The organism is Planctomycetaceae bacterium (genome assembly GCA_041398825.1).
Taxonomy (GTDB): domain Bacteria; phylum Planctomycetota; class Planctomycetia; order Planctomycetales; family Planctomycetaceae; genus F1-80-MAGs062.
Window position 1 is genome coordinate 1 of record JAWKTX010000025.1, and the last position, 44,006, is coordinate 44,006.

General features: G+C 55.1%; 19 protein-coding genes and 1 tRNA gene. 6 read left to right on the forward strand and 14 right to left on the reverse strand.

The genetic code is table 11. From position 1 onward, the window contains the following. The 12 genes from R3C20_25630 to secA form a co-directional block, all read right to left on the reverse strand. A partial coding sequence (locus R3C20_25630; GenBank protein MEZ6043887.1) for a DUF4347 domain-containing protein occupies nucleotides 1-12,936 on the reverse strand: 12,936 nt, incomplete at its 3' end. A gap of 1,064 nt (nucleotides 12,937-14,000) precedes the next feature. Then, entirely contained in the window at nucleotides 14,001-16,124 is a 2,124-nt protein-coding gene (locus R3C20_25635) for a hypothetical protein (protein MEZ6043888.1), read from the reverse strand. Then, the gene (locus tag R3C20_25640) at nucleotides 16,121-16,522 is read right to left on the reverse strand and encodes a hypothetical protein (GenBank protein MEZ6043889.1); all 402 of its coding nucleotides are present in this window, start codon (nucleotides 16,520-16,522) and stop codon (nucleotides 16,121-16,123) included. Before R3C20_25640 ends, R3C20_25635 begins: the two co-directional genes overlap by 4 nt. Beyond that, nucleotides 16,519-17,589 carry a glycosyltransferase gene (locus R3C20_25645; GenBank protein MEZ6043890.1) on the reverse strand — a complete coding sequence of 357 codons (1,071 nt, stop codon included), beginning with the start codon at nucleotides 17,587-17,589 and terminating at the stop codon, nucleotides 16,519-16,521. The genes R3C20_25640 and R3C20_25645 overlap by 4 nt, the downstream gene beginning before the upstream one ends. Nucleotides 17,590-18,063: 474 nt before the next feature. Further along, complete coding sequence (locus R3C20_25650; protein ID MEZ6043891.1) at nucleotides 18,064-18,603, reverse strand: DUF1573 domain-containing protein; 540 nt, start codon at nucleotides 18,601-18,603, stop codon at nucleotides 18,064-18,066. Nucleotides 18,604-18,718: 115 nt separating this feature from the next. Beyond that, entirely contained in the window at nucleotides 18,719-19,609 is an 891-nt protein-coding gene (locus tag R3C20_25655; GenBank protein MEZ6043892.1) for a hypothetical protein, read from the reverse strand. An 811-nt stretch (nucleotides 19,610-20,420) separates the two neighbouring features. Beyond that, entirely contained in the window at nucleotides 20,421-21,668 is a 1,248-nt protein-coding gene (locus tag R3C20_25660; GenBank protein MEZ6043893.1) for a DUF1559 domain-containing protein, read from the reverse strand. A gap of 602 nt (nucleotides 21,669-22,270) precedes the next feature. Further along, nucleotides 22,271-22,618, reverse strand: a complete 348-nt coding sequence (locus tag R3C20_25665; protein MEZ6043894.1) for a hypothetical protein — start codon at nucleotides 22,616-22,618, stop codon at nucleotides 22,271-22,273. Between the two features lie 164 nt (nucleotides 22,619-22,782). Then, nucleotides 22,783-22,867: transfer RNA gene (locus tag R3C20_25670), tRNA-Leu, on the reverse strand. Between the two features lie 227 nt (nucleotides 22,868-23,094). After that, nucleotides 23,095-28,899 carry a hypothetical protein gene (locus tag R3C20_25675; protein MEZ6043895.1) on the reverse strand — a complete coding sequence of 1,935 codons (5,805 nt, stop codon included), beginning with the start codon at nucleotides 28,897-28,899 and terminating at the stop codon, nucleotides 23,095-23,097. A gap of 194 nt (nucleotides 28,900-29,093) precedes the next feature. Beyond that, the gene (locus R3C20_25680; protein ID MEZ6043896.1) at nucleotides 29,094-30,527 is read right to left on the reverse strand and encodes a 3-deoxy-D-manno-octulosonic acid transferase; all 1,434 of its coding nucleotides are present in this window, start codon (nucleotides 30,525-30,527) and stop codon (nucleotides 29,094-29,096) included. Then, nucleotides 30,524-34,051 (reverse strand): preprotein translocase subunit SecA, encoded by a 3,528-nt coding sequence (gene secA, locus R3C20_25685; GenBank protein MEZ6043897.1) that lies wholly within the window; start codon nucleotides 34,049-34,051, stop codon nucleotides 30,524-30,526. Before secA ends, R3C20_25680 begins: the two co-directional genes overlap by 4 nt. A gap of 728 nt (nucleotides 34,052-34,779) precedes the next feature. Here secA and R3C20_25690 point away from each other — a divergent pair. The 6 genes from R3C20_25690 to R3C20_25715 all read left to right on the forward strand — a co-directional run bounded on the left by R3C20_25690 (nucleotide 34,780) and on the right by R3C20_25715 (nucleotide 41,674). Next, nucleotides 34,780-36,207 (forward strand): HTTM domain-containing protein, encoded by a 1,428-nt coding sequence (locus R3C20_25690; protein ID MEZ6043898.1) that lies wholly within the window; start codon nucleotides 34,780-34,782, stop codon nucleotides 36,205-36,207. 235 nt (nucleotides 36,208-36,442) lie between these two features. Beyond that, entirely contained in the window at nucleotides 36,443-37,204 is a 762-nt protein-coding gene (gene recO / locus R3C20_25695; protein MEZ6043899.1) for a DNA repair protein RecO, read from the forward strand. Between the two features lie 126 nt (nucleotides 37,205-37,330). Then, the gene (gene bamD, locus R3C20_25700; GenBank protein MEZ6043900.1) at nucleotides 37,331-38,569 is read left to right on the forward strand and encodes an outer membrane protein assembly factor BamD; all 1,239 of its coding nucleotides are present in this window, start codon (nucleotides 37,331-37,333) and stop codon (nucleotides 38,567-38,569) included. Between the two features lie 35 nt (nucleotides 38,570-38,604). After that, nucleotides 38,605-39,123, forward strand: coding sequence for an LptE family protein (locus R3C20_25705; protein MEZ6043901.1), 519 nt, complete (start codon nucleotides 38,605-38,607; stop codon nucleotides 39,121-39,123). A gap of 202 nt (nucleotides 39,124-39,325) precedes the next feature. Then, nucleotides 39,326-40,477: a tetratricopeptide repeat protein gene (locus R3C20_25710; GenBank protein MEZ6043902.1), complete on the forward strand. Its 1,152-nt coding sequence runs from the start codon at nucleotides 39,326-39,328 to the stop codon at nucleotides 40,475-40,477. 198 nt (nucleotides 40,478-40,675) lie between these two features. Next, nucleotides 40,676-41,674, forward strand: coding sequence for a GTPase (locus R3C20_25715; protein MEZ6043903.1), 999 nt, complete (start codon nucleotides 40,676-40,678; stop codon nucleotides 41,672-41,674). Nucleotides 41,675-41,719: 45 nt separating this feature from the next. Here the strand turns inward: R3C20_25715 and R3C20_25720 are convergent, their stop codons facing one another. Then, nucleotides 41,720-42,592, reverse strand: coding sequence for a hypothetical protein (locus R3C20_25720; GenBank protein MEZ6043904.1), 873 nt, complete (start codon nucleotides 42,590-42,592; stop codon nucleotides 41,720-41,722). 49 nt (nucleotides 42,593-42,641) lie between these two features. After that, the gene (locus R3C20_25725) at nucleotides 42,642-43,730 is read right to left on the reverse strand and encodes a hypothetical protein (protein MEZ6043905.1); all 1,089 of its coding nucleotides are present in this window, start codon (nucleotides 43,728-43,730) and stop codon (nucleotides 42,642-42,644) included. Between the last annotated feature and the right edge of the window lie 276 nt (nucleotides 43,731-44,006).

The window sequence follows — 44,006 nt, forward strand, 5'->3', positions numbered from 1 at the left end:
CGCGGTGGCGTTGAAGGTGATTGCAAGCTGGCCACCGACATTGGTGTAGCTGCCGATACTGATGGAAGATAGTTCCAGAGTTCCGGCGTTGAGTACCAGGTTTCCAGTGGCACCGAATACGTCATCGCTGTTTGCGCCGCCATTGCGAACCAGTGTGAGCGTGGTTCCGTCAAAATTATCGAGAGCCGCGTTGATTTCGGCATCGAATAGCGTGACATCGCTGTCTAACACGACCGCCGCTCCGTCTTCCGCATAGCTGGCAGTGCCAATTTGGCCATTGATTTGGCGGACTGAGACGTTGTCAATCGAAGAGTCGACACCATTGGTCGCCGCACTCAGCGACCCGGCGTCATCGGAGGTGTCCGTAAACGTCAATGTGGAAGAGATCGAATCTGCAACGAACTCAAATCGGTATCGGACAAGCGTGCTGCCATCTTTATCCGTGAGAATCTGCTCCGATGTCAGCAAGTTCGATGATCCATCCACTGTAACCTGCAGCTGCTGATTCAAGCCGGCATGGCCATCGCGGTAGTCAAACTCAAGCACGTACGCGTCGCCGATGTTCGTTGCAATCGTCTGCGACAATGTGTGCGGTCCGGCATTGCCACCGGTTCCAAAAGTGGCGCGACCCGACCCTGATGTGACGGTCCCTGTTGTGGACCAGCCCGTCAAGTCGGTGTCAAATGTTCCGTTCGTGATCAAGTTGGGGCCAGTAAACGCCGGTGCGTCGTTGACTGACGTGATATTGATTGTCTGCGATGCAAAATGCTCTTCGCTGGTCCCGTCACCCGTCAGACCCGGGTCGATTCCCGTGTTGCCCTGGTCATTGACCGTCAGCGTGATTGTCGTCGATGCGGAGGGCCCATCACTGGCAGCGGTCTGGTCGTGATAGTAGACCACCGTTCCCGTGCTGCTTCCGCTGAGCAGAGCATTGATCTGGGCGACGGTCCCCTTGAATGTCACCGTATCGGTACTGTTTCCGGATGTATTGAAAGCTCCCGAGGTCATCGACACACCGGAGTCACCGACGTCGATCAGGATGCGGCCTTCGCCGACGGCAAACGTCGCTGTCATCGTACCGCCGTTGTCATCCACATCCGACACGCTGAATCCAGTGCCGTGAATATTTAAGCTGCCTTGTTCGGTGAAACTGTATGCGGCTCCCGGCCCCGTAACGACCGGAGTATCGTTGACCGCCGACACGGTGAAGTTGAACGTGCCGGTTGCCGGCGTCGAACCGTTTTCGCCGCCGTCAGCCAGCGAGAACTGGAAGTTGTCCGTCGTTGTCTCGCTACCATTGTGATCGTAGGTGATCAAGCCTGCGTCAATGTCGGCTTGCGTAAACGTATCGCTCAGGCCGATGGCCACTCCGTTCAGTTTCAACGCGCCATTCGTGACGTCTGCAGTGACGGTGTAGGTCAGCTCTGTGCCGCTATCATCCGGATCGCCTTCATTGAGCATCGCCGTGGTGATCACGTTACCGCTCGAACCTTCCAGCACCGTGTTGCCTGTGTTGGTGGCAATCGTTGGAGACTGGTTGGAATTGGTAATCGTTACCCGATGATCGACTGTGAACTCCAGGTATGCCGGTCCGATAATCCCACTTGCGTAGTTATCGATGAAGGCGCCCGTGGTGCCGTCGTATCGACGAATGACACTTGCATCCTGATCGGCAACATACAGGTTGCCGTCAGGGCCAAACTCGACGCCTGCTGCCAGCTGCAAGCCACCCGTGCCATTGGCGATAAACGTGGACGTTGCTCCCGTAGTCGCGTTAACACGAATGACTCCGCTGACGCTGCCCACGTAGATGTTGCCGTCTGGGCCAAAGGTCAGATCTTCAGCGCCGCTGATGCCTGCCACGTTGAAGCTTGCGTCCAGCACGCCGGTAATCCCATCGTAACGCAATACGCCGGCGCTGCCTCGATTGGCCACATACAGCATGCCATCCGGACCAAAGTCCAGCCCCAGTGGACTGCTTAATCCCGATGCCACAAAGTCATCGATGTAAGCCCCGGTTGTTCCGTCAAATCGAACGATTTTGCCAGCTCCATAGTCGGCAACGTAAAGATTGCCGTCTGACCCGTAAGCCAGTCCGCCAGGTGCGCTCAAGTTCGGATCAGCTGCCGCTACAAAGTTTCCAACTAAAGTCCCGTCCGGTTGATATTGGACAATATTTCCCGAATCGACACCGCTAACCAGGTAGTTGCCGTTCGGCATGAAGACGATGTTGGCATGTCCCACAATTCCGTCGCTCGACGGTGCAAAACTACCGACAAAGGTGCCGCCGAACCCATCATATTCATTGACGCAGTCGCCACCGTAGGCAGGCGCCAGCAGGTTCGCTTCGAAATACTGGCCATCTTCGTCGATCGCGCTGACCGAGATGTTGAACTTCAGACCTGCCAAATTGTTTGAGTAGACATGGGTCACACTGGAGGGATCGCCGATGTATGTATCGATGGAACCATCACCCCAGTTGACGATCCAACTGCTGATCGCGTCATTGCCCGGATCGACGTCCGTCAACGTTAGCGTGAAAGTTTCTCCGCCACCAACCGTCGCCGCGCCGGTCGCCGTCAACGTGGGAGCTGTATTGGCGATCGTTACCGTAGTGGACGAGGACACGAGTCCCCCGTTGCCGTCATCCACCTGCAATCCGATCGTATACACGCCATCGTCATCGACTCCCAGCCCGTACAGCGTCGCCCAGCTGACCGATTCCGTGGCGTTGCTGGTCACCAGGTCATCAAACTGCCCGTCGTTGTCGAGGTCCCAGCGATAGGTCAGCGTATCGCCATCGATATCGGTCGAACCGCTGGCGTCAAGATTCAGCGAGTCCCCTTCATTGGTCGTGTAGCCGCCGCCATGCGATGCCGTTGGTGCATCGTTTTGGGCCGTTACGTCAAACGTGATGGTGTTGCTGCTCGGATCGCGGTTGACTCCGCCATTGGTCGTGCCGCCATTGTCCTGCACCTGGAAGTCAAATGTCGCGTAGCCTGTGCCATTACCATCGGCAACAGGTTCAAATGTCAGCAAGCCCAGATCGATATCGCTCTTCAGAATCCAGTTGTTTGCGGCGAATGTCGAACCATTGAACTTCAACTGCCCCGCGGATGGCAATGTCATGATCCAGACGCGATTGAAGCTGTTGCCATCTACGTCGCTGAATCCAAAATCGGCGGCCTTGAACGTGTAGGTCGCGTCTTCGTTGATCGTGATGGTGTTGTCGGCACCGCTGGGAGCGTCATTGATCTCTGAGGTGGTAATTGTGACGGTATCAGTATTCGAACTAAAGGCCGTGGTACCGCCGTTGGTCGTCACATCCGCCGTGCTGCCAGCAGTTCCCGATGACTGATCCCACGCCCGATACGTCATCGTCATTGTGCCGCCGGTAACACCGTTGGGAGTGAACCGAATCTGATCCGTCGCCTTCAACAGCAGAGCGGTCGAACTTGTCGGAGCCCCGAATGCAGTCCATGCTCCGCCGTCAATGGAATACTCCGGAGTCCCATTCGTCCCGGTGATATCGGTGACCGCAATCCCTTCCGGATCGCCATCGGAGTCCGTCACACTGGAACCCAGCAACGAAGCCACCGTGTTGCCAAAAGGCGCGGAATCTTCCGTCAACGGCAATGCGGGGCTGTAAGGCGTCAGCACCGGAGCATCATTAACGGCCGTGATGTTGATCGTCTGAGATGCCGAATCCTGCTCGCTGCTGCCATCTCCCGTCAGTCCTGGGTCGTTTCCTGTATTGCCGCCGTCATTGACCGTCAACGTGATGGTCGTCGAAGCGGTGGGCGCGCCTGTGTTGGTATTAAAGAAGATGGTTCCTGTGCCAGCTCCGACGATTAGATCTTGCAACTGAGGCAGGTTGCCCGTGATCACTACCGTGCCAGTCCCATTGCCTGAACTGATGGTCGCGCCGGAGTTACCGACACTCACGGTCAGGATACCGGACCCGACCGACAGCGTGGCCGTCATCGTTCCGCTGTTGGCGTCAACATCACTCAAGGTAAATCCGGCTCCGTGAATGGCCAGATCCGTCTGCTCCGTTGCTGCAAGAGCACTTCCCGGAGCCGCCACAACGGGAGTGTCGTTCGTCGGGATAACGTTTTCTGAGCGAGTATCGATCGCGCTGGTTCCGCCATCTCCATCGGTCAACTGCATCGAAATGGTACGTTGCAAACCGCTGGGATTATCTCCGTTGACACTGAAGCTAATCCGTCGCACAACTTTTTGTACGTCCGCTGCATCCGCATTGGCATTGAACGTCACCAGCAGCGGATCAGCGTCGCCATTACCGCCGGTGAACGAACCCATCATCACACCGTCGATCAGAATATCGCTGCCCGAAATATTGACCTGACCGGCTCCGGTTCCTTCGTGACGCACAAACAGCTGATCATCAACTGTGCCATTGTTCGACACCCAGGTCGTCAGCACTCCTCCGTCAAAATCAACTCCATCCGCATCGGTGACGGTCGCCAGCGTGTCGATGTACACGCCTGCTGCGTTTTCGTAGTACGTACCGCCGCCAATACCCAGACTTAAGACCGGAGTATCATTGACCGCGTTAACCGTGATCGCGACATTTCCCGTCACACTCGTTTGGCCATTGGCCAGAGCCGCGATTTCGTCGGCTGAAAGGGCTCGGGTGTAAACGCGGGCGTCGTCGATAAGGCCGTCGAAATCGAAAGTCGTCGTTCCGGTTGCATTCCCACCGATTCGGGAGTTTGCGCCAAGCGTATAGGAAATGCCCGCAGTGAGTCGATTCTCCGCGACGGCGGTGCCATTGATGTAAAGCGTTTGCAAGTCGTTGGCGTCGTCGAAGACGTAAGCGATGTGTTGCCAGCCCGTGTCGGCAATGAATATCCCACTGGTGGTAGCCTGGTAAGTACTTCCGTCGTAAAAGAACCCCTGAACCCCTTCTCCGCCGTTGGGACGGTCAACACCGAGAACCACGGAGTTCCCCAGTGAAAGAACATGGGATCCGTTCGTGTCCGCACTGTCAACATACACCCACGCGGCCAGGGTCACATTCGTGGGGTCACTGAACCGGCCGGAAATCGACACGTAGTCATCGACTCCATCCAGGCTGAGCACTTCGCCGCGTTCGGGATCGTTCACAGTTGTTGCATTGCCGACTAGCGTTCCGTTCTGCGAGATACCCACGCTTTGATCGATCGCATTGCCACCTTCGAAGGTGTAGTAGCCCTGAAGATCGGCTCCCAGTGACGTGGTCATGTCCAGCGTGACGGGGCCAGAGTAGTTGGCGGCCGGTGTAAATGCCATGCCTTCAAACGCGGCGTTCAGATCGGATTCGGTTCCCTGAATCGTCATGAACGTGCCTCCGTTGCTGCCACCCAGAATCGACAGCCCGGTCGTCTGCGAAAGCGTCAGGGTGCCGTTGTTGTTGGTCGAGATGAACACTTGAAGTCTGGTATTGGTTGCAGCCATGGTATCGCTGACCGTAATCGCGTTGCCATTGGCGGTGCTGAAGACCAACGGTGGGTCTTCATCGACCGACTGTGCTCCCGGCAACGAATGTGTCAGCTCCAGGCCGTTGTCGACTGCAATGGTCATTACTTCGCTGTAGCTGTTACCGGCAGCGTCCGTCACCTGCACGGTGACGTTGTGTGATGTGTTGGTTTCGTAGTCCAATTGCGAACTATCGGCGACAGTGATCTCACCGTTATTGCTATCGATCGCAAAGCGTCCACCCGCATCGTCGGTCAGGCTGAAGGTGAAGTTGGAAAGAACCTCGCTGGCGTCCCACTCGATGATGTAGGCGGAAGTTGTCGCACCGCCATCGACGTCCGTCCAAAGGCCGTCTGCAGAGCGGAGCTTTGCGTGGTCCTGAACGCCTGCGGCATCGTTTGGTTCAGTCGCCACCCAATTGGCGTACCTGCCAGCGACGGCAGAACCCGCAGCGTCTCCCGACCAGAATTGCTCACCGATGCCTTGTGGGTCCAGCCACCGCCAATCGCCCTCGATGGTCGCGTCTGAAGCACCAATCCAAACATTGGCTCCGACGGAGCGAGCAAAATCGTGGACGTAGGAGTTCTCCGACGCTGAACCGATTGTCACGAGGCGTCCGCCGACTCCACCAATCAGAGAACTCTCTGCTATTGCCTGAGCATTAAAGAAAGTATCAGGTGACGTCACTTGACGATAAAACTTGCCAGTTGCCGCATCATAGGAAAGCGTCAGATCGCTGTGCAGGATCGCCGTAACGGCGGCGGGGATTTCGATCACGCGGACGTCCGTGATAATGGCAGCCCAAGCGTCATCGACTCCGGCAGCAAAACGCAACACGGTGCTGGTGTCGTCCGCCGTAAATGTCATCGATCGAGGCTCGTAGCCCAATCCCGTGCCGAACGTGTCTGTGACCTGGAAGTCCATTGACTGCCCGGCAGCGGACGCAACCAAATGCTTGACAGGCTGGCCGCCGCCAAAGTTGCCAGACATGTTGAACACTAACTGATATTGGCGACCGACCTCGGTTACCAGCGTTTGTGTGATCGAGGCTGGAAATTGCCCCGCTCCCGCCTGCAATTCAAGCCCAACGCCACCACCAGGCGAAACATATGTCGACGTATGCGAAACGACTCCGGATTCCACTGTCCAGTCGCCAATCGTTTGACCTTGGGTGTAATTAGTCCACGATCCGGTGTCACCCTTCAGGAATTGCCCATCGCTGACGATATCCTGCGGCGCATCTGGACCACTTGGCACGACGAACCCAACGCTGGTTCCGTCCGTGGCGGTTTCGCTGATGTGCAGGTCTTCCACCGGCGTACTGGCAATGAAGCCTGCGCCGGTTGCATGTCCGATGCTCAGGTTGTTACCGCTGACGACGTCGACGACTTGGTTCGATCCATTGAAACCATCCATCTGCCAGTTGGCGACCAGACCGCTGGGCAGACTGCCGCTGTCGAACTTGTTCTGATAGTTCAGTGCGATTTCCACTTCGCTGCGGACCTGGTTCCAGATGCGAACGTCGTGAAACGTGCCGGCAAAGGACTGTGCAGGATCAAAATTCCCTTCGACGGAATCCTGCTCCTGGCCCAGGACAAATACACCACCACCGTTGGTTTGAGACTGTGAAGGAGTTGCGACGGTCTCAACCAACCTTCCATCGATGTAGAAACGAAGATCGCCTTGTGGTGCATCCCAGGAAAACGCAACCGAATGCAGACCGCCGTCGAAAAGTTGAGAATACTGGCCTGACGTGGCGAAGCTTGTCCATTCCAGCGTTCCGTCGGCATGGACTGCAAACCACGATTCGCTTGCGACGGCCTTCTTGGAATAGAAGGTCGACATGGATGTTGGTGTCTGGAGATCAGACACCTGAAACTCCATGGTAATCCCCTCGAACCCATCCCAGTACGGAACTCCACTCGTACGGTCGACCAGATACGCGTCATTCCCGCCGTCAGTGTTCAGCTCGATTCCGCTGGAGAGGTTCGTTGGCGCGTTGTCGGACTCGGCCAAGTCGTTGAGCGAGACGGTGAAGGCTTCATCGTACGTCGCCGTACCATCGCTGACCCGGACGGTGACGGTGTGCGTTGCGTTGGTTTCGTAATCCAGCAACAAACCATCCGCAACAGTGATCTCGCCCGTATCACTATTGATCGTGAACGCACCGGCAACCGTTTGCGACTGGATCGAATAGGTCAATGCGTTGGTGGCGTCGAGGACCGAGTCGGCATCAAATTCGACGATGAATTTTTGATTCACTGTACCATCGACATCATCCCACAACCCTGTCGCCGCAAAAATCTTGGCGTAGTCCTGCCCTCCGGAATCATTCGGATTCGAGGGATCCCAGTTGGAATACACACCTTCGATACTGCTTCCGGATCCATTCCCAAGCCAGAATAAATCTCCCGAACTGTCGCCCCATCGCCACTCGCCTTCAACGCCCGCGTCGCTCGCCCCAATGTAGGCCTGAGTGGCACCGTATTGGTTCAGAATGTCGACGATCAATTGGTTCTCGGCCGCCGATCGGATTTGAACTAGCTGTCCATTGACTCCGTTGAGCGTCGTTAACTGGGCACTACTGTCAGCAGTCGCCCACTGCACCCCAACGTTCTGGAACTGATAAAACTTGCCCGTCTCTGCGCTGTAGTGGAGGCCCGGATTTGCAGCCAGTAACTGTGTGATCTTCGCTTCGCGATCGATGTCTGTTCCAAAGGTCGTACCGACCACGGTGCCGTTGAGAGCGTTCTCTGTGATATCCAGCGTCAGCGATGGGTCGCTTGCGACAAAGCCGGCTTCGGCGATGTGACTGACGGTCAAGTTGTTCCCCGCGACTGATTCTGTGACCACACCTGCCGCTGACAGATTGTCAAAACTCCATTGGGCAATCATTCCCGATTCGTTATACGGCAATTCGCTCTGGTAACTGGCGGCGATTTCAGCGGCCGTCCTGACATCATCGAAGACGCGTACGTTATAGATAGTGCCGGAAAACGTATCATCGGCGTCAAAGGCAGATCCTAACGCACCCTGATGTTGTCCGATGACGACGATTCCACCCGCAGCGATGGTCGTGGTTTTCTGATAGTCATTGCGTCCCGGACCAAGCTGTTCGCCATCGACGTAGAACATCAGTACGCCGCCCGAATTTTCCCACGTCACAGCCACGCTGTGGGTTTGGCCATCAAACAAATTCGCCGCCTTCGTCACACTTCCATAACCGCTGCCGCCATTTTCGCTCGTGCGGAATATCAATTCACCAGACGCAGTGATTCCGAAGAACAGCTCATCGTGATTGGTTGGATCAGCATACGAAAAGAACGTTGTCAGGCCAGCCGCTGCAGAGTCGGCTGAGAACTGAACTTCAATGGTCGTTGCCGTTTGGCCGTTAAAAGGAGACGCATCGGCAACCAGATAGGCATCGTTTCCGCCGTCATCGTTGAGGCTCAGTCCGCCGCTGGTCGTCGACACGATTTCAAGATCACTCGGCGCGCTGTTGCCGGTACTCAGTGTGGCGACAGATGCCTGAGAGAACTCGGATGTGTTGTTGCTGTAAGTGGCTGTGGCCGTGATCAGTTCGCCCACAGCGACTGTTCCGGAATAGCCCGTCAATGCCACATTCGTGAACGTTGCATTGCCGCCGGCGTCCGTATTGACGGTTGTTGAACCGAGGTACTTCCTGCCTTCACGCTTGTTGACATCACCCGTTGATGGCGTGGCGTAGAAGTGAATCACCACTCCGGTCAAGCTGGCCAGTGTGTTGATCGAACCACTGACGGTGACCGTCGTGCCAGCCGCATCGACGGTCGACGACGTGACCACCGGGAAGTTTTGAAGGTTGTTGACGCCGGTGTCGGGGTCCAGGTGATCGTTGGCTGTGACGCCTGCAGTGCCGAGATCGATTCCCTGGCCGACGTTGCCGTAGATCGAGTTGCCGACAATGGTGTTCCCCGTTCCGGCAGTCGGATTGAGATCAATGGCTGCGGTATAAACACCGCCAACGCCGTTGGCAGTGATGACGTTACCCAGACCAGCTCCAGTGCCTCCGATCGTTGTATTGGCTGCTCCATTTTCCAGCAGGATGCCGCTCTCCATCGAACCAGCGACAACCGTTCCAGTGGCATTCGTTCCGATGTAGTTGCTTGTAATCACCGTCCCGGTAGAAGCTCCGTCGATTTCAATCCCGACTACGCCACTGCCGACGATGACGTTGCCATTGCCGGTGCCACCGCCGATCGTCGTGTTGTCCGCTCCGCCGCTGATGTAGATCCCATCACCCGTATTGCCCAGGACGGTGGAGCCATTGGCGGCCAGACCAATCCAGTTGTTCTGAATCCAGTTACCGTCGGTCGCTTCGCCATCGATCTGGATGCCGTCCTGATCGTTTCCGGCGATGATATTGCGCCGCGCCGTGCCCGCCCCGCCGATGTAGTTGCTTGTAGCGCCATTCTCGATGCGGATTCCGTCGTACGTATTGCCTCGATCGATATTGCCGGTGGCATCAGTGCCGATGTAGTTTCCGTAGATCATGTTGCCTGAAGTGCCAGCACCGTCGATCAGAATTCCGTTGTTGTTGCCCGAGATGATATTTCGTTCGCCGGCGTCATTGCTGCCGTCAGCATTCGAACCAATCAGATTTCCACTGCTGCCATTGCTGAGGATAATGCCCGCCCAGTCGTTGCCCAGGGCCGTTGTGCCATCAACCGCGAGCCCGACATAGTTGCCTTGAATGAATGCGTTGTCGGTGTTGTGAAATTCAATTCCGAACCCATCGCTGGCCACGATATTGCGTTCGGCTGCGATGTCGCCGCCGACAACGACTCCGGTTGAATCTCCGTACCAGATGCCGTGTGCCAAATTGGCGATGAGGCTCATCCCGGTCTTGTCGGTCCCCAGATAGTTACCGATGATCTGAGTATTGTTCGCTGCACCACTTCCGACGATGCCATTATTGGTATTGCCGGAGATTACATTCCGATCCGACGCCGTGGCACCGCCAATGATGTTGTTGTCACCCGACCAGATTGTGATTCCGTCGAAGTTTGCTGCAGCCCCAGTACCTGCGGCATTGGTGCCGATCCAGTTCCCTACGATCAGGTTTCCGGACGACTCCAGGTGGATTCCGGCCGTGTTGAAGCCCTGAATGTTGAACCCTCGAATGGTACTGCCGTCACTGCCTGTATTTAGCCTCAGCCCATGCGATCGTGCATCACCGTCGACCAGCGATATGAGCGGTTCGCCCGCAAAGCCGGTTTGAGTCGTGGCGTCAATGATGACCGTATCCGTGATTCCTGGCAGGTCAGTGCCGGAGATCGTAATGATCTGATTCCCGGCACCGATTGCGAAATCGATCGTGTCCGTACCGACATTCAAATTGGCCTGCGTGATTGCCCAGCGCAGGCTGCCCACGCTGCCGTCATCCAGTGTGTTGGTGACGGTGTAGGTTTGCGGACCAAGTCCCGTCAGATCAAACCGCCGCATGAAGACGCCGCTGGCATCGGTCTGGCCCGATTGACTGCCGTTGCCTCCCCAGACGAACACGGCTGACGTCCCGTGAATCGCGACCGTTGGATCCTTCTGGTCATTACCAGTCGTCTGTGCGATTTGCGTTTCACTGCCAACGGCATTGCCAGAACTGTCGTATTGCCGGGCATAGACGCCAAAGCCTGTTCCGTCATGCCCCGATGCATCGTGCCAGGTGATGACAAAGTCGCCATCGTCGTCCACGGAGACGTTCGGTGATCCCTGATCGCCGGTGGTCCATGTGTTGACCTGGAATTCGTTGCCCAATGCGGTGCCGGACGAACTAAACCGGCGAGCATAAATGCCTTCTCCGTTGCCATCGCTGTTCATCCAGGTAGCGACGAAATTCCCCGAGGCATCATGATCGATTGTGCCGTAGTACTGGTTATTGAGGGTTGTTTGGGCGAGTTGAATTTCGCCGCCGACCTTAGCACCCGCCGCGCTAAAACGCTGGGCGTACATGCCGTAGCCGCTGCCGTCCTGAGCGTTGCTCATCCAACTGATGACGAATGTCCCGTCATCGTTGACCGCCACGTCGGGATGATTCTGGGTATTCGTCGTTGTGGTATTAGCAACGGTATTGCCACCCTGAGCCACACCGCTGGCGTTATAGCGCTGAAAATAAATATCGCCGCTGTTGGTGCCTGCACGCTGCCAGGTGATGACGAACGATCCATCCGCTGCAAAATCAACGGCTTGCGCGTCCTCGGTGCCCGACCCCTGGCTAACCAGCGTTTCTCCCGTAAGTGCCGTGCCGTCGATACTGAACAGCCGCATGTAGGTTTCATAATTGCCCGAGCGATTGTCGCTCCAGGTGACGACAAAGTTGCCGTTGTCCGCCATGGCAACGTTCGACCAGTCCTGCGCACTGGAGTTCACGGCATGCACGCGAAATTCGGATACTCGCACGCTTCCGTCGGCGTTATAAACTTTGGCGTAAGTATCGGCGTTCCCGCTACGTTGGTCTTCCCAGACAACGACGTAATTGCCGGAATCGTCCATCGCCACATTGCCGCCACCGAAGGGCGTTGTGAGCTGGTTTTCCGGAGTCGAAGTATTGACCAGGGTCTCGCCACCAGCCACCGTCAGATCCAGCAGGTCGTTCCAGCTGGCCTGAAAGTCGGTGGTGAAAACTACAGAGGTTTCCAGAGCACCGGTAACATACTCCAGTTCCCAGTCACCGCCCAGATTAGCCGCCCCGGTCAGGTCTTCACTGCCGGCAACATCCGTGCCTGTGAGCTCGCTCAGCTGATCAAGCAGCGCCTGACCCGCTTCAGATTCGGCAACGTTACAGCCGTAGATCAGGATGTCGGCCTGATCCGACATCGAATACTGCCACGCGCTGATGGCTGTTCTGTAGCGATCCAGTGTGTCCAGCGAGAGAGTGGTAGATCCCAGTTGTACCTGACCATCTGTGCCGTGAGACACAATGTGCATACCGTCGATGCCGTTGTATTTCAGCAATGCGGCTGTAATCTGCGCGAGTCCATCGCGATCAGAATCAAGCACGACCAGTTCCAGTTGCCGCGATGAATCCTGCTCATTCAGCGTTTGCAGATCAGCAATCATCTGATCCATGTTGCGGACATTGCTGTCGATAAACACCAGCTCCAGCGTTTGCTGATCGACATATGCGGCTTCTGATTGCTGTTCGCCTCCTGTCGCATCAGCCTGGTCGCGGGGCGGCAGATAGCTGTCTGCCAGAACATCCAGTAGTTGCTGTTCGGACAGCTGACCACTCGCATCGGCTGAAGAAGGTGATTCAGCAACCTGAGCGACCACCGCAATCGGGCTTGCACTGAACAGAAGACGCTCTTCCAGTTGCGCAAGCCGTGGTTGCGTGGCCGCTCCACTCAATTGCTGAGTCCGACGCGCCTGATGAATGGCTCTTTCGAGCACCAGGCGTGTCTTCTGTATAATCCGTTTCATCGCGTTAACCTGCCCAGTCGTTTTCTTCAATCATGAGCAGTGCGCGCAAATGGGGGCGCGCACCGCACCCTGATGAAAAGCTAACCCATCAATCGACTGCAGCGATCAGGGACCCCTGCAAACTGAATCTGACGGTAAGAAAAACAGGGTAAAGGGCGCAGGAATTCGCGATTGTTGCGCGTGTGCATGCCGCTGGAAACCAGCACCGCAGGCAGCAAGCCACCCTGCAGGATGTCTCCAGGTCTCCCGGGGAATTTGCCCACAACAAATGACCAGCGCAAAAAAACAGACACGGAAGTGATCCGTATCTGTTTTCAGGAAATCAAGTACCGGAGGCGGGGGTCGAACAAAGTGCCTCAGACATTCGGGAAACTACTAATTCTGAAACTGGTGGCCCTCCAGGTGGCACACTTGCAGCGCATTCTGAAGCAGTGGCACGTTTCGTGGCCGAACCAAGGCACGCAGGATTCCATGCTGACGACATCCAGCGGATTAACGCGGCCATGAAGCGGGCCCAGGTGAGTCTGGTTTCGAACGAACAGGGCGCCCGGTATTTGGGCTGATGCACCCACAGCACTGGATGACAGGGACATGGATCGCCTTGCCGTTGCCGAAACGTCTCAGGCGAAGGATCTGGGCGGTCGGTGATTTTGAAGTCGCTCTGAGGCACGGAATTCCAGCTTCACTCGGTCAACCAGAGTGCGGGTTCCGTCTGCCAGCACCATTTCGGGCAGGCGAGTGCTCCAGGAGGGCTCGGACTTGTTCTGAACTGGCCATAATTGCTCGAATTCCGTTGTATCATGAGTTTACCACGGCTTAGTTGTGCCGTCACTCATTTTGACATTGGATCCCGAAACGGCGGAATTCAGTGCAATCCGAACTAATAATCCGGGCTGCCGCGGTCCGACTCAGGAACGCGGCGATTCCCACTAAGTCGCATTGGACGTGAGTTCCCCGCGTGTGATTTCGCTCGCACCCTGCCCACGGACGTGATTTCTTCGCAGCATTCTTCAACCTGTTCCACACCGATCGCCTGCACGACGCCTTGCTTCGTTGCTTCTTGATCACAAGTCTGCTGGCTTTCGTAAGTGATCCTGTATGACCTGAAATCGGGCAGCTCGGTCCTTGTCGACGTGAAAAACGACAAAACCGTAGCCAATATGTTCACACGCAGCGATGTCTGTCGTGTGCAAATCATACAGGTACCGATAATCACCCAAATCCCGCAGCATGGTTTCGTGATCCACCAGGTACCATCCCGTCGGAAACTCTTTCGTTCCAACAGAATGCCGCGTCGGCATCGCTGGTGTAACTCCCTGACTGTCGATGCCCATCCGCTGGTGATCAATCAAATGCAGGTAAGCCTTTGTGAAAACCGGGCGACGATCGGGATGCCGCTCGCACCATTCCTTCACAAACTTCAGATCCTGCCCCCAGTCCAGGTTGCTGGCATTCATGTGCGGCGACGCATTTAGCGGACCTCCGATCAGTTCGTTGAAATAGCTGTGCGAATGGGGATAGATCCACAGACTGCTCAACACTAACCAACTCGCACAAGCTGCAACCAGATGACGCAGCAGCGCCTGACTGTGACCACGGCCAGCTTTATTGCCCTGCTCGCAGCTCGGCTCAAAAACAACAAAGGTTCGGCTGATCAGCACAAACACCAGCGGAATGATCGGCAGGACATAACGCACGTGCCGGTTGAGTCCTGTTTCGGCACTGGCAGCCCCCAGGACAAGCATCACCGGCAGCAGCAAAATCAAATGATCTCGCCAGCTGCCACGCCAGGCGGACCAGCGAACAGACCCGATCGCAGCCAGTAGCAAGAGTGACCACGTCCCCAGTGGCCCTTTGATGGCCAAAGCATACAGATAGTAATACCACCAGCCATAATCTCGCCATTCACCGCGAAAATACGACGACCGCGGCCGATCAAAATCCCACTTCTGCAGATCCATCCCAATAACCATATCTTCCGGCAGCGGCACCGGAAGAACTCCCAGCCATGAATCCGCAAATCGATTACCGTGGTAATTGTGCGTCCTCCAGTTCGGGTCGTGTGTCAGAGCTTTACTGATGAATTCAAATGAATCCAGTCTTCGGAAAGATCCGTCAAACCCATACGCCAGGTTGATCACCAGCAGACACATGGCCATGCTGCCAACAGCCAGTCCGGTTTCCCGAATCATGGTTTGAATGGCAAGGCCCGGTCGATTCCCCTTCAGCCATGCACCCAAAAACTCGAAGGTTCGAATCAGCACCCACAACAAAGGCAGCAAGCCAAACAGGGCCATCCAGCTGGTCTTTGTCAGCACTGTCATCCCGGCGACGACGCCCAGAATGTACGATGTCTCCAATCGCACATCACCGACCCATTTGCGAAACACAAACAGCGTCACCAGTCCCATGCAGGCCGCCTGCGCATCGCCGCTGATCAGGCAGCCATACCCAATCATCAACAGAGAAAATGTCCAGATCAACAGGCAGCCGATGCCCGCACAGCGGCCAAACAGCTGTGTACTCCACCGCCAGGCAACCCACATGCCGACCCAGATGAATGGTAAGCACCACAGTCGAGCCACTGTTAACCACAGCCAGGTCACTTCACCATTGGTGTCGATCATTGCCCGGGCAACATCCCATTCGGCTCGTCTACGAGGATCAACCGAAACGCCTCGAAACGGAACCTGAGGATCAAACGCCAGCACGGGCATTGCCGCCCACATACGGACCAGCGGTGGGTTCACTCGAAACACATCAAACGATGCATACCGCCAGTCAATAATGCCAGCCGGAAGCAGCCCGGTTTCCGTCCAGCTGAAACTGTTCCGACACGCACACCAGCCAACCAGTAACGAATGGGCAACGATGAATGCGATGGCCAACCGTTTTGAGCCGCGATGTTCGCGCGTATCATGACAGTCGCCAGACACACTGCTGGCGACCACTTCATCAGGCGGCTGCGAAACGATCCCGTCTTCCATTCGAGAATGAGAACCACGGCTTTGCCAGCGAGCGACGAACAAGCCGACGCTGAAAGCGATGACCGCCAGAATCAGTCCACCTCGAACATAAGCCTGATCCGGCGAAACGGACGGCCCATTGATCCAGGCAATCATCAGCAACAGTGGCACAGCAACCCAAACTGCTGTTTGAATGGGTTTTGCCAGAAAGTACTTCGTCAACGCTTCACGTTTTTCGGCAAGGGCGTTTGGGTTTCAGGGAAGCGGGTCAACTCACCGGCAGTTTCCATTTCCAGCACGGTTGTTTCAATGTACCAGGACATCTTGCCGATCAGCATCTGATCTTCTTTCGAAAATTCTGCCGTCGCTTTTTCCACAAGTTCTGAAAAGGCAATGCCTGCGTCTCCTTCCGGTACGACTTTCAGCACGGCCTCCCGAACGCGATCGTACTTCCAGCGTTTCAGTGTCTTGGTGTCTCGCAGCCCGTTCGGCGACCGACACTCAATGTTTTCATCGTAGGGGCTCTCGGGTTTTGCTGTATCGAGGCATCCTCGAAGTAACATCAGCAGTCCCACGACCGCAACACCCGCGACGATAAGAGCCAGGTTCCGAACGGTCATGGTGCCTCCTCACAGTGCCCATTCAACCCTTCACGTGACGCCTCACATTCCATCCGCTTCACCTTTTCCAGCGTCATTTCCAGCAGTCGTCGATTGGCAGCCATCAGATCCGCCAATAACCCTGCTACCGATGTGATACCGGCCAGGACCAAAAAGACGCCTCCCAGAACCAGCGACTGGATATGGCCATCGCCGTCACCCGACATCCAGAAGATCAGAAAACGCAGAACCGGAATCGTACCGATCACTGCCAACACCGCACTGATCGTCATCAGCACGGCCAGCGGACGAAACATGAAGGCGACACGCAGCATCGTCAGACCACTGCGAAAGACAAACTGCGGGATACTGTGGAAAAGCCGCGAAGGTCTTGTCACCGTGTTGGTTGTGATGGGCACGAATTCAATGGCCAGCCCTTTCGAACAGGCCTGCAGCACTGTTTCGATGGTGTAGCTGAACCCGGTGACGACATGCATCTTGATAGCCGCTTCGCGAGTCATGGCTCGAAACCCGCTGACCGCATCTGGGATCTCTCGCCCCGCCAGCCAACTGACTGTGCGACTGCCCAGCTTTTGTAGTTTGCGTTTCAGCCACGAACTGCGAAAGTCCTCGCTCGGCCGCCGATCCCCGATCACCATGTCCGCTCGACCAGCAAGGATCGGTTCCAGCAGACGAGGAATCTCCGACGCCGGATACTGCCCGTCACCATCGGTGTTCACGATGATATCCGCCCCCATCCGCAGGCATTCATCCAGCCCGGTAGTAAACGCCGCCGCAAGCCCTCGATTGCGAGTGTGTGAAACAACTCGATTCACAGCTTTAGCTACCTTTGCCGTTCCATCAGAGCTGCCATCATCAATAACTAACAACTGCAATGGGTAGTCCATGCCTGCAGAGGCCACGCTTCGAAGCGTCTCTGGCAAGGATTTCTCCTCATTCAGACAGGGAATCTGAACCCATATTGAAGTGTGATTCTTCATTCGATTCACGAATCTCGAAAGAAAGCCATCCGCTGAAAAGATACCGAAAACAAACCTTTCGACACTGATCACCCCAAACCTCTTCATTGGCTGCGTTCGAAGGGGATCACTGCCTTTGAAAAAGCTGCGTCGGCGTCCTCGTCCCGAACGGCTAAAGTTGCACCAGCAATGTTGCTTCAGATGGCGTCAGTTTCTGCGGTCTTCGACCTGGATCATCCTGCAATGATGATCGACTATGAACCTTGTCCCTTTTCCGCTGGCCTTCCACAGCAGCCGATGAATTCCAAAACAATGAGCTCGCCGTTCGGCCGTTCTCAATCACTCTTGCCCAATCAACCAAGGGGTCTACCCGTATTCTTTCTATTGCCATATCTCCATGCAGATTGACAATAACATTTCTTCGGATCGATGCAGAATTCAATTGCCGACATACAATCAGTTCGGGGATTAGTCGTATAGGACTTGACGAAGGTCTCTCGATTTTGAGCGACCTCGTGATAACTTCCTCCGTTGTGATGTTGCGGCACGTGGCCACAACGAGACCGCGATTGACACCTGGTTCTAGTCGAAGTGTATACCTGTGGGGGCATCATTGAATTCGGTTTGCCTCGCTGACGGGGAAATAATAACCGCATCAGTGGTCAACGAAACGAATTCGAACCCTGACTGCATTTTCAACTGCAGCGTCGCCTCATCTCGCAGGTCATTATCCATCCATAGCCGTGAGGTTATCGCCCCATCAACGACAAAATCAAATGGAGTGACAACATTAAAGCGTATCGCAGCTTCGCAGATGAACTCATTTGTTTCAGACATGAATGTTACATGCCTTGTAATGGTTTCCGCGACACTGCCGGTGCGAATCTTTACTCCTACCTGCATCGAGGCGCCAGGCTGAAGCATGTTTGCTGGCATCGATGTAACGATACACCCACACGAAACGGCTGGCCTGGCAAAGCTCACAGCAGCAGAACCTGAGTTGTTGAGTTCGACCAACGCTTCCACAATTGAATCTGCAGGGACATCCCCCAGACCAATTTCGGATTCAGTTAGATAGACGTGCTGACGCGAATCAACAGAATCCACTGATGACCGAATCATCTTTCTCTGTTCTACAATTTCAATAGCCAGGAATGATAACTGAGTGAGGAACAACGCAGCGCAGAGTGCCGGCAAAGATAAAAACCAAGGGGGACCACCACAGTTCTTTGGGGATTCAGAAACGGAACCCAGCATCAAGATCCTCCACGACTTCAACACGGGACAAACAAAGGATATGCCATCGTTGTGCAGTGGGCTCAAACCACCATCTCAGGAAATATGGGAGACGAACGCCTCCCAACGAATCATCATGTTCTACCAGCAAAAGCATGTCGCAACCCGTTACATCTTCGTTCTGTTCAAGTAGCGCATCGAAGCTTGCTAAGTTTTCCGGGACGAGAGGATATCCCCAGCCGTGACTCGCATGGAAGAGGCTCGTCGTCGTGTGCAGAGAACTGGAACAATCCTTAACTGTTCTCCCGGACGCATTCTTAGCCCGCCACATCAAAGCGCAAGACTGATCAGGGACGATAGCTTTCCAATGGGACGCGACATTGGAGATTTCGCGCCATTGAGAGAATACCTGATCAACCGAGAGGGTATTCGTTACTTCCTCGGTAAGAATCTCTTTCTTTACAAAGTAGGCTCGCCTTGCATTCACGGTTGTTGGTGGGAATGATTCATTCCGACTATGGAAAAAGGCTAGGTAACTCTCGCTGGTATCCGTAATCGCCGCGTGGATGAATTGATATACGGCGGCAGAAAGATCCGATGCCACGTGCGGCGAAATCGCCTCGCGGGGAACCCTACTTAGTACACCCGCATCCAGAAGGCACTCTTCGTTTACGCGGGCTAAAAACACAGAAACGTCTGTTTCAGTCAAGCCCGAGCCTTCGGTAATCGGCGCGGTATTCCATTGGGTCAGCAGTTCGTTCTGCCGTAGCTCTTCGCTGCTCACTTCACCTTGACCCAGCGTCGGACGGGAGCGTCGAACGTTTCTAAGGTAGAGGTTGGTCGCGATCAGGATTAGAAAGATCACAAGAAATGCGAATATCCGCTTCGTCATAAAGTTCAACTCCTGGGAAGTTGCCGCCAGCGTTGCAACTGGTTGCGGTCAAACGCTGCGCAGCACTAGCTTACCGTGAAGCGATTTTACTGATGAGAAGACGCCAGACTATTAGATGGACAGCACCATGTCCCGAGATTTTTCTGATCTCAAGCGGGGCAGGCTACGTGCAGTCGACACACGACGTGGATTCAATCCGCAAACGGAACGGACGCCGGTGACGCATCCTGGTAACAAGACTGCACGTCGACTTGTGGAGAAAGACGCACCAAACATGATGCTGTCCGCTTACCTACGCCTCTTAAAAACCCGGATCGCATGTAACGTCCGCCATCATCCCTCCGCCCGGTTTGTCCTTGCAGTCCGTACTGCACCCCTCACCGGAGGCGCAGCAGCGGCACTCATGATCGTCAAACGTGCCATCTTCGTCTTCATCACACCCAACGCAGCAGCATGCTCCACTCGTCGCACTGGGAGCGGCCGAGCAAAGGGTTGTGCCGTTCTGCGTTACAGAACACCCACCATCGGAGTTGAATGCCCAAGCGCTAGGTAATGCCGCAAGGTCTAGCAGGACACACATTAATGCCGCGAGAACCATTGATGGAATCCCTGCGGATCTCATCGTCCCCCCAATCACCATGCTACTTCTCCCTATTGACGATCCACTAATAATGAACGACGGACAATCCGCCGATCCCATACGCTACGACTCATCAATCAAACACATCAACAGCCTGTCATAGTTGGAATTTGACTTTAGAACTGATTCTGACGACACTTTGAAACTGCCTAGCTAACCATTCTGTCAAAACTATCGCGATGAGTCCCCTCCCGCCTTCGTTCCCAGCGCCCCCCAGACGCCGAAAATGCTTGGTCCTGAAATTACTGGGACAGACATTCGATTGCCTGAATCAATGCTCTCGCTGATCAGCTTTGCACTGCCATCAGCCAGCAGTACCATGACACCGCCGGGATGTTCGCTTGTTGCCGTCCAAATGCCGGGGCCGAAGTGGCCGCCGCCGGAGGGCCAGGTGGAACCGCCGATCAGACACGATGCCGAGTTTGGTGGCAGGATCGTGTTGAATGCCTGAAAGAAGGCAGCACCGTCGCCCCAGCGAAAGCCGGGGCTGGTGCTGAAATCAAACATCGGGGTGCCAGCCTGATAACGATTGCCTGCCCATGTTGCGGCACAGGCAGACGGCAAGAACGTTGAAGGATCTCCGTCTGCATCCACGGCCACCATGCCACGATCGTACAAGGACGATGGACGCGAGCGTTCACCCAACGCAATCGTGTTGCTGGTGCCGTCAGTGATGTCTCGAATCCGGGTACAAGAACCACGACCAAAAATGCCGCGGTTTGACATCGGCAGGTTCCTGGCCGCCAATACCGGATCTGTTCGTTCAGAAGGACTGACCGTTGATGCCAGATACGTATCACCGCCGCAAAACGCGTAACTGGTCAGACCTCGCGGACCATCACCCGCAGGCGGACGATCCCCCGCATCAGCCGGACACATCAGAATGGCCAGCTTCTGATTCCACCACGACGTATCCAGCCACGGACGATCCTGAGCCTCCATGATCTGCTGATACAAGGCTTGTTGCTCGTAATACGGCAACAATGCCACAAAGCCGCTCATCCGAAAACGATGACCGCCATCAAACAGAGTCCCGCTGCCTCCCTGACGAGCCGGAAACATGCCGTACACATCATGGTAATTGTGCAGTGCGAGGCCAAGCTGCTTCAGATTGTTGCGACACATGGCCGCCCGAGCTGCACCGCGTGCCTGCTGAACAGCCGGTAACAGCAGCGCCAGCAAAATACCAATGACGGCCAGCACAACCAGCAGTTCCACCAGCGTGAAGCCCGGCTTCCGCCGAGTGCAATTCTGCAGCCGACGATGACGTTGATGATTCGTACTCCAGGACCTCAGTGATCCATCGCAGCCCACACATTGAATGCCATCCACATGCCACCCCCAACAATCATGATGCAAACCCTGGTGTAATAAACGGGATAACGGGAGAGCGGGAGAGAGGGAGAACCACCCGGGCATCAGTGTATCTCGGCAGGCCAGGTTGTCAATACGCACTTCAAGAGAGTTTGCTGTACCGGCGCGACTGATCAACGACGCCCAAACGACTGAAATCGAAGCTGAGTTCCGTTGCACTCGGTTATCGCAGGACCTCCCTGATGCGTGGTCGGAAGTGGTTCCCTTGCCTCTGTCTGCGACAATTCAGGCGGTGCCGTTTGTCTGCACTGTGAGACTTGCGGGTTGTCGTTTGTCCCAGTCGCTCACGAAATGCTGATCCGAGCCGATCCGGGGCAGTGCAGCTCTCTTCAAGCAATTCGATGACCTGTTGCCGAATCTGAGTGTCAGCAGAATTCAAGATTGCCTCCGCTCATCTCTGCTGGCATTTGCCACTCGACTGAACCATTGCTGAACTTCTGGATCCATGAGAAAACCAATGGTAGTCAAAGCACAAAGCAATACTTGACGGGTTTCATCCGTTCTGGCACTGTCCATGATAAAGGTGGTTATTATTCACGCCACAAAGTCGAGGGAAGCTGAGCTCTGTTCCGTCGATCATCCTTTCGGCTGGTAATGCGGGGCAACAGGCGTGGCGGGATTTTTTTGATGGCAAGCTGGCCAATGCGTCAACTCCACGGGCGTACGAAACTGCTGTTCGACACGGTATTCTGTTCCTTGGCTCCTGCCGGCAAACTCTCATTGTACGACTCAAAGAGTTTGTTGAGTCTGACGGAGACAACCGTGTCCGCCAGAGTCAGCTTTCCGTCAGAAAGTATGAAGTCGGCTGGATCAATCCCGTTGGGAAGAGCAAGCCGTGCGGATTCGAGCAGGAGCAGCGTGTCTTTGACTCGATGCAGGGTTGCAACGGCTTCTCGTTCACTCTTCGTTCCGACAGAGCGTTTGAATTCGGTGCTACGAAAACGAAAGCGAACTTGAGACCGACCGGATCGCTGATCTTTCTGAAAAAATGCCATCGCAGAGTGCCTTTCGTAACAGGAGAGATTCTAGGCATCGCGTGGCTCTGGCGCAATTTATGTGAGAGCCATGCGAGCGCCCTGCTACGGCACAATGCGGCACATTGGGTGTTGGCACAAAAAAAGGACTCACGTCGATTTGACGTAAGTCCTTTGATATCAAGTACCGGAGGCGGGGGTCGAACCCGCACGAGGAATTACCCTCACCGGATTTTGAATCCGGCGCGTCTGCCATTCCGCCACTCCGGCTGAGTGGAAACCTGAGTCGCTCAGACGGGCCAATTTGTTGGCAAGTCTGAACCGCGAATAAAGCAGGACAATGCGCGGCACATTCAGGTTCGGAGCGGCGGACGGTAATCAAATGGCGGCCGATTCGCAAGGGTTCTGCCAGCAAGACAACACCTCGCTGGTCAGAGACATTCGAATTTACCGGTTCTGAGTGGCCTGTCGGGCTGTGGCTTCTCCTTCGGTCTGAACTACCGTGACTGTCTGGCGCGTTCGGCAAGGACTCGAAAATATGTTTCGACCCGACTTCGGTACTCCTCAGAGACCTGATCGGTCCGGCTTTGAATCACATCCTCTGCGGAATTCGTTCGCAGCTTGCCCCAGTTCTCGTTCTCTTTTCGATTGACCCGCGTAACGTCAAAATCGGTTCCGGCCGGAGGTTCGGAGAATCCATCAGCGGATTGCTGCGCAGGATTGCGCATCGCAGCGACAGCTTGTTGCTGCATCTGATTACGAGCGGCCGCTAACTCGGCCTGCCGAGCTTGCGCCTCCTGAGTCATGGCATTGACGCGTGAAGCGGGCGTCGGACTGGCTTCCGTTGCCGCACCCGGCGCAGCTTGTTGAGACGCTTGCAGTCGATCAAGTTCGTCGAGCGTCCGTGCCAGTTGCTGACCACGAGCAAGCTCGTCAGGGGTAAACGACTGTTCCGCTGCCTGTGAATCCACAGGTTGAGACGCGCTGGATTGCGGACTGTTGTCTGCTGGTCCGCCTCCGACGGATTGCTGGCTGGCCGGCTGGGCTCCCTGAGCTAATTTTTCCGTCTGGTCCTGCTGCGTCTCTGCCGCGTCTGCCAGCAGGGGCTGCAGGATCTGATCCAAATGACCGGACTGCTGCAGGAAGGCCTGCTCTGCCGTCGCCAGTTCCTTCTGAGCCAGCAAGGCCTGAGCGTTTGTTCTTCCAGGGCTGACCGGGTGTGCATCGTCTGGGTTCGTTGCCACCGCGTTTGATTCTGAGTCTGTTTTTCCCGGGTCGAACTCACCCGCGTCATCCGACGGCTGTGTCTTGCTTGTGGCATCCAGCGTTGTGGCATCCTGTTTCATCGCGGCTTTTTGATCGTTTGCCGTTGCCTCGTTGGAAGCGATGTCGAGTTGTTTTTCTGCATTCTTCGATTCGTTTTGCGCGACGCGTGCAATCTGGGCTGCGGTTTCCAGAAGCGGTTGCACGGCTGGCTGATTGTTGAGTCGTCGTTCGTGCCGGGCGGCCCTTGCAACATCATCAGACGCCGCCTGAACATCTTCTGTGATTTCTGATTGCTGTTGTTTGGCGGATGCGAGCTGACTGGCGGCTGGATTCAGATCTTTCTGGAAATCTGTCGCGTCAGCAATCCCACTCGCCGCGTTCAGAATGCGTTCGGCGTCATCGAGGGCTTCAGCTGCATAATGATCCGCCAACTGAATGGCGGGATTGGGTGCGGAAAGAGGGGGTTGCTTCTTTGAGGCGACTGCGTCCGCATGGTCATGTCGTTCCTGTGCCTTTTGTCGGGCCGCAGACAATTCGTCCTCTGCCTTGTTGACCTCTTCCTGTGTCGTGTCTCGATGATTTTGGGCCTGTACCAGCTGAGTCTTCAGATTTGCATCGTCGGGTTTTTTTTCCAGTGATTTTTGAACCTGTTCGATGCGCTGTTCCGCTTTGCGAAGCTCATTTTCAGCGTTTTTTACAGACTGTTCGCTGCGCCGCTTTGCATCGTCGGCGCGTCGAGCCAGATCATTGGCGGTTCGCTTCTGCTGATCCAGAAACCGCTGTCGGCGGGATTCCAGATCTTTTTGCTGTGCGGCTCTGGTTGCGTCGTCCTTATGGATTGCTGAGTCCTGTTCTTTGACTGTTTGCTGCTGCGCCAGTTTGAGTGATTCGGTCGCCTTTTCAATGGCATCTCGAGCCTCCACGGCCGTCTGATTCAGATCGGCAAGCAAAGTGTCGTCCCGTGCGCTATTGGCTTTTGAAGCGGCTTCGTTCAGCAACTTCTGAGTCTCAGTGAAGTGTTCCCGGGCCTGTGCTGACTGGCCCATGGCAGCCGACTGGATCGCCTGAGCAACCAGCATTGTTGAAAGGCGAGAGGCTTCCTGGCCAACTTCGCGAAGCTGAGTGGCGAGTTCCCGTTTACGATCCTGGAATGCCTGATCGGATCGCTCATTGGTTCGCTGGATGTTTTGATCGTCGTTGGCGGCATACTCAAGAGCGTTTCGAGCTTCCTGAATTGCGTTGCGGGAAATCTCTGACAAGGCCTGCTGCATGGCAGGATTCTGTTGGAGCTCTGCCTCGAGTTCCTGGATCAGTTGATCAGGAGACTGGCTGATCTGTTCTTCCAGTTGCTGCACGCTGTCGTATTGTTCAGCCATCTTCCGCGCGATTCCGGTTTGTTGTTCTGACAGGCGAAGTTGTTGTCTGGAATCGGCAACGTCCTGGCCCTGATTGAGTTGCTGAAAGTGCCGGGCCACCAGATCCAAAGCCTGGGCGGTCAGTTCCTGTTGTTCTGAGGCTTGCGCGAGTTCATTGACGCGTTCCGCAGACGAAGGATTCTGCAACGCGTCCTGCATAATTTGATTCATTCGAATCGCTGGCTGCTGGATCAAAGCGATGCTGTCGTCTGCATCTCGTGCGCGTTCACGCTGTTCCGTTTCCAGAAGGTCCTGCCGGTTGGCATCATCGATTAAAGCGTCTACAAGGTCCTGAATTTGTTGGTTAATCTGCTGCTGCTCCTGCTGCAGTTGGGCCAGTGTAGCGTCAGCATCGCTTGATGTTGCATCCTGCCGGTCTTCTGTCGCGACTTCCGTCTGGTCGGCGACCTGAATCGTTTGTTCTTCCAGACGACGCACTTCAGCGGAAGTCTGTTCGGCCATTTGTGAAATCGTGGGAGAATACTTCGCGATCGTCGCGCGGGCATCCTCCATGACTGGGTGAAGACGTTCGACAATTTCTGCGAGTGATGTTTGAATCTGTTCCAGTTCATGGCTGGCGGAAATCATGTGGTCGCGTTTCCACCGTCGTTCGCCAATTTTTCGACCCGCATCTCGCGCTGCGGCGGACCACCGCAGCTGATCGACGGGCCCGACGAGTTCACCTGCGACCCGTGCTTCTTTCAAATGCTGACTGGCCGTTTCCAGTAACCGTTGGGTCAGATCCCATTGTCGCGGATGATCGATGTGCGACTGCAGGCTTTGCGATTGCCATCGTTCCATTTCGAGCAGCTGATTCACAACATTCTGCGCCAGAATCAGGTCATGTCCGGCTTCCAGTGTTCTGTATGCCGGGGCGATTTCAAGGATCTGTTGGGGGATTTCTGATTCGGCGATGGGCCCTGTACGATGCTGGTTCAGCAGCGAAGTCGCAGCACGAACGGTGAGTCCGGCGTCGGCTGCATACTGAGAATCTGAATCTCTGCGCAGTTGCGTCAGTTGTCTGCGGGCCCGCAGTTGATCGATGCTGATCCGATGCTTCAGGTCGATCTCGAAAGCGAATCGTTCTGCCTGTTCCAGCAGCTGTTTTCCCTGTAAGGAATCCACAGCCTGAGTTGCCTGCATGACCAGACGATTTTCCTGTTCAGCAGCCCGGCCCGCCTGTTCGATGGGGACGTACAGACTGCCGGATCGCTGATCGAAATCGCGCCACGTGTGTTGCTGTCGGTTGGGAATACCTCCGTCTGCTGTATCGATGCGCTGCTGCTGTTGAAGTTGCTCGAGAACATAGACGGCTGTGGCTTTCAGTTCTTCAATCTTGTCGTCCGATTCCATCGCGTAAGTCAGTCGGTCGCGCACAGATTCGGACCACTGCAGCAGTCGGGTCATGGGACTTTCGAGAGATGTGGGCAAATCTGTTCTGTGAGTGTGAATCAGTCGTTCCAGGGCTCTCAACTGATTCAGGATAATGGTTTCGTGTCGCTGAAGTCGCTGCCAGGTTTGTGTGGGATGATGGACAATCATCTGCTGGTGACGGAGCATCGCATCGAGATCGCTGGCCAGTGAATTCAGAAAATTGAACGCCGCCAGGTACTGATACTGATCGTGTAATTGCTTTGCGTCGTCGGCTGTTCGTTCGAATGTTCGTTTGAGTTCATCCAGAGCTTTGCTGTGTTGATCACCGTCGCTGCTGGACGGGATCGTCTGCACTAGCCATAAAATGGTGGAGGCGTGTTCCCTTTCTGTGCGAGCAACCAGTCGGCCGGCCAGATCCAGTTCATGCGCATCTGCGCCGGGGGCCATTTCACGTTCAACATCCTGGATCTGCTTCAGTAGTTTCGAAGCAAGTTCGCGTTGTTTGTGAGCAAGATCTGCCAATGCGGCCCGATCTGACTGCCGTTGGTTCGCAGGATTGCCCGGTTCACGAAGTCGATCAATCACTTCCAGTGCAGATGTTTTGTGCTGGTTGAGAGATACAGAGAAATCGGCCATGTGCTTCTGCAGGCTTAGCTTTCGCTCCATCATCGTATGACGCAGCGGGTCAAATTCCCGCGCTGCCACCACCAGACGCAGCGGAACCGATTCGCCGATGCTGCCTTTGCGATCTGTTGCAACCAGTTTCGTCAGCACCTGGTCGCCCGTTTTCAGGCGATGATGTGCCAGGTCCCATTCCCATGCCGTGGTCAGTTGGCGACCTTCGGTCCCGCCGACAGACTGGTACTCCAGCGGCAACACCAACCATTCGTCGCCGTTAATGGAAACGTGCTGATGCAGACTGGCGACAGGCAAATCATCCTCCGCCATTCCCTGCAGCGCGAGAATGTCATTTGGCGGTACAAGCAGCGTTGTCTCCTGCTGGTTGACAAATCCTGCTCGGGGGATCAGATCCGGTACAGGACGGATTTCGTGTCGGGGGGCAAATGTGTTTTCGAAACCCGTTTCCTCTGATACCAGCCTTACCTTATAGACAGCGGGTTCCTCAATCGTGACTGTGGCCTGCCATGTGTTTGCTTGTTTGTCCGCTGGCGTCAGCGCAACCGTTTGGATGTCGTCCGAATCTATCGGATCGATCACCAGTTCGGCGATCGAAACCTGCTGATCCATGACCAGGGAAAGACTGGCTTGAGTGCCTTCAAGGGCAATCAGGTCGCCATGTGATTCCGCGAGTTGTCTGGGTGGCAGAAGGCTGTAGTCGGGATAATTCAGGGTCTTTTGAAATGTGACAACGTGGGGCCGCGGACGCGATTCCAGCCGAAACTTCTGAGTGATGGCATCGCCGGCAAGAATACGATATTCCACCGTTTCGTCCATCACATGAATATTGGCGGTGTACTCATCCTTATGATCGGAACCACCACCTCGGTGACGCATGATCTGGCGAGCTACGCCATCCGATGCTGTCGAAATCTCCAGCGTTACTTCATCGACGGTGCCACCACTGACGGCAACGACCACGGCAACGGTTTCATCTTCGGCCATCAGTTTTGACTGGGGTGTTGGTTCGAGGATTTCGACACGAATGCGTGATACGCGAGCGATGTTTGCTCCGGGAAGAATCGTGCGGACGGCGAGCCGCCGAAAGCGATCATCTGATGATGTCAGAAGGAGGGTTCCGGTGGCGACCAGAATTCCGGCTGCGATAAGCCAGCGGAAGACCAGTTGCACGGGCAGCAATGACGGGATCTTAAGACGACCCATTTGCGTCGCAACGCTGCCCTGCAGCAAACTGCGGAACAGGGGTGAATCGTGAACGGTGCCCGGGTTTTCCACGGCGAGTTCAACAGCGGATAACAGATTCTCTTTCAGTTGCGGCTCCGCCAGTTCCACCTGAGCGGCAATTTCTTCCCGATCAAGCGGCCGCATCAAACGGCGGACAGACGTCAGCCAGACGACGATCGCTGTGAGAGCATACACACCTGCCGTCAGCGCGTAGCGAAACGAATCTTCCAGCAGCCAGTACCAGTCAACAAATCCGGCGATCGTCAGACACGTAAGAAATGTCACGAGTCCTGCGCAGATTCCGCGGGCAACAATCAGCCAGCGTCTTCGACGAGCAAACTGCCGAAGCTTTGCGGCCACAATCGGATCAAGATTGGTACTCATGAGGCACGCGTCCAGCGTGGAGGGGTGGGGCAGGCGAGGGTATCGGCAGCGGAACCTGTCGATCAGTGTGTCCCACAGAATACGTGCCGATTCGGGGCTGTGGAAGCCGCTTTCAGCAGATCTGCAGAACAGAACGCTACGTCAGCATTGAAGTCCGTTTTCGGGCACGCCAATTCCTGGCGAATGGTGGCGGACTAGGCGGCGATCTGGCCGTCAGACGGCTGGCGACTTGTATTGAGATCGTCAATCAGCGATCGCAGCAGCTCCACTGTCTGAAGTGTAGCGCCCTGTTGTGAGAGCACCACATTCTGAGCTCGCTGCCCAAAGTTCTTACGCTGTTGGCGATCCTGAATCAGTGTGTGCAGCGTTGGCAAAAGCTGATCGGGTGAACTGAGCTGCACACAGGCATGGTTTGCCCGGAATAACGCAACGACGTCGCGGAAATTGGACGTGTTGGGTCCAAACAGTACCGCTGCGCCATACGCGGCGGGTTCGATCATGTTCTGACCACCCCGGTTACCAAAGCTTCCGCCGACGAAGGCGATGTCGGCCAGCCCCCAGCAGGCGCTGAGTTCACCAATGGTGTCCAGTAGAATGGCGGGCAGTTCGGCGCCGGATTCAGCGTGAGTTGTCGCAGGGCGGAGTCTGGATTCGGGATCCATCAAATGTGATCGGCGGATGAAAGGCACGTTGTGACGAAAAAATACCTGGGCAACATCTTCGAATCGTTCTTTGTGCCGTGGAACGCTGACAAATCGAAGATTCGGGAATTCCTTTCGAAGCTGCAGCCAGGCCTGCAGGCAAAGCTCTTCTTCAGGCTCCTGCGTGCTACCCGCGATAAAGATCAGTTGATTGGCCTGAAGGCCCAGTGCCTGCCGAAGCGCGGTCGTTTTGGGGTTTTCCCGGTCGGTGTCCACGCCATCGAATTTGATCGATCCCGTGACCCATAACGCATCTGTTCTTGCTCCAAGCGATTTCAGGCGATCGGCGTACTGCTGCGATTGCGCGGCGATCAGCGAAATGCGAGCAAGTGTTGGCGCAATGAATGGACGAATACGCCGATAACCCCGCACGCTCCTGTCGCTCATACGGGCATTCACAATGGCAACCGATATGGTTCGATCGTGGCACGCTCTGATCAGGTTTGGCCAGATTTCAAGCTCCATCAGGACCAGCATTCGCGGCCGAATACGATCAAGGGCTGAGTTCACGGCCCAGGAAAAGTCCAGTGGAAACCAGGTGACACGGCAGTCCGGAAATCGTCGGACTGCCAGATCGTAACCGGTGTCTGTGGAAGTGCTGATGACAACGTCGTAATTGGCGTTGGTTTGCTGTCGAAATGCGGTAACCACTTTCTCCAGCTGAACCACTTCACCCACGCTGACGGCATGAAACCACACCACCGGTTTTTCCGCTGGTTGAGGATTCTGTTCGGCGTTTGGGCCGGATTGATGCGACGACTGGCAGCTCAAGGCTACAGCTTTGGCTGTGCCAAGAAACTTCTCACGAATGCCTCGGCGATACCTCCCGTGACGAAGCATCCGCCAGAGAATGAAGGGGCACAGCAAACACAGGATCGCTGCGTAGCCCAGGTTCAACATCCATGTCGTTGGGCGAACCGTCATCATTTTCCGCAGCACTTCTTGTACTTCTTGCCGCTGCCACAGGGGCATTGATCGTTGCGGCCGACCTTGGGTTCGTCATTGATGATGGGCTGAATGGCTTTGTTGGGTTCACCGGGTTCCGGGCCGCTGGTCTGGTATTCTTCGGTCGGTTCGGGTGGTGGTGCGACGTCGTGTGCGGTCGCAGTGATCTGCCAGAGCGAGCCCACGAAGTTCGGGCTCTCATGTTCAATGCGGAAGATCGTCTGGGTGACTTGCTCACCAATCCGATCCCACATGGAATTGAATGCGCGGCGGCCTTCTCGTTTGTATTCGGTACGTGGGTCTTTCTGAGCGTATCCGACAAAGCCGATGCCCTGCCGCAGGTGCCCCATGAAGTACAAATGATCTTTCCAGGACGTATCCAGGATCTCCAGCAACACAGAACGTTCGGTCTGCTGCATTTCGGGTCGCGCGGCTCTGTCCATCCGATGCAGAATGAATGCGCGGGCTTTGTCCGTTGTCAGCTTTCGGAGTTGTTCGGCATCCAGAGAAACGTGGAGTTCTTTTTCGCCCCAGGTGACCAGTTCTTCGATCTGCAGATCGCTGAGCTTTTGTGGTTCGGATGTCGAATCTCCAAGTACAGCATCCAGTTTCTGTTCGACCACGCTGCTGTCAGGCCTCGCGGAAAGGAACGCTTTGCTGGCATCGGCAAGAGTTTCAAAGATCTGTTCGAAGGAGCTTTCAGCGAATTGTTCCGGGTTGTACTGAGTACCAAATCGCGTGTTCGCCCATCGCGCCAGGCGTTCGCGATTTGCTTTTTCGCCGTGAGAGCCGTCGCCGGACAGAAAACTGTGCATCCCGACAGAAACCGGGAAGGTCACTTCTTTTTCATCGTATCGTGAACGTACGCGTTCTTTGAGCAGCGAAACGATCTGCGAAAGTTCGAGGTCTGAAAAATCTTCGGGGCGCAGATTCAGGGTGAAGTGGAAATTGGCCCAGCCGGCGAGACTTCGTTGCTGGAACTGATCATCCAGAAACGTGTGCAGATCCTTCAGTTCCCAGCGTTCCATGGACTTCTTTGCGTGCTCCATCAGAACGCCGTGCAGTTCGTCCCGATCGTGCTTGCGCAGATCGCGGTCATTCAGATTCAGATCGAATTGCCGGTTAGCCCATTTTGTCAGAGCCATCCAGTTCCAGTCCGTCTTTGTCTCTGAGTCTGCCGGCAAATCGATATCGATTTGTTCGTAGGTCAGTGTCTCAGCCTGAGCATGCCCTTCGTCTCTCAGGTATTGTTCGAGCTGATTGAAGTCCATGTCGCGAATCTGGTAGGGCTCCACTTCCAGATGCAGTTTATGCCCGACCCACTCCTTGATTGTCTCCCATCGATAGTTGCGATCCAGGAAATGGGCGGCCCAGTGTTCGATCTGCTGATCCATCATCCCCAGCACCAGGGAGCGGGTGTCACAGCCATCGAGGATATCCTGACGATAGGAATACGTTCGCTTGCGCTGTTCATCCATCACTTCGTCATATTCCAGCAGGTTCTTCCGCTGGTCGAAGTGCCGTTCTTCGATCTTCTTCTGCGCGCCTTCGACGCGGCGAGTCACCATCGGGCTGACGATGGGTTCGCCTTCACTGAGCCCGGCCCACTGCATCACTCGCTTCACAAAGTCGCCGGCGAACAGTCGCATGAGCTTGTCATCAAGCGAGATGAAGAAGCGGCTGGAGCCCGGGTCGCCCTGTCGACCAGCACGGCCTCGCAGCTGCAGGTCGATACGGCGCGAGTCGTGTCGTTCGGTTCCGATGACGTGAAGTCCACCCAGTTGGGAGATTTCCTTGCCTTCTTCGATCATCCCTTCGCGTTCGGCAATGGCGCGGGTTAGTTCGTCCCATTCCGATTTTGGTACGTCCAGACGTGTGGCGTATTTTTCCTTCAGCTCTTCCCAGGCGATGTGTTCCGGGTTGCCGCCAAGAATGATGTCGGTACCGCGACCGGCCATGTTGGTGGCGATCGTTACTGCGCCTTTGCGTCCGGCCTGCGCAACAATTTCGGCTTCACGCTCGTGGAATTTTGCGTTCAGTACAGCGTGTTTGATGCCCTGTTTCACCAGTTTGTTGCTGACGAGCTCGGAGAGTTCGATGGACGTGGTACCAACCAGAACGGGGCGACCGGTTTTATGAACTTCGACAATCTCGTCGACGACGGCCTGCCATTTTTCCTTGTCCGTGCCGTAGATGTTGTCCGGGTAATTGATACGTTGCATGTGCCGGTTGGTAGGAACCGCAACAACGTCCAGCTTGTAAATCTTGTAGAACTCTTCGGCTTCGGTCATTGCTGTACCGGTCATGCCGCTGAGCTTCTTGTACAGTCGGAAGTAGTTTTGAAGAGTGATGGTCGCCAGGGTTTGCGACTCTTCCTTAATCTTCACACCTTCTTTGGCTTCGACGGCCTGGTGCAGACCGTCGCTCCATTGACGGCCTTCCATCTTACGGCCTGTGTTTTCGTCAACGATGACGACCTCTCCACGTTCGACCACATACTGGACGTCACGTTTGTAGAGGTAGTGAGCCTTCAGCGCGTTGTCGAGAAGGTGTGGCCACTCCATGTTGCCGGCCGTATAGAAACTTTCCACTCCTGCCAGCTGCTCCGCGCGACGCACACCTTCTTCGGTCAGGTGACAGGTGTGCTCCTTTTCCTTGACTTCGAAGTCGACATCCGGTTTCAGTTGTCGAGCGATCTGGTCTGCGCGGGGATACTTTTCAAGGTTGTCATGGGCGGGACCACTGATGATCAGCGGCGTGCGGGCTTCATCGATCAGAATATTGTCGATTTCGTCGACGACCGCATAATCCAGCGGCCCCTGCACCTGAAGCTCTTTGGTTGGCTTCATGTTGTCTCGCAGGTAGTCGAAACCAAACTGGTTACTTGTGCCATAGGTGATGTCGCAGGCATAGTGCTTTTGTCGTTCCTGCGGCCCCATGTTCGACTGAATGGCTCCGACACTTAAACCCAGATTCAGGTAGACCGGACCCATCCATTCCATGTCGCGCTGAGCCAGATAGTCGTTCACTGTGATCACGTGAACCTTGCCTGCCAGCGCGTTCAGGTACGTGGGCAGCGTTGCGACCAGTGTCTTACCTTCACCGGTGACCATTTCCGCAATCATGCCATGATGCAGGAAGTATCCACCGATCATCTGAACTTCGTAGTGTCGCATTTTCAGAAAACGACGTCCGGACTCCCGAACTGCAGCGAACGCTTCCGGAAGCAAATCGTCCAGAGTTTCTCCCGCGCGAAGCCGTGCGCGAAATTTCTCGCTGCACTGTCGCAGCTCGTCGTCGCTCAGCTTCTGAAAGCCGGATTCCAGCTGGTTGATGCGGTCGAGCAGAGAACCCGGAACGATTGAAGTCATCCCGTTGCGATCACGAACAAAGCCCAGTCGCTTCATCCGTCGTTCATTGGACGACCCAAACAGATTGGTTATGCCGCGTTCGATCTTGCCAGAGGCGGCGTTAAAGAAGTCGCCAACTTTTTCGATGAATTCCATGATGGCTCAGCAGTTCTGAAGATATCAATCCGTAAACGTCAGGACGGTGTGTCTCGCCGCCGACCACACCAGACTTTCGGCGTGAATTACCGAACATCGTTTGGCGGCCTTGTGTTATCTGGTGACCGAGCCTTTCGGCTACCGGAAACCATTGCAACTCGTCGCGACAACAGATTCATGTGCTGCCACATCGGCAGGCATTGGATTCCGGTGTCAACAGACGCGTTTTTCGTCGTAAGTCAATGTGGCGCAAGTGTATTTGAAATTCGCAACACCGGTCAATCCCGCCCGAACCTCCGCATTACCCCCGTTTGAAGCGGGAATCCGACGGTCGAGCGTCGCCTTCAGCGGTCTGGAAGCAACCACTATGCCGAAACAGAATGGTTTCCGGCTATCGCGACCCTTCCGGGGTTGGATGTGGGCAGGATCGTCTCTCTCCGAATCTGGCTGCAGCAATTTTTGCAGCCGCTTGCTCCTTCGGACGACCGGGCGATAGGACACAGAGTTCAGGGCCGGCCCGTTCAGGAACCGTACCTTTCAATCACCCGCTTGACAGCCCAGTTCAGGAATTACACACTGGCTGTGAGGTGACGCGCCCGTCGAAAGGACTGGTTGAACGCTGCCGTCACCAGGTTGCTCAGCCCGGAATCCTGAGATGGCCGTGGGTGGGCTGCTTGCTGATTCCAGGTCCGTCCGGCGAAGTTTTTTGAGATTTGCTTCAGGGGCTCATGCTTCAGCGACCCACAAGTATCCTTCGGGACATGTTTGGAATTGATGCCCGGTGCCTTGGCGTCTTCCGAATCGTAATCGCATCGATCCTTCTTGCAGATCTGGCCTTAAGATCGCGTTTCATCGTCGAAAATTACACGGACGACGGATTTCTTCCACGCGACCTTGTCGTTGCACCGGACTGCTACATGTCCCTGCAGATGCTGAACGGTTCCTACGCCTTTCAGGTCGGGCACTTTGTCCTTGCGGCATTGAGCGGTTTGATGCTTCTGGTCGGCTACCGCACGCGAACGGCAACCGCCCTCTGTTGGCTGCTGACCATTTCATTGCACGCAAGAAACACGTTTCTGCTGGATGCCGGTGACGATCTTCTTCGGTCGATGTTGTTCTGGAGCCTGTTTCTGCCACTGGGATTGCGATATTCGATCGATGGACGCCACGTCGATGGGCGTCGCGATGTGATCCCGGATCAGCGTATTATCCTCTCCGCATCTTCCGCAGCATTGCTGCTGCAGTTTGCCTGCGTCTACTTCTTTGCGGGCTGGTTTAAGACCGATCCGGAATGGACCGCGGGAACGGCCATCGAACGGGCACTCGGTCAAACGCAATGGATTCGTCCGGCGGGGCAATGGCTTGGACAGTATCCGACCCTCCTGCGCTACATGACACCGGCGGTGGTGTGGTTTGAGATCATCGCGCCTCTGTGCCTGTTCATTCCGTGGCGGACAAGGACGATCCGCATGTTTGTGATTCCGGCGTTCTGGATGTTTCAGTTTGGGCTGGGAATGACAATCTGGCTCCATATCTTTCCGCTGATCACAGCGGCTGCAACCATCCCGTTCCTGTCATCATTGATCTGGCCGGAGGAGTCTGAGAAGAACACGAAAGCGGAGACCGTGACCACCGCAGCGGGATCAAAACACACCATGCGCAGACGGATCGTCTGGAATTCAGCACTTGCTGTCCTGGCAGCAACGACGATCGTCATTCAGGCTGCAAATTTCGGTAAGAACTTCCTGCCGACAGAAGAGCGGATTGTGTCACTCATCGGCTGGAACGCGATTTGGTCGATGTATACCACCACTCCGAAGTACTCCTATCAGTTTTCTTCCGAGGCGACTCTGGCGAATGGTGAGACGATCGATCTGATCAATTCTGAAGTGACAACCACCGATCGCATGCGAGTCCAGCAGCTGCACTCCTCTTATCGGTTTCGGTACTTTCTGGAGACAGCATCGAGTGCCTGTCCAGGTTTTCCGTCCCGCTATCTGGCACACCTTGTGTATCGCTGGAATCAAACGCAAACGGAAGACCGCTTTGTCGTTAATGCCCGAATCATTGGCACCGCAAAGGCGATCGGTGAGCCTGGTCCGGGAGAATCAACCGTTCTGCTGGAGATGGGGGTCGGTCCCGCAGAATCTGAATAGCTCACGTGCCCGTCCATTTTTCTGGCGAAGCGGTGGATGACCTTTGCCATTGCTGCACACACGCAGGAGTGAACGAGGCATTCCGGGAAATCCCATGCCTTCGGGCGGTATGGGGTTGCTGTTGTCGACTCAGGAGGCGAACATCCCGCGCGGCGGGAGGCGAACGTTCCCGCCGCGCGGAGGATCAGCAACGCGAATAAGCAATGGTTGGGCAGTAACGGATTCGAGCGGAACGATGTCGTCAGAAAAAGGCGAGGCGGTAGTCCTGCGGCAGGTGGATTTCAGCGAATCCAGCCGGGTGGTCACATTCTTCAGCAGAGAATACGGAAAATTCGCCGCTCTGGCCAAAGGCGCCAAGCGTTTGAAAGGTCCATTCGATGCTGCTCTTGACCTGCTTTCGCGATGTCGCGTAGTCTTCATAAGGAAGTCTTCCGGCGCTTTAAGTTTGCTCACCGAAGCTCGTTTAATCACTCGATTCAGGCCCTCAACGCCCGATTTGTCGCGTGTTTATGGCGGGTATTACGTGGCCGAACTGATTGCCGGGATGACTGAAGATTTCGACCCGGCTCCTTCATTGTACGACCTTCTGGTTGATACCCTGGAGAAGCTGGCAGGGAAGGACAACAACCCTTCATTGATTCTGGTTCACTTCGAAATCGCGCTTCTGCGCGAGATCGGATTGTTACCCAACCTGTTTGATTGCTCCGTTTGCGGAGAAGTTGTGCCTGTCGATCAGAATGTTCGTTCGGGATACGCTCACTGGGTTTCTCAGGGCGGGCTTCTGTGCGGAAACTGTCGTCGTGAAGAATATGCAGGCACCTCTGTTTCTGCTGGTTCGATTGCTTTTTTGCGTACGATTTCAGAAGCGGATGTTGATCCGCAGGATATGCCCCCACCAACATCAGCACAGCTGGCTGAATGCCATCGATTTGCCGTGTCAGCAATCACGCAGAACCTTGGCCGTAAGCCCTCCACGCTTCGCTACATAAAAATCTGACAGTTGAAAAACATGTCACAACTCAGGACGAGAAACTGCCGAACGGATTCGGCTGATCAGGGTTCGGCAAGCGAGCATGAATGGCACACCGTTGCCATTTGGCGAGGCGAGCGGAATTGGTCAGTCGTGCTCATCCTGTCGTGCGCGGCAATGCTGTTTTCCGGATGTCAGGCGTTCTCTAATTCGTCTCTCAGCGCTCTCTCCAGTACCAAAGGAATTCGGGGGCCACTGGAGCGAAGTCTGAGTGCAGAAACGCCGCTCGAAGCAGGACAACGATATTCTGAAGAAGCGCAGCGTCTGGTGGAAACGGCCCAGACACGATTCGATGCCAAAGACTACGAAGCTGCTGAGAAGATCTACAAGAAGGTTGCGAAGAAATACAAAGAATCTTCTGTAGGCGAGCAGGCCCAATTCGGGCTTGCTGAAACATACTACGCCAATGGCGAACTCGCCAAAGCGCAGGACGCTTACGATCAGCTGTTTGTCGATTATCCCTCTACGCGTTACGTCGAACCTGCCAGTCGTCGGTTGTTTGCGATTGCTCGCCGCTGGATGGAAATCAGCGATCCCGTGGCAAAATCGGAGATTCGGCAGGTCAGCAGCGAAACCGCTGTGCCCGATTCATCAAAACCTGTCGCACCCTCGAATGCCCCCAGTCTGAAATATCGTATTCTGCCAAACTTCACGGACAGTTCTCGCCCGATGTTCGACACACAGGGGCGAGCATTGCAGGCCCTGAAAGCGATCTGGATGAATGATCCCACCGGACCACTGGCCGATGACGCGCTGATGCTGACGGCGACTTATCATCAGCGACGAAAGAACTATGTCGAAGCGGACCGCTACTACAAGATCCTGCGAGAGGAATATCCCGACAGTCCGCACTTCGAAAAGGCTTACCTTCTGGGATCCCACGTGAAGCTGATGTCCTATCAGGGCAGCTATTACGAGGGTGGAGATCTTGAGGCTGCCGCCAAACTCAAGGAACAATCGCTGCATTTGTTTCCGGCATCAGAGCAACGCGGGGCGGTCAGAGAAGACCTTCAGAAGATCTATTTACTGCAGGCTCAGCGTGCGTGGGACAAAGTGCAGTATGCTCAGCGTAAAGGAAGACCGCGGGCCGTTGCCATCGGGTGTATTCAGTTGATTGCGGATTTTCCGGATACGAAGTTTGCCGCTGAAGCCAGAAACCTGCTGGGAACAATCGACCCTGCCACTCTGGATGGCCTGCCGGAAATCGAAGAGTATCTGAAAACGATCCCGAACACTCGCGATCCTCGTAACGGTCAGGGCTCCGGGCCTCCCACCCGATCTGTGAGTGACAGTCGTGCTGAAGAACCTGCTGGCGGCCGTGTACGGTTATAAACAATTCAAGGGATTCGTCTCCGCAGAATGACGTAATGAATCATCGAGCTTCGCTTCTTTCAACGGCCCTGCTGCTGACCGCTGTCTCCGGTTGCGGATATATGCTGGGCAGTCCCGTTGTCGAAGGCGTTCGAACGGTTCATGTACCAGTCTTCCAGTCGGAAACATTCCGTCGTAACCTGGACTATCTGCTGACCGAAGCCGTTCAGAACGAAATTAAATCGCGAACGCCGTATCGCCTTACCGACGAATTCTCGGCGGACACGATTCTGAAAGGACGAATCGTTGAGTACCGAAAATCAGTACTCAGCGAGAACCGGTTTGACGACCCACGGGAACTGCAGTTGCTGGTTGGCGCGGAAATCACGTGGCTGGACCGGCGCAGCGGAAAAATCCTTCAGCAACATGTTTTTCCGATCGGACCCGACCTTTCCCAGCAGGCTTCTCAGGTTTCGTTCGCGCCTGAGGCCGGACACTCCCTGGCGACAGCTCAGCAGGATGCTGCAGGCCGACTCGCCAGTCAGATCGTTGATCTGATGGAAGCTCCCTGGTAAGTCAGCAAAGCTACAGATCAGAGGCAGGAATATGTGTCTCTTCCTGCTGGAAGAATCGATCTCCCGGGCTGGCGGACGTTCTGCCGACGTAGACTCCGGCAGCAGCTGATGTCTAAGATTCGCGACTGCCCAGTCTGGCATGTCATGATGACGTGCCGTACGGAACGCCATTGATCAATGTGTTCAGGAAGACCCAGCTGAAATGAGCGACTCACGATCTGTTCTTCGACTTTGTTTACTTACTGCACTGGCAACTTTTGTGTTGTTGGTCAGCACAGTCAGTGTGCCGGCGGCTGTCAGCGGTTCCAGTGTTTCGGCTCAGGCAGAACGTGATCCAAGGATTGGCAGGAAAGTGATCGTTACGGTAGCAGGAGCCGAGCTTAAGACGCCACAGGCAACCGTATGGCGAGCCTATCTCGGTGAGGTTTTCACCGTGTCGATTACGAATGGTGAGTGGCTCTGGGTTGCCGAGAAAGGTGGCTGGCTTTGGGAACGTGAAACGGTCATGTACGACACTGCCATCGATGAATTGTCGAAGCGGTTGACGACCACTGCCACAGCAGAAAACTATCACCTGCGAGGTGTCGCGCTGCTGGCACACAAACAGTATGACCGTGCCATTTCTGACTTTACCGAAAGCCTGCGCCGTGAACAGAAGAATGCGGGAGCATTCAACAATCGTGGACAGTGTCATTATCTGAAGGGCGAATATCAGAAAGCCATTCAGGATTATTCGATGGCTTTGAATCTCGATCCAAAACACTTTCTGGCTCGCAACAACCGCGCGATTGCTTACATCGCAATGCAGCAGTACCCCAATGCGCTGGCCGATCTTCAAACAGCCCTGCAACAGGTGCCCGAATACCCCGAAGCACTGAACAATCGGGGGGTTGTTTTTCAGAAGATGGGCAAACTGGATGACGCAATCCGCGACTTTACTGCGGCCCTGAAAGTGGACCCTCAATATACCGACTCTCTCGGCAACCGTGCGTTTACCCATAAGCTGAAGGGAGACTACAGAAATTCTATTGCGGACCTGGAACAGGCCATCAAAATCCGCCCAGAGACCTACGAAGCCATCAATGACCTTGCGTGGATTCTGGCCACATGTAAAGACGACAGCATTCGAAACGCTCCGAAGTCACTTGATCTGGCCCTGGATGCCTGTCAGAAAAGTGAATACCAGCAATGGAACACGCTCGATACGCTTGCCGCAGCCCTGGCCGAAAACAATCGTATGGAAGAAGCCAGACAATGGCTGGCGACAGCCATCGAACAAGCGCCAGCAGAAGCAAAGCCGCGGCTGAAAGAACATATGGCTCTGCTGGATGCAGGCAAGGCGATCCGCGACTAGACAGAGCGTCTCTTGATGGCTTTCGGGCTGGATCATGTCCGCCATACGCGGGTGACAGGTTGGAACAACCGCCGTTCAGCAAACACAATTCAGCAAGACTCTGAAGTGGACATTCGCCGGTTCCTGCAGTTTTAACCAGTTGTATCACCCGACGGTCTGAAGTCGAACGACTGTCTTGCAACGGTGGTCCTCCTTACCATGCCTGCCAACCTGACTCCGCAATATCAAAAGGCCGAACGTGAATTCCGCCGCGCACAGACGCCTGCGGATCAAATCGATTGCCTTCAGCGAATGCTGCAGCTGATCCCGAAACACAAAGGAACAGAACGACTTCAGGCTAGCCTGAAAACGCGACTCAAGGAAGCGAACCAGCAACTGTCTGCGGCCATCAACACTCGTTCGACGTCGCAGTTCCGTTTGCCGCGTCAGGGCGCTGGTCGAATCGTTATTGTCGGACCGCCCAACAGTGGCAAGAGCCAGCTACTTCGATCCATGACCCGCGCGACGCCCGAGGTATCCCCGTGGCCGTTCACAACGCGCGAGCCATCTCCGGGGATGCTGTCCTGCTTTGGGATTCAGGTTCAGCTGGTCGATACTCCTCCGGTTTGTCCCGGACAACTTGCTCCCTGGCTCCTGAACCTGGTCCGTACCGCAGACGGCGTTTTGCTTTTGCTGGACGGATCGAATGATGACGCTCCGGAGCAAACGCTGGCTGTGGTTTCAGAATTCGAACAGCGTAAAACTCGACTTTCCACAGTCAGTGGTTTCGATGAAGACAGCTTCGCTGTTCTACAGATCCCCGCCGCTGTCGTCATGACTCGCTGTGATGCACCAGACGCAACTCTTCGCCGGGAAATATTTTCAGAGACGGCCGACCGAAATCTTCCGGTTCTGGAGTTCGAAGCGAATCGGCCAGAGACGCTTCCGCCGTTGACTCACACCATCTTTGGTCTGCTGGACATTATCCGTGTTTATACTCGCCGCCCGGGAGACGCTCCTGACCTGGCCGACCCGGTCACGATTCCGATTGGCGGTACCGTCGAAGACCTGGCATTGCACCTCCACGAAGAGCTGTTTCGACGAGTGACCAGTGCAAGAATTCGTCGACGCGCCGATGACGGGAGCATCAGCAGCGAATCGCTGGTCGTTGGCAGACAACACAAACTTTGTGATGGCGATATCGTCGAACTCCACTAGCCGTATGACAGCCGGATAGCTTCACCAACAGAGCTCGATTGTTGGTTACCTGATGCCGTCGCTGGATGCGGTACTGCGTTTCTGTTCAAGAAGCGACTGCAGAAAGTTCTGGATGCGCCTGTGGACTAAACCTGTTTGGCGTATGATCAGCAGATTGTGAGCGGCATCAATCCGCCCACCTTCCCAATCAATGCGAAACCATTTTGCAGGAGGTGATGTCGCGTTCTCGATTGCTGTCATGAGCCGAGTATAAGCGTTCTCTTTGTCGGATCCGCTGAACATGGGTAACAGCTCTTCGACGTCATAAAGCTGTACTTCGAGGTTCTCATCCGACTCGGCTGCCACCAGTGTTGTGATCAGAATGAGGTTGCCGCGAATCATGTAGGACAACTGCGGTTCGAGGCCGTTCAGCAATGTGACAATGGCCAATTCTGCAGAAACATTCTCCATCTCCACGACTGTCAGCTGAACGTCCTCAAGAAGCCCTATTCCTTCCAGTTCAAGTTCAAGCGTGTCCGGCAGAAAGTGAATGACCACCTGGGACTGTTGGTGAATTTGAGACGCAATATTGTCGAGCACTTGAGTGAGACTGACGGAGTTGGTTTTTTCGCCGGGCCTTTCAATTCCCTTAAAAGGCGAAACGCGGCATGATGCAAGTAGCGCCCGGATGACGGTTTCGCGATGGCGATCACTGGGTGCTGACTGGAGTGCCGTCAGGAGTTCAGAAGGAGAACTTTCTTCGGTTACGCCATCCCATGGAAGCGGTTTGATCGAAGTGACGGGCGATGCCACTTTGCCTGACGCCGTTTCAGTGGCTGAGAGATTTAACTCTGGCCTCTTCGAAGCGACAACAAAGACAGCGCTGAGTACGACACATGCTGCCAGCACGAGCTCAACCGTCAGACCTAACCGTTTCACAAGATGACTCCCGATGGTGTACCCCACAGAATGGATTCGGTGTGACCATTCACTGCAGACTGTACTCACACAAGGCTTCCAGGATATCCCGTATGGCCCGATGACCTCGTCGATTCTGCACGACCAGTATCTTCTCATTCCGTGATGAAATGATTCCTCCCTCCTGGTCCACTTCCTGCCATTTCACAACTGGCCATGTCAGTCTCTTCAGCGTCCAGATCAAACGCTCGGAAGCGTTCATGTTCTGAAGTGTTCGTAGTTGCTGAAACCGGTCTTCTGCGTTTGAATCGCTACTGGTCAGTTCTCGAACAGTCGCAGTCGGAATCCATTTGGTGGATGCCGGAATATTCGACGCGTCATTCACCCGGAAAAATCCGAATCCACCGCCCGCCCCCGTCCTGCGCTGATCTGGCTGGAAAGTGCCTTGTCCTCCATTCAAAGGCGGCAATGGAAACAAAGCAGGATCCACTTTGATTTTGTGGGACGGGGCAAACAGATCTTTGACCGTGGCGATGTTATACGCTCGCTCGTAAAAAAGGCCAGCTTGTCTGTTTCGGGTCGTAACCAGTACTTGGCCCTTCGTTGTCACGACATAGTCCAGAGGGTCTTCCATCACCTGCAGCAGCCACTCAAGGTAATGTTCTGCAGATTGGTTTGGCACCTTTGGAACACATGCATTCACTTTCATCTCAGCCAGGTTATTCACACCCAGCGACTCATGATCAGCCAGTATCGAAATTCTGAATTTCTGGTGCGAGTAAATTTGCTCTCTGAGCAATTCTAGCCCGTCAGTCAGAGAAGTAGGTTCCTTCAGGGTAATCACACCGGGGTTCAATTGGAATTCGTGTCCGGTGTCGAATGCCACTATGGTCCTGCGAAGCAGCCGTTCTGTTTCTTCCGCTGCCATCGTCTCTGCTGACGAAGGGATTTCGACGCAATGGAGTGAAAACGAATTTCGTGACGAGTCTTCTGCAGAAATCGCCACGGAATTTTTTGATGCCGCGTCAAACTGGACCATCCATGCGATTCCCAGAACAATCAACAGGCATGCGCACGGCAGCCAAACCTGTGCAGAATGAACGGCGCCTTCACCGGTCGGAAGACAACGTGACACACTTTCCGAAGAAGAATCAGTCATGATCATCTCTTGCATGACTCAATAGGAATTTGCCCTGGAGACATTCAGATACTTTCTGAAATCGCTTCAGCCGGGAAATGAAGTCTGCCGTACCGGGCGAGTCAATACCAGTCGTCGTACACATCCAATGAAACGTTCTGAAAGTTTCTGGCAACGTCGGATGAAGGAAGTACTTCGGACGAAAATCGGGATTCCTTTGCAAACGGCTGCTGCACTTATGGGTTGCTTTCAAGTCCTGTCGCCTTTTCGCATCAGATGCTGCCGGGTGTTGCTTTT

Excerpts from the sequence above, each read along its gene's own strand:
- R3C20_25705 (MEZ6043901.1), top strand. The coding sequence starts at position 38,605 with ATGAATCATCGAGCTTCGCTTCTTTCAACGGCCCTGCTGCTGACCGCT.
- R3C20_25655 (MEZ6043892.1), bottom strand. The coding sequence starts at position 19,609 with ATGACGAAGCGGATATTCGCATTTCTTGTGATCTTTCTAATCCTGATC.
- R3C20_25710 (MEZ6043902.1), top strand. The coding sequence starts at position 39,326 with ATGAGCGACTCACGATCTGTTCTTCGACTTTGTTTACTTACTGCACTG.
- R3C20_25645 (MEZ6043890.1), bottom strand. The coding sequence starts at position 17,589 with ATGAAGAGGTTTGGGGTGATCAGTGTCGAAAGGTTTGTTTTCGGTATC.
- R3C20_25690 (MEZ6043898.1), top strand. The coding sequence starts at position 34,780 with ATGCTTCAGCGACCCACAAGTATCCTTCGGGACATGTTTGGAATTGAT.
- R3C20_25660 (MEZ6043893.1), bottom strand. The coding sequence starts at position 21,668 with ATGCCCGGGTGGTTCTCCCTCTCTCCCGCTCTCCCGTTATCCCGTTTA.
- secA (MEZ6043897.1), bottom strand. The coding sequence starts at position 34,051 with ATGGAATTCATCGAAAAAGTTGGCGACTTCTTTAACGCCGCCTCTGGC.
- R3C20_25675 (MEZ6043895.1), bottom strand. The coding sequence starts at position 28,899 with ATGAGTACCAATCTTGATCCGATTGTGGCCGCAAAGCTTCGGCAGTTT.
- R3C20_25725 (MEZ6043905.1), bottom strand. The coding sequence starts at position 43,730 with ATGACTGATTCTTCTTCGGAAAGTGTGTCACGTTGTCTTCCGACCGGT.
- R3C20_25665 (MEZ6043894.1), bottom strand. The coding sequence starts at position 22,618 with ATGGCATTTTTTCAGAAAGATCAGCGATCCGGTCGGTCTCAAGTTCGC.
- R3C20_25650 (MEZ6043891.1), bottom strand. The coding sequence starts at position 18,603 with ATGATTCGGTCATCAGTGGATTCTGTTGATTCGCGTCAGCACGTCTAT.
- R3C20_25640 (MEZ6043889.1), bottom strand. The coding sequence starts at position 16,522 with ATGACCGTTCGGAACCTGGCTCTTATCGTCGCGGGTGTTGCGGTCGTG.
- R3C20_25715 (MEZ6043903.1), top strand. The coding sequence starts at position 40,676 with ATGCCTGCCAACCTGACTCCGCAATATCAAAAGGCCGAACGTGAATTC.
- recO (MEZ6043899.1), top strand. The coding sequence starts at position 36,443 with ATGTCGTCAGAAAAAGGCGAGGCGGTAGTCCTGCGGCAGGTGGATTTC.
- R3C20_25680 (MEZ6043896.1), bottom strand. The coding sequence starts at position 30,527 with ATGATGACGGTTCGCCCAACGACATGGATGTTGAACCTGGGCTACGCA.